The 57,671-nt window shown below is 56.9% G+C and carries 52 protein-coding genes, 2 tRNA genes and 2 other RNA genes (2 of these 56 cut by a window edge); 31 read left to right on the top strand and 25 right to left on the bottom strand.

What is annotated here, in order from left to right; all coding sequences use genetic code 11:
- Both ACJ8IM_RS00240 and yciA read left to right on the top strand, forming a co-directional pair.
- Positions 1-257, top strand: partial view of a septation protein A gene (locus tag ACJ8IM_RS00240; protein ID WP_004932082.1) — the 3' end only. It extends 283 nt beyond the left edge of the window; 257 of the gene's 540 nt are visible here — the last part of the coding sequence; its start codon lies beyond the left edge, outside the window; the stop codon is at positions 255-257.
- 76 nt (positions 258-333) lie between these two features.
- A complete protein-coding gene (gene yciA / locus ACJ8IM_RS00245; protein WP_004932085.1) occupies positions 334-762 on the top strand; it encodes an acyl-CoA thioester hydrolase YciA in 429 nt (142 codons plus the stop codon).
- Positions 763-829: 67 nt separating this feature from the next.
- On the opposite strand, the gene tonB is transcribed toward yciA, so the two are convergent.
- On the bottom strand, positions 830-1,573 hold the full coding sequence (tonB, locus tag ACJ8IM_RS00250; protein WP_016927510.1) for a TonB system transport protein TonB: 744 nt from the start codon (positions 1,571-1,573) through the stop codon (positions 830-832).
- Between the two features lie 236 nt (positions 1,574-1,809).
- A complete protein-coding gene (locus tag ACJ8IM_RS00255; protein WP_033634769.1) occupies positions 1,810-2,463 on the bottom strand; it encodes an epoxyqueuosine reductase QueH in 654 nt (217 codons plus the stop codon).
- A gap of 175 nt (positions 2,464-2,638) precedes the next feature.
- On the opposite strand from ACJ8IM_RS00255, the gene ACJ8IM_RS00260 reads away from it, so the two are divergent.
- Positions 2,639-2,935 (top strand): YciI family protein, encoded by a 297-nt coding sequence (locus tag ACJ8IM_RS00260; protein WP_033634770.1) that lies wholly within the window; start codon positions 2,639-2,641, stop codon positions 2,933-2,935.
- Between the two features lie 171 nt (positions 2,936-3,106).
- Positions 3,107-4,057 (top strand): amidohydrolase family protein, encoded by a 951-nt coding sequence (locus ACJ8IM_RS00265; protein WP_033653002.1) that lies wholly within the window; start codon positions 3,107-3,109, stop codon positions 4,055-4,057.
- A 212-nt stretch (positions 4,058-4,269) separates the two neighbouring features.
- Here ACJ8IM_RS00265 and ACJ8IM_RS00270 read toward each other — a convergent pair whose 3' ends face one another.
- From ACJ8IM_RS00270 to ACJ8IM_RS00280, 3 genes are all read right to left on the bottom strand, one after another.
- Positions 4,270-6,156, bottom strand: coding sequence for a hypothetical protein (locus tag ACJ8IM_RS00270; RefSeq protein WP_080289887.1), 1,887 nt, complete (start codon positions 6,154-6,156; stop codon positions 4,270-4,272).
- Between the two features lie 171 nt (positions 6,157-6,327).
- A complete protein-coding gene (locus tag ACJ8IM_RS00275) occupies positions 6,328-7,329 on the bottom strand; it encodes a LacI family DNA-binding transcriptional regulator (protein WP_033653001.1) in 1,002 nt (333 codons plus the stop codon).
- A 70-nt stretch (positions 7,330-7,399) separates the two neighbouring features.
- Positions 7,400-7,954, bottom strand: a complete 555-nt coding sequence (locus ACJ8IM_RS00280) for a D-lyxose/D-mannose family sugar isomerase (RefSeq protein ID WP_033653185.1) — start codon at positions 7,952-7,954, stop codon at positions 7,400-7,402.
- Positions 7,955-8,182: 228 nt separating this feature from the next.
- On the opposite strand from ACJ8IM_RS00280, the gene ACJ8IM_RS00285 reads away from it, so the two are divergent.
- The 5 genes from ACJ8IM_RS00285 (at position 8,183) to ACJ8IM_RS00305 (ending at position 14,336) form a co-directional block, all read left to right on the top strand.
- Positions 8,183-9,217, top strand: coding sequence for an NAD(P)-dependent alcohol dehydrogenase (locus tag ACJ8IM_RS00285; RefSeq protein ID WP_033653000.1), 1,035 nt, complete (start codon positions 8,183-8,185; stop codon positions 9,215-9,217).
- Between the two features lie 4 nt (positions 9,218-9,221).
- Positions 9,222-10,739, top strand: a complete 1,518-nt coding sequence (gene xylB, locus ACJ8IM_RS00290) for a xylulokinase (protein WP_033652999.1) — start codon at positions 9,222-9,224, stop codon at positions 10,737-10,739.
- Positions 10,736-12,241 carry a sugar ABC transporter ATP-binding protein gene (locus ACJ8IM_RS00295; protein WP_051917596.1) on the top strand — a complete coding sequence of 502 codons (1,506 nt, stop codon included), beginning with the start codon at positions 10,736-10,738 and terminating at the stop codon, positions 12,239-12,241. Before xylB ends, ACJ8IM_RS00295 begins: the two co-directional genes overlap by 4 nt.
- Positions 12,242-12,317: 76 nt before the next feature.
- Entirely contained in the window at positions 12,318-13,295 is a 978-nt protein-coding gene (locus ACJ8IM_RS00300) for an ABC transporter permease (protein WP_373275240.1), read from the top strand.
- A gap of 33 nt (positions 13,296-13,328) precedes the next feature.
- Positions 13,329-14,336 (top strand): substrate-binding domain-containing protein, encoded by a 1,008-nt coding sequence (locus ACJ8IM_RS00305; protein WP_033634778.1) that lies wholly within the window; start codon positions 13,329-13,331, stop codon positions 14,334-14,336.
- A gap of 142 nt (positions 14,337-14,478) precedes the next feature.
- Here the strand turns inward: ACJ8IM_RS00305 and ACJ8IM_RS00310 are convergent, their stop codons facing one another.
- Positions 14,479-15,042 carry a TetR/AcrR family transcriptional regulator gene (locus tag ACJ8IM_RS00310; RefSeq protein WP_033652996.1) on the bottom strand — a complete coding sequence of 188 codons (564 nt, stop codon included), beginning with the start codon at positions 15,040-15,042 and terminating at the stop codon, positions 14,479-14,481.
- Between the two features lie 127 nt (positions 15,043-15,169).
- Here ACJ8IM_RS00310 and smfY point away from each other — a divergent pair, with 127 nt between their 5' ends.
- The 7 genes from smfY (at position 15,170) to ACJ8IM_RS00345 (ending at position 23,941) form a co-directional block, all read left to right on the top strand.
- Positions 15,170-16,642: a multidrug efflux MFS transporter SmfY gene (gene smfY, locus ACJ8IM_RS00315; protein ID WP_033634780.1), complete on the top strand. Its 1,473-nt coding sequence runs from the start codon at positions 15,170-15,172 to the stop codon at positions 16,640-16,642.
- A 568-nt stretch (positions 16,643-17,210) separates the two neighbouring features.
- Positions 17,211-18,491: a tyrosine-type recombinase/integrase gene (locus ACJ8IM_RS00320; protein WP_051917595.1), complete on the top strand. Its 1,281-nt coding sequence runs from the start codon at positions 17,211-17,213 to the stop codon at positions 18,489-18,491.
- A 728-nt stretch (positions 18,492-19,219) separates the two neighbouring features.
- Complete coding sequence (locus tag ACJ8IM_RS00325) at positions 19,220-19,729, top strand: hypothetical protein (protein WP_033652995.1); 510 nt, start codon at positions 19,220-19,222, stop codon at positions 19,727-19,729.
- Positions 19,730-19,924: 195 nt separating this feature from the next.
- Positions 19,925-20,392 (top strand): hypothetical protein, encoded by a 468-nt coding sequence (locus ACJ8IM_RS00330; RefSeq protein ID WP_033652993.1) that lies wholly within the window; start codon positions 19,925-19,927, stop codon positions 20,390-20,392.
- An 84-nt stretch (positions 20,393-20,476) separates the two neighbouring features.
- Complete coding sequence (locus tag ACJ8IM_RS00335) at positions 20,477-21,469, top strand: hypothetical protein (protein WP_033652992.1); 993 nt, start codon at positions 20,477-20,479, stop codon at positions 21,467-21,469.
- Between the two features lie 79 nt (positions 21,470-21,548).
- Complete coding sequence (locus tag ACJ8IM_RS00340; RefSeq protein ID WP_051917594.1) at positions 21,549-22,313, top strand: KilA-N domain-containing protein; 765 nt, start codon at positions 21,549-21,551, stop codon at positions 22,311-22,313.
- 1,136 nt (positions 22,314-23,449) lie between these two features.
- Positions 23,450-23,941: a Dps family protein gene (locus ACJ8IM_RS00345; RefSeq protein ID WP_004932132.1), complete on the top strand. Its 492-nt coding sequence runs from the start codon at positions 23,450-23,452 to the stop codon at positions 23,939-23,941.
- A gap of 45 nt (positions 23,942-23,986) precedes the next feature.
- Here ACJ8IM_RS00345 and ACJ8IM_RS00350 read toward each other — a convergent pair whose 3' ends face one another.
- Complete coding sequence (locus tag ACJ8IM_RS00350) at positions 23,987-24,163, bottom strand: YciY family protein (protein ID WP_025159792.1); 177 nt, start codon at positions 24,161-24,163, stop codon at positions 23,987-23,989.
- Positions 24,164-24,405: 242 nt separating this feature from the next.
- Between ACJ8IM_RS00350 and cls the strand changes: the two genes are divergently transcribed.
- Together cls and ACJ8IM_RS00360 are read left to right on the top strand one after the other, a co-directional pair.
- Positions 24,406-25,866: a cardiolipin synthase gene (gene cls / locus ACJ8IM_RS00355; RefSeq protein ID WP_033634781.1), complete on the top strand. Its 1,461-nt coding sequence runs from the start codon at positions 24,406-24,408 to the stop codon at positions 25,864-25,866.
- Positions 25,867-25,922: 56 nt separating this feature from the next.
- On the top strand, positions 25,923-26,246 hold the full coding sequence (locus ACJ8IM_RS00360) for an HI1450 family dsDNA-mimic protein (RefSeq protein ID WP_004932139.1): 324 nt from the start codon (positions 25,923-25,925) through the stop codon (positions 26,244-26,246).
- A 74-nt stretch (positions 26,247-26,320) separates the two neighbouring features.
- On the opposite strand, the gene oppF is transcribed toward ACJ8IM_RS00360, so the two are convergent.
- The 7 genes from oppF to ACJ8IM_RS00395 form a co-directional block, all read right to left on the bottom strand.
- Positions 26,321-27,322 carry a murein tripeptide/oligopeptide ABC transporter ATP binding protein OppF gene (gene oppF / locus ACJ8IM_RS00365; RefSeq protein ID WP_230116451.1) on the bottom strand — a complete coding sequence of 334 codons (1,002 nt, stop codon included), beginning with the start codon at positions 27,320-27,322 and terminating at the stop codon, positions 26,321-26,323.
- Entirely contained in the window at positions 27,319-28,335 is a 1,017-nt protein-coding gene (locus tag ACJ8IM_RS00370; RefSeq protein WP_033634782.1) for an ABC transporter ATP-binding protein, read from the bottom strand. The genes oppF and ACJ8IM_RS00370 overlap by 4 nt, the downstream gene beginning before the upstream one ends.
- An 11-nt stretch (positions 28,336-28,346) precedes the next feature.
- Entirely contained in the window at positions 28,347-29,255 is a 909-nt protein-coding gene (gene oppC, locus ACJ8IM_RS00375; protein WP_033634783.1) for an oligopeptide ABC transporter permease OppC, read from the bottom strand.
- A gap of 14 nt (positions 29,256-29,269) precedes the next feature.
- Positions 29,270-30,190 carry an oligopeptide ABC transporter permease OppB gene (gene oppB / locus ACJ8IM_RS00380; RefSeq protein ID WP_033654356.1) on the bottom strand — a complete coding sequence of 307 codons (921 nt, stop codon included), beginning with the start codon at positions 30,188-30,190 and terminating at the stop codon, positions 29,270-29,272.
- Between the two features lie 83 nt (positions 30,191-30,273).
- Entirely contained in the window at positions 30,274-31,911 is a 1,638-nt protein-coding gene (oppA, locus tag ACJ8IM_RS00385; protein ID WP_033647597.1) for an oligopeptide ABC transporter substrate-binding protein OppA, read from the bottom strand.
- Between the two features lie 149 nt (positions 31,912-32,060).
- The gene (locus ACJ8IM_RS00390; protein ID WP_033654358.1) at positions 32,061-33,698 is read right to left on the bottom strand and encodes an ABC transporter substrate-binding protein; all 1,638 of its coding nucleotides are present in this window, start codon (positions 33,696-33,698) and stop codon (positions 32,061-32,063) included.
- Between the two features lie 696 nt (positions 33,699-34,394).
- A complete protein-coding gene (locus ACJ8IM_RS00395) occupies positions 34,395-35,039 on the bottom strand; it encodes a YchE family NAAT transporter (protein ID WP_015378089.1) in 645 nt (214 codons plus the stop codon).
- Between the two features lie 531 nt (positions 35,040-35,570).
- Between ACJ8IM_RS00395 and adhE the strand changes: the two genes are divergently transcribed.
- Complete coding sequence (gene adhE, locus ACJ8IM_RS00400; protein ID WP_038877249.1) at positions 35,571-38,243, top strand: bifunctional acetaldehyde-CoA/alcohol dehydrogenase; 2,673 nt, start codon at positions 35,571-35,573, stop codon at positions 38,241-38,243.
- A 119-nt stretch (positions 38,244-38,362) separates the two neighbouring features.
- Here adhE and ACJ8IM_RS00405 read toward each other — a convergent pair whose 3' ends face one another.
- On the bottom strand, positions 38,363-38,947 hold the full coding sequence (locus ACJ8IM_RS00405; protein WP_033634789.1) for a thymidine kinase: 585 nt from the start codon (positions 38,945-38,947) through the stop codon (positions 38,363-38,365).
- Positions 38,948-39,647: 700 nt separating this feature from the next.
- Here ACJ8IM_RS00405 and hns point away from each other — a divergent pair.
- Positions 39,648-40,055 (top strand): histone-like nucleoid-structuring protein H-NS, encoded by a 408-nt coding sequence (gene hns, locus ACJ8IM_RS00410; protein WP_004932170.1) that lies wholly within the window; start codon positions 39,648-39,650, stop codon positions 40,053-40,055.
- 186 nt (positions 40,056-40,241) lie between these two features.
- Here the strand turns inward: hns and ACJ8IM_RS00415 are convergent, their stop codons facing one another.
- From ACJ8IM_RS00415 to rssA, 5 genes are all read right to left on the bottom strand, one after another.
- Positions 40,242-41,252, bottom strand: a complete 1,011-nt coding sequence (locus tag ACJ8IM_RS00415) for an NAD-dependent epimerase (protein WP_033654362.1) — start codon at positions 41,250-41,252, stop codon at positions 40,242-40,244.
- A gap of 9 nt (positions 41,253-41,261) precedes the next feature.
- Positions 41,262-42,605, bottom strand: a complete 1,344-nt coding sequence (locus ACJ8IM_RS00420) for a UDP-glucose dehydrogenase family protein (protein ID WP_033634791.1) — start codon at positions 42,603-42,605, stop codon at positions 41,262-41,264.
- 40 nt (positions 42,606-42,645) lie between these two features.
- Positions 42,646-43,563: a UTP--glucose-1-phosphate uridylyltransferase GalU gene (galU, locus tag ACJ8IM_RS00425; protein ID WP_033634792.1), complete on the bottom strand. Its 918-nt coding sequence runs from the start codon at positions 43,561-43,563 to the stop codon at positions 42,646-42,648.
- A 213-nt stretch (positions 43,564-43,776) separates the two neighbouring features.
- A complete protein-coding gene (gene rssB / locus ACJ8IM_RS00430; protein ID WP_033634794.1) occupies positions 43,777-44,790 on the bottom strand; it encodes a two-component system response regulator RssB in 1,014 nt (337 codons plus the stop codon).
- A gap of 103 nt (positions 44,791-44,893) precedes the next feature.
- Entirely contained in the window at positions 44,894-45,796 is a 903-nt protein-coding gene (gene rssA / locus ACJ8IM_RS00435; RefSeq protein WP_033654364.1) for a patatin-like phospholipase RssA, read from the bottom strand.
- A 118-nt stretch (positions 45,797-45,914) separates the two neighbouring features.
- Here rssA and ACJ8IM_RS00440 point away from each other — a divergent pair, with 118 nt between their 5' ends.
- The 9 genes from ACJ8IM_RS00440 (at position 45,915) to ACJ8IM_RS00480 (ending at position 50,196) form a co-directional block, all read left to right on the top strand.
- Positions 45,915-46,379 carry a YchJ family protein gene (locus ACJ8IM_RS00440; RefSeq protein WP_033634796.1) on the top strand — a complete coding sequence of 155 codons (465 nt, stop codon included), beginning with the start codon at positions 45,915-45,917 and terminating at the stop codon, positions 46,377-46,379.
- A gap of 68 nt (positions 46,380-46,447) precedes the next feature.
- Positions 46,448-47,296, top strand: coding sequence for a formyltetrahydrofolate deformylase (purU, locus tag ACJ8IM_RS00445; RefSeq protein ID WP_016927485.1), 849 nt, complete (start codon positions 46,448-46,450; stop codon positions 47,294-47,296).
- A gap of 175 nt (positions 47,297-47,471) precedes the next feature.
- Positions 47,472-47,556: transfer RNA gene (locus ACJ8IM_RS00450), tRNA-Tyr, on the top strand.
- 96 nt (positions 47,557-47,652) lie between these two features.
- Positions 47,653-47,737 (top strand) — tRNA-Tyr (locus tag ACJ8IM_RS00455).
- A gap of 47 nt (positions 47,738-47,784) precedes the next feature.
- A non-coding RNA gene (locus tag ACJ8IM_RS00460) (RtT sRNA) lies at positions 47,785-47,911 on the top strand.
- A 47-nt stretch (positions 47,912-47,958) separates the two neighbouring features.
- Positions 47,959-48,085, top strand: a non-coding RNA gene (locus ACJ8IM_RS00465) — RtT sRNA.
- 184 nt (positions 48,086-48,269) lie between these two features.
- Complete coding sequence (locus ACJ8IM_RS00470; protein WP_101455576.1) at positions 48,270-48,842, top strand: TIGR00730 family Rossman fold protein; 573 nt, start codon at positions 48,270-48,272, stop codon at positions 48,840-48,842.
- 101 nt (positions 48,843-48,943) lie between these two features.
- Positions 48,944-49,750: an exodeoxyribonuclease III gene (xthA, locus tag ACJ8IM_RS00475; protein ID WP_033647602.1), complete on the top strand. Its 807-nt coding sequence runs from the start codon at positions 48,944-48,946 to the stop codon at positions 49,748-49,750.
- A gap of 44 nt (positions 49,751-49,794) precedes the next feature.
- Positions 49,795-50,196, top strand: coding sequence for a pyrimidine (deoxy)nucleoside triphosphate diphosphatase (locus tag ACJ8IM_RS00480; protein WP_033654369.1), 402 nt, complete (start codon positions 49,795-49,797; stop codon positions 50,194-50,196).
- Positions 50,197-50,217: 21 nt separating this feature from the next.
- On the opposite strand, the gene ACJ8IM_RS00485 is transcribed toward ACJ8IM_RS00480, so the two are convergent.
- The 5 genes from ACJ8IM_RS00485 to ACJ8IM_RS00505 all read right to left on the bottom strand — a co-directional run bounded on the left by ACJ8IM_RS00485 (position 50,218) and on the right by ACJ8IM_RS00505 (position 55,306).
- Complete coding sequence (locus ACJ8IM_RS00485) at positions 50,218-50,514, bottom strand: YnjH family protein (RefSeq protein ID WP_033654371.1); 297 nt, start codon at positions 50,512-50,514, stop codon at positions 50,218-50,220.
- The gene (locus ACJ8IM_RS00490; RefSeq protein WP_033647606.1) at positions 50,511-52,436 is read right to left on the bottom strand and encodes a DNA topoisomerase III; all 1,926 of its coding nucleotides are present in this window, start codon (positions 52,434-52,436) and stop codon (positions 50,511-50,513) included. The genes ACJ8IM_RS00485 and ACJ8IM_RS00490 overlap by 4 nt, the downstream gene beginning before the upstream one ends.
- Positions 52,436-53,545, bottom strand: coding sequence for a tRNA 2-selenouridine(34) synthase MnmH (gene mnmH / locus ACJ8IM_RS00495; RefSeq protein ID WP_033654372.1), 1,110 nt, complete (start codon positions 53,543-53,545; stop codon positions 52,436-52,438). Before mnmH ends, ACJ8IM_RS00490 begins: the two co-directional genes overlap by 1 nt.
- A gap of 8 nt (positions 53,546-53,553) precedes the next feature.
- Positions 53,554-54,597, bottom strand: coding sequence for a selenide, water dikinase SelD (gene selD / locus ACJ8IM_RS00500; protein WP_033654374.1), 1,044 nt, complete (start codon positions 54,595-54,597; stop codon positions 53,554-53,556).
- 157 nt (positions 54,598-54,754) lie between these two features.
- Entirely contained in the window at positions 54,755-55,306 is a 552-nt protein-coding gene (locus ACJ8IM_RS00505; RefSeq protein WP_004932204.1) for an NAD(P)H nitroreductase, read from the bottom strand.
- Positions 55,307-55,466: 160 nt separating this feature from the next.
- Between ACJ8IM_RS00505 and sppA the strand changes: the two genes are divergently transcribed.
- Together sppA and ansA are read left to right on the top strand one after the other, a co-directional pair.
- Entirely contained in the window at positions 55,467-57,323 is a 1,857-nt protein-coding gene (sppA, locus tag ACJ8IM_RS00510) for a signal peptide peptidase SppA (RefSeq protein WP_033634806.1), read from the top strand.
- A gap of 93 nt (positions 57,324-57,416) precedes the next feature.
- A protein-coding gene (gene ansA / locus ACJ8IM_RS00515) for an asparaginase (protein WP_033638505.1) crosses the window boundary here: on the top strand, positions 57,417-57,671 show its start. It continues 762 nt past the right edge of the window; only the first 255 of its 1,017 coding nucleotides appear in the window; it begins with the start codon at positions 57,417-57,419; the stop codon falls past the right edge of the window.

The following is a 57,671-nucleotide window of genomic DNA, read 5'->3' on the forward strand; positions in this document are numbered from 1 at the left end:
TGCTCAAAAAACCGCTGGTTCAGCGCATGCTGGGCAAAGAGCTGACGCTGCCGGACAAAGTGTGGAGCAACCTTAACCTGGCCTGGGCGGTCTTTTTCCTGGCCTGCGGCCTGGCGAACATCTATGTCGCCTTCTGGCTGCCGCAAAGCGTCTGGGTCAATTTCAAAGTCTTTGGCCTGACGGTGCTGACGCTGGTCTTCACCCTCCTCAGCGGTATCTATATTTACCGGCACATGCCGGAAGAACAGAAAAAATAGTTACAAAATTGTTAATGCCTGCGGCGCTTGCCGCGGGCAGTATGATGTTATTCCCTCCCTTTAAAAGCAGACTGCTATGACACAACAACGACCTTTACCCAGCGGCGAGCTGGTGCTGCGCACGCTGGCGATGCCGGCCGATACCAATGCCAACGGCGATATCTTCGGCGGCTGGCTGATGTCGCAAATGGATATCGGCGGCGCCATCCAGGCAAAAGAGATCGCCGAAGGGCGCGTGGTGACCGTGCGCGTGGACGGCATGACCTTCCTGAAACCGGTGGCGGTAGGTGATGTGGTTTGCTGCTATGCGCACTGCATCCGCACCGGGCGCAGCTCGATCACCATCAATATCGAAGTGTGGGTCAAGAAAGTCTCCTCCGCCCCGATCGGCCAGCGCTACCGGGCGACCGAAGCGGTGTTCACCTATGTGGCTGTCGATGCGGAAGGCAACTCGCGCGCGCTGCCTGAGGGCAAAATGAATTTCCGCGTCGGCTTCGAAGAATAAACTGACGCTACGCCGCAAATGCAAAAAGGGTCGCCGAGGCGACCCTTTCTTTTTGTGTTGACCGAACTCAGTTCAATTCAGTCGTGCCGTTCAGCTTGAAGCGGATAGTGACGGTGCGATCTTTCGCTTCTTTGGCTTCATAGCGCCACTTGCGCATCGCCTGCTTCACTTCACGCTCAAACATGTTGCGCGGCTCGGCCGACAAGATGCGCACGTTGCTCACGCGCCCGTCGCTGTCGATATCGAACTGTACCCGCACGTTGCCTTCGATCTGCAAAGCCTGGGCCCGCGGCGGATAGAGCGGATTGGCGCGGCTGATCGGCCTTGGCCCGACCTCGCGCGAGTTGCCCTGCACCGGCGCAGCAGGCGCCTGTTTCACCGGCGCTTTATCGATCGGCTTGGCCGGCGAATCGTTGTTGAACGGCGACGGCTCGCGCGGCTCGACCTTCTTCGGCTCCGGTTTGACCTGTTTTTCGACCTTCGGCTTCGGCTTAGGCTTCGGTTTCGGCTTGACCGGCTCCGGCTTCACGATCGCCTTCGGCGGCGGCTCCACGATAGGCTCCGGTTCTGGCTCCGGCTCAGGTTCGACCTGCGGCGGCTCCGGCTCGGCCGGTGCCGGCGGTGGCGGTTCGGCCATCGCGGCGGTGTTGACCATCATGACGCTGATCGGCGCGTCCTCTGGCTTCGGCAGCTCCACCACTTCTTTTACCGAAGCGTAAAGCAATCCCGCCACCAGGGCGCTGTGCAGGCCTACGGACAAGACGAAAGGCACGGATATACGGCGATTAAGGAACATCTTTTTTAGCGGCATAATGATTCTGTTTCCTCTGGTTCGCCAAGTTTAAATGCAAATAGCAATCATATTCAATAACGAAAGGCAAACTATCGCTTTAATCGTCAGTATGCGCGGCTAAAACCAGCAAACTCATAAGGATATTAACCTGGCCGTTGCTTTTTTATCGCCGGAACACCACGCTTCATTAACGTTTCGCCTGGCGTCAAAAAGTAAAAAACCCGCCGTAGCGGGTTGATTGCGGTGATTAAGCGTTATTCTTCATCGCCATAGTAAAGCACGCCCAGCTTGATCAGCGGCCGCCCTTGCGCCTTGCGGTGCAGGTTGGTGTCGCGCAGCGAATAGACGCAGCCGCAGTATTCCTGCTGATAGAAGCGTTCGCGCTTGCTGATCTCTATCATGCGCGACGAACCGCCCTTCTTGCGCCAGTTGTAATCCCAGTACACCAGGTCAGGATACTTTTCCGCCGCGCGAATGCCGCAGTCGGTGATCTGCTGCATGTTCTTCCAGCGCGAAATGCCGAGCGAGCTGGAGATGGTGTCGTAACCGTGCTCATGCGCATACAGCGCCGTGCGCTCGAAACGCATGTCGAAACACATGGTGCAGCGGATACCGCGCTCCGGCTCATTCTCCATCCCCTTGGCGCGGGCGAACCAGTTGTCGGTATCGTAATCGGCATCGATGATCGGCACCCCGTGCTTTTCGGCGAAGCGGATGTTCTCTTCCTTGCGCAGCAGATACTCTTTTTGCGGATGAATATTGGGGTTATAGAAGAAAATGGCGTACTCGATCCCGGAGGCCTGGATCGCTTCCATCACCTCGCCGGAACAGGGCGCGCAGCACGAATGCAGCAGCAGTTTGCTTTTGCCCGCCGGCAAATCGAGTTTTTCCCTTACCAGTTCCGTCATGTCCTCACCTCAATGGCATATCAGTTTAAGCGCGCCGCACTATACGAATAAAAAGTAGCGGCTTCAAGGCATAAGCGCCAATCCGCCGGGAAATTCGCCCTACGCCGTTCCCCTGTCGCGCCTTTTGCGCTACCTTGGTAGCACCGTTTTATAGCCATGATTTTAAAGGTGAAACATGCTTTATCTGATCTACGCGCAAGACGTCCCCAACTCGCTGGAAAATCGTCTGGCGGTGCGTCCGGCACACCTGGCGCGCCTGCAGGCGCTGCGCGACGCCGGTCGCCTGGTGGTCGCCGGCCCTAACCCGGCCATCGACAGCAACGATCCCGGCGCCGCCGGCTTTACCGGTTCGACGGTGATCGCCGAATTCGAGTCGCTGGCGCAAGCCCAGGCCTGGGCGCAACAGGATCCCTATATCGCCGCCGGTGTCTATGCCGACGTGACGGTGAAACCGTTCAAGCAGGTGTTCTGATCTCCAGCCCCGCAATACCGGGAACGCCCGTTCGCGCGCCGTTCCCGGATCAATGCGTGCTTTCACCCTAACCCGTCGGTAGAAAAAATGCTCTCCCTTCAGGAGGCGTCGCGTCGCCCGCCTATACTCTCCTGAACCCGCGGCATCGCCGCGAAGCCGGGAGATAGACCGATGCGACTCGACGTACACGCTCACCTGTGGAGCACAGAGTATCTGGATCTTTTGCAAGCGCATGGCGTGCACGACGTCGCCGCCTATCGGCAACTGGGCGCCGGCCGCACCGAGCGCGAACTCGACGCCCGCTTCGCCCTGCTGGACAGCGCCGGCATCGACATGCAAATCCTGTCGGCGACGCCGCTGTCGCCGCATCTGGAAGACGAACAGGCGGCTGTTGATGCCGCGCGCCGGATCAATGATGAATATGCGGAACTGGTAGCGCGTTATCCCACCCGCTTTCGGGCTATCGCTTCTTTGCCGCTGCCGCATATCGACGCGGCGTTGCTCGAGCTTGAAAGGGCCTTTACCCAGCTCAATATGCTGGGCGCCTGCATCACCACCTCGGTGCTCGGGCTGTCTATTGCCAACCCGCTGTTCGAGCCGCTCTATCAGGAACTCAATCGCCGCCACAGCGTGCTGGCCATTCATCCCGCCGGCCGCGGCGCGCATTCGCCGCTGATCGCCGATTACGCTTTGACCTGGTCGATTGGCGCGCCGATCGAAGATACGGTCGCCGCCATGCACTTTATTCTCCACGGCATCCCCCAACGCTTTCCGGAGATGAAAATCATTGTGCCGCACCTGGGCGGCCTGCTGCCGATGACGCTGGAGCGTCTCGACCAAACCGTCGCGTGGGAAGCGCCGCATACGCCGGAACCGCCGAGCCGCGCCGCTCTGCGCATGTGGTACGACACGGTAGGCCACGATCAGGTGCCCGCGTTGCAAGCGGCGGCGGCGACCTTCGGCGCAGAGCGGCTGCTGTTCGGCACCGATTTCCCGTTCCAGCCGGGCGACCTGTTTCAAACCACGGTGGACTACATCCGCCGTGCGGGATTGCCGGAGGCAGACGTGAACGCCATTTTGGATCGCAATGCGGCGGCGGTGTTTGGGCTGAGCACGGACTGAAGATCCGTCGTCATTCAGTAACGGGCAGGAGACTCCATTCCAGCCCCGGATTCCGGCTAGCTCAAGTGGGCTTTATGCGGCTCTTTAAAAAGTCGCGCTTCACGTAGCGCCAGCGACAGCCGCGTAAAACGCTGCGTCGTCAATGTCGCACACCCCTCTCGTAATAACGGGGTGTGCGACATGCCGTGACAGGTTAATGTTGGGAAACTGCGTCAGACCTGTCGCAGATAAACATCCGTAATGCGCAGGTCAAAGTTGCTTTTCATTTCGGTGACGTCAATAAGCAAGAAAGCGTGCGTAGCCCAGTCCGGCGCTCGCTCGAAGGCGGGAGGCTGCGTAGGATAGCCCTGCATTTGGCCTGGGATGATAACGCTCTTCAGATCAGATTCATTGCCGCTAAATTGATAGGTGTAAACGTGACCGGTTTGTTGCTTGAGAATTTGGGGTTCAACGTCCTGGTGCGGACCATATTCGCGCAGTTTCGCCCATAAGATTTTGACCTGGCAGCGTTGCCCATCACCCGCGTAAGTGTTGGCGCGAACATGGTGAATAACGCTGCCGTAACCTTTCAGGCTGAGGGTTCCCAGCACCGCCTGGAACACACCATCACCAGCGGCCGCGTTGCGCCCCAATGAAACGAAATCGGCCTGGCGAATAAGGCTAAAATTGGTGCTGTTAGCCGTACCCCACCCGTAGCGAGATTTGCGTACCGTATTAACACCTCCCGGCGGCAGAACCCAAACTTCCTCAGTCCATTTGTCGCTACCGTTGCTATACGTCGTGCCATCCAGCCAATTGTCCTCTACGGCGGTATCGGTTCGCACCTGAGTTAACAGATAAGGCCAGGCGATAGGCAATTGCGTATTACGCAAAGAGACAGAACCCGTGCCATCAATCCAACCACTGACGTTGGTGTCACCACCTTGTTGCATCTGACCGATATTGACTTTATCAAATACCACTCGCGCCAAATCACCCACATAGAATGGGTTAGAGGTTGTCGGATAGGCCGTTGGGCTACCGCCGGCTTTGAAGGTAAACAGACCGCCGATAATATTGACCTTGCAACGTTTAGCATCCGGGATGTTCAGGATGTAATTTTGTGGGCCATAGCCTTCAACGTGACAATCGCGGAAAATATGTTGCCCACCCTCGATATGCATATACTTTCCGACATGACTGGTGGAGGTTTGCGGTCCGTTTTTACCGTAAATGTAATCGAAGGAACAGTTTAAGAAATAGCTGTACCCTCCCTGTAATTTCACCCCGCAATTACTCTGAGCGAAAATGCAGCTATGGAAATTCATCTCTTCACCGGAATTGGAAGTATTGTCGGGGAAGTAATAGCAAATGTCGCAGTGATTGAAACTAAAGCCGTACATGCGCAGGAAGTAAAAATCGGTAGTACCTGTTATGCCATAGGCAAAACCTTCGATCCCGCCGCCGATAAAGGTCAGCGAATTTCGGCCATAGCTTGCCGAGAGCGAAGTAGAAAACGTCATGCCATCGACAAATGAATTGGCCCCAGGACCAATCATACGCAAATTTTTCACGCTGAGATTGCCCTGGGTATAACCGGCGTTGTTTTGCCATTGAATCGCGACTTTGCGGTCGATGCTGTTGCCTTGTGTCATGGCGCTAAAATCCAGCAAGGCGCCGGAAAAATCGTAATCAACGGTTTTCAAATCCAGCTTCAGCGTTTTCGTACATTTAAATTGTCCGCTCCCGAACTGCAGATTGCCGTTTTTCAATATACGAGAACCGCTGGAGACAGCCTGTGAACTGGCATAATCGTGAGCAGCCTGAATGGCAGTGGCATCCTCTGAAATACCGTCACCTTTCGCGCCGAACATATAAGGCGACACCGTGCCGGCCACGTCCAGAACGCGCACCCACAACCAAGCGGCGTTAGGGCGGATGAACATCCCGCCGTCATCCATCGGTGTAGATTGTGCTTTGGCGACGAAGATACCGCCGCCGATGGGCTGACGATTGCTGACATTCCAATCGCCGTAGTATGCGGTCACGGTGATCAATTCGCCGACCGCGCCAGGAAGAGTGTTTCGCAACGTAGCGATATCAGGGCAGGTATTCATCATATTATCCTCATGTGATTACTGTATTTATATACAGCCATGTGACTCTATAAGCGAATGAACCGTGCATCAATAGCGGGGATGTTGTTCTATTACCCACCGAACATACCGGTCAATTGGATATAACGCTTCCTTTCGCTCCCGTTATCCCCATACAAAGGCAGAGAAAGGCCACTACGCGATGAGTTTTCCCCGCACCACCACCTTGCCCGGCTTGATATCGGGGTCGGCAATGCGCCGGATCGCCAGATTCAACGCTTGCCAGGCGATCTCTTGCAAATCATGCGACACGCAGGGGAAATGAAAACCGTAGATCTCAGCATGTGAAACCTCATCGATGCTGAACAGCGCTACGTCCTGCATCAACGGCAGCCGGTGTTCAATGCAGGCCTTGATAATGCCCAGGGAGATCTGGTTATTGCAGCCGACGAAAAAGTCCGGTGCGCGGTTATTGGCCAGCCAACGGCTCGTTTCTTGCCAGGCGACATCCATAAAGAAATCGGCATACAGCACTTCAAGCGACGCCACCTTGCCTTGTAATGCCGCTTGCAAGCCAGTTACCCTGTCACGCGCCACGTTGGAGTTTTCCGGCCCGGACACCACCACCACCCGCTGCGCTTTCTGTTCCAGCAGCCAGCGCCCCGCCTGGAGGCCGCAGTCCAGGTTATCGATATACACCCCGCTGCAGTGGCGATTGTCCAGCTCCCGGTCGATCAAAACCACCGGGATATTCAATGTTTCCAACCGTTTTAGGTAGGAAGGCTGGTACAGATGATCGTTGGAAATGACCGAGAGAATGATCGCATCGACGTTGTAGCCAATCAGTTTGTCGATGATTCTGTCTTCGCTTTCCTGAGACTCATAGGAGTCGAACACCAGGGTGTCGTATCCCATTTTTTGCGCTTCAAGCGTCATCAGCCGCGTCAGGCCGCCAAAGAACGGGTTGGCCATATCAGGGTTGACGATACCGATGGTTCTGCTGCTTTTCGCCCGCAGGTTGCGCGCTGCGGCATTGACCACATAGCCGAGCTCGGCAGCGGTCTCCCGAATGCGGCGCAGCGTTTCCGGATGAACTTTGTCCGGCTGTGAAAATGCCCGCGACGCGGTGATTTTACTGACGTTTGCCTGTGCGGCGACGCTAGCCAGCGTCGCTTTCCGTCCTCGACCCACTGCCAAATGCAGCTCCTTAGCTTTGAGTATCATTTTGTACCATTAACAACATCATGACAGAACTTTCATCGTGGCGCTAATGGTTTACGCCCGCCAGGCGGTTAATCCGGGGATCGGTAAAGATATCCAGCTCGTCACGGCTCTCGGAAGAGAACTCGGACACCACCGCCCCCCGCTTTCCAGCCTGAAACCAGTGCCGGGTATTGGGCGCGATGGTGTATTGCTCGCCCGGCCGCAAGAGGATATAGCGATTGCAGGTATACCAAGGCTCCGCGCCCTCTGGCACCCGGCATACCGGTTCACCGCCGGCGTCATTAAGCGTCAGGTTTTCATCATCGACAAACAGAAACACCTCGCCCCAACGGCAGCGAAACGTCTCTTGCTTGCCCGGCGTGCCGGCGAAAGGAGGATGCAAATGTTCCGGGCAAGTCTGCTCTGGAAACAGCACCAGCTCTTTCGCACAATAGCGAGGCGAGTTGACATAGGTCAGCAGTTGCAGCCCTGAGGCGGGATAATCGGCCAGACCAAATGTAGCAATTTCAATACGTTGCTGTTCTTCTTCGGTCAGAATAATGTCCGCCTTGCGCAAATATTCCAGCGTAGCGGCCATGGCGGTTTGTCGTTTGTTCATCATTTCCCCTGCAAAGTAACGGTATCGATATCAACACGCTGATATTAAAACCGTCATTGCATCGCCGATTTTGTGATCGTTATCCCCATATTGAATAACAACCCACCAGCAAAATTAACTCTCGTCGAGTAATTCCAACATCGATCACAGTTTACCCCCTCGCTTTGGCCCAATATCGCCGCATTGAAATGATACCGTTACCATAAAAATGATTCACCAGGAGGCAATATGAAAGCATTAGTGTTGGCCAAAGCGGGGGAAATCGCTATCGAGGACGTCCAGCTTGCCGAAACGCTGGGCCCCGATGATGTGCAGATAAAAATTCATTCCGTGGGCATCTGCGGCAGTGATGTGCACTATTACCAACATGGCCGCATTGGCCCGTTCGTGGTTAACGCCCCGATGGTGCTCGGCCATGAAGCCTCCGGCGTGGTGCTCGCGACAGGTAAAAACGTCACTCACCTCAGCATCGGCGATCGCGTTTGCATGGAGCCCGGCATTCCCGATCTCAACTCGGCGCAGACGCGCGCCGGTATTTACAACCTTGACCCGGCCGTTCGCTTCTGGGCGACGCCGCCGGTACACGGTTGCCTGCGCGAAACCGTCATCCACCCTGCCGCCTTCACGTTCAAATTGCCGGACAACGTCAGTTTCGCTGAAGGCGCCATGGTGGAACCCTTAGCCATCGGCATGCAAGCGGCCACCAAAGCCGGGATCAAACCCGGCGATATCGCGCTGGTGATCGGCGCCGGGCCGATCGGCGTGGTCACCGCCCTCGCGGCGCTGGCGGGCGGCTGCTCGGACGTCATTATTTGCGATCTGTTCGACGAAAAACTCGCCGTTGAGGCCAGTTACGAGGGGCTGCACGCCGTCAATATCAAAACCGGCGACCTGGCGGGGAAAGTGGCCGCCCTCACCAGCGGCAATGGCGCCGATGTCGTGTTTGAATGCAGCGGCGCGAAACCGGCTATCGCTACGCTGGCCGAACATGCGGCGCCCGGGGCGACCGCCGTGCTGGTCGGCATGCCGATCGATGCCGCGCCGCTGGATATCGTCGCCGCGCAGGCCAAGGAAATTACCTTCAAGACCATTTTCCGCTACGCCAACATGTACCCGCGCACGCTGCGGCTGTTGAGCAGCGGCAAGCTGCGTGTCCAGCCGTTGATAAGCCAAACCTACAAGTTCTCCGACAGTGTGGCGGCCTTCGAGCGCGCGGCGGCGGGACATGCCTCAGACATCAAAATCATGCTGGAGATGGAGTGATCCTATGGCGCTCTATGCTGGCATAGACTGCGGTACGCAAGGCACGAAAGTCGTGATTGTCGACAGCACACAGGGCGTGATCCTCGGTGAGGGCAATGCCCCTCACCGCCTCATCAGCCAAGCCAATGGCCGGCGCGAACAGGAGGCCGACTGGTGGATTGAGGCGCTAGTCATCGCTTTTCGCCAAGCCGTGACTCACGCCGGCGTTGATGCACGGGAGATTCACGCTCTGGGGGTCTCGGGCCAACAACATGGGTTTGTGCCGCTGGACGCAGACGGCAACGTGCTGCACAGCGTCAAGCTGTGGTGCGATACCGAAACCGCAGAGGAAAACGAACGGCTCCTGCAACAGCTCGGCGGAACCAACGGCTCGCTGGAAACGCTTGGCCTGCGGATCGCCACCGGCTATACCGCGTCAAAAATCCTTTGGTTCAAGACGCACCATCCGGCGCTGTGGGCACAACTGCATACCGTGTTGTTGCCCCATGACTACTTGAACTTCTGGCTGACCGGGGAGCGCGTAGCGGAATATGGCGACGCTTCCGGCACCGGGTTGTTCGATGTGCGCACCCGTCGCTGGAGCAAAACCGCCGTCGATCTCATCGACGACAGCGGCCGCCTGTGGCAAGCCCTGCCGCCGCTCAAAAGCGCGGAGTGCTGCATCGGCACGGTGCGCCCCGCCGCGGCGGAAAAACTCGGCCTCGGCCCGGCAGTGCGGGTCTCGACCGGCGGCGGCGACAACATGATGGCGGCCATCGGTTCCGGCAACATCGAGGCCGGCACCCTCACCCTGAGCCTGGGCACCTCCGGCACGCTGTTCGCCTGGTCCGCCGCCCCCGTCACGGCGGAATCGGACATGATTGCCGGCTTCTGCTCCAGCACCAACGGGTGGCTGCCATTGATTTGCACCATGAATGTCACCTCGGCCACCACCGCGGTACAAACGCTGCTGGACCAAGATCTTGCCGGCTTTAACGCTTTGCTGGCGCAGGCTTCGCCCGGCGCAGGCGGTGTCGAGATGCTGCCGTTCTTCAATGGCGAACGCGTTCCGCCATTGCCCCACGCGCGCGCCAGCCTGCATAACCTCGATAGCGACAACTTTACCCGCGCCAATCTCTGCCTGGCGGTGGTCGAAAGCGCCACGTATGGGTTGCGCTATGGCATCGAGCTATTTCGCCGTCAGGGCATCGAAGCGCGCGAAATCCGCCTCACCGGCGGCGGCGCCCGCAGCGCCGCCTGGCGACAAATCGTCGCGGACGTAATGGGATGCCCGGTGGTCTGTCTGAAAGCCAAAGAGACCGCGGCGCTGGGCGGCGCCATTCAGGCGATGTGGGCGACGATGTTGGCCGACGATCCGCGCCGGAACGCCGCCGCATTGCTGGCCGAACTGTGCCAACGCTTCGTTGCGCTGGATGAGGCCACGCGCACGCCGCCAAACGCCGGCAGGCAGGCGCAATACGAGACGCTTTATCAACGCTACCTGCAACGCTTGCAGCAGAACTACCCGGAGGTGCAACTGTGACGCGAGCCCCCCATACGCCAGCGCCCGCCTACCTGCTGGAGGTCAGCGGCGTCAGGAAAGCCTTCGGCCCGGTCGTGGCGCTCAAGAATGCGGAGTTTTGCCTGCGGCGCGGATCCATCCATGCCCTGTGCGGCGGCAACGGCGCGGGTAAATCCACCTTTCTCAGCATTCTGATGGGCTTTATTCAACCCGACGGCGGCGACATTTTTATCAATGGCCAACGCTGCGAATTTCATCATCCGCGGGAAGCCCTCAATGCCGGCATCGCCATCGTGCAGCAGGAGCTGAGCGCGATCCCGGATCTGACGGTGGCCGAAAACATTTGGCTGGGCCGCGAGCCGAGACGCCTGGGGTTCGTCGATTTCGCAACGCTCAACCAGCGCACGGCCAGCCTGCTCAAAGAACTCGATTTCAAGATCGACGCCCGAGAAAAAATGCGCAACCTGAGCGTCGCCGAACAGCAGCTGGTCGAGATCGCCAAGGCGCTGTCGCATGCCAATGCCGACATCATCATCATGGATGAACCCACCTCGGCGATTGGCGAAGAGGATGCGCAGAAAATCTTTCAGACGCTTCAGCAACTGGCGGCAAAAGGTAAAGGCATTATTTACGTCTCTCACCGTTTGTCAGAAATATTCCAAATCGCGGACAGCTACACCATTTTCCGCGACGGCGCCTATATCCATGAAGGCTATATCGCCGACATTACCCGTGAACAGCTGATCGAACACATTATTGGCGGCGGGTACGACAGCGAGTTCGCCAAATTCAATCAGCCCGGCGAACAGGTCTTGCTGGCGGTCAATAACCTGTGTTGGCGCAGCAAGATAAAAGATATCAGCCTGCAGCTGAAGCACGGTGAGATCCTGGGCATCTATGGGCTGGTGGGATCGGGCCGCAGTGAATTTCTCGATCTTATCTTCGGCATTCAGCATGCCGACAGCGGCACGATTCGCCTGGGCGACAAGACGCTGAACCGCCACTCTCCGCGCGAGGCCATCGACAGCGGTATTGCCTACGTGACAGAAGATCGCAAGGAAACCGGCCTGGTGCTGTGCCGTTCCGTCAGTGAAAACATCAATATCGCCTCTTTTGCCGCCATCAGCCGGATGGGGTTTGTCAGCGAGAAACGGGAGCAGGCGCGAACCCGCGACATGATCCAGCGCTTCAACGTTAAAACCCACGACGGCGAACAGCCGGTGGGCAACCTGAGCGGCGGCAACCAGCAAAAAGTCGTGCTGGGCCGTTGGGCGCTGCTGGATCCGGAGGTTTTGCTGCTCGACGAGCCGACGCGCGGTATCGACGTCGGGGCCAAGAAAGAGATCTATCGATTTATGTCGGAGTTCGCCTTGCAAAACAAAGGGATCATTATGGTTTCCTCCGAGCTTTCGGAAATTATCGGCATGAGCGATCGCATATTGGTGTTTCGTGACGGGCAGTTGGCCGGCGAGCTTTCGGCAGCCGATGCGACCCAGGCAGCACTGATGAAACTTGCGGTTTAACAGAGAGAGAAAAAAAATGAGCAGCGCCCACTCCTTATCACCAGGAATTTCATTTTTCACCCGCAATAAGCGCCGTATGCACAAATACGGCATTATCATCGCCTTTTTCGCCCTGTGCCTGATCGTGGCGCTGATTGGCGAATATCAGGTCGCTCAGGGGGCCTGGAGCAGCAACTATTTTCTCAGCAATGAAAACACCCTGATCGTCCTGCGCCAGGTCTCGATCAACGGCATTCTGGCGATCGGCATGACCTTCGTCATCATTACGGCAGGCGTCGATCTCTCCGTGGGCTCGGTGCTGGCGTTAAGCGGGATCGTCGCCGCCCGCTTCGCCACCAACAACAGCGGATTGGCTATCGGCGACACCGCGACCGCCGTCATGGTGCCACTGATTGTGGCGCTGGGCATCGGCATCGTCTGCGGCCTGATGAACGGCACCGTGTTAGCCCGTTATCGGCTGCAGCCGTTTATCGTCACCATGGGCATGCTCTCCGCGGCGCGCGGTTTAACCATGCTGACCACCAACGGCAATCCGGTATCGCAATTGAACAGCGATTTCCGCTGGTTAGGCAATGGCTATGTCGGCGGCGTTCCGGTGCCCGTCATCATCTTCATCGTGCTGTTCGCCCTCGCCTGGCTCGTGCTGAATAAAACCCTCTTCGGGCGCTACATCTACGCCGTCGGCGGCAACCCGAAGAGCGCGCGCACCTCGGGGATTAACGTGACCCGCATCAAAATACTGGTGTATACGCTGTGCGGCGCGCTGGCCGGCATCGCCGGCCTGATCCTCACGGCGCGCACCGGTTCGGCGCAGACCAATGCCGGCGCAGGGTATGAGCTGGACGCCATCGCGGCGGTGGTGATCGGCGGCACCAGCATGGCCGGCGGCGTCGGTACGCTGGTCGGCACCTTCTTCGGCGTGCTGATTATCGGGGTGATGAATAACGGCCTCGATCTGCTCGGCGTGCAGTCGTATTACCAACAAATTATCAAAGGCGCATTGATCGTCCTTGCCGTATTGCTCGACCCCTCGCGTAAGCAACAGCGCGATTAATAACATCAGACCCAACTCTACCAGGAGAAAACCATGAATAAGACCAAGATAGCGTTGTTTGCCTCTGCCCTGATGCTGGGCAGCCTGTCGGCAGCCCAGGCCGCCCCGGTTAAAATCGCGGTATTGATGTACGGCAACAAAGCCGAGTTCGTGCAATTGATGGAAAGGTTCGGGAAGGAACACCCGGCGGTGAAAAGCGGCGAAGCCGTGCTGACCTTCTACGATGGGCGTTATGATGCATCGGTGCAAAACGATCAGGCCGCCACCGCTATCCAGACGCGCGCCGATGCCATTATCGTCAACCCTATGGATTTTGAGGCCAATATCGATATCGTCACCAATGCCAACGAGGCCAAAATCCCGGTGGTGGTCACCAATGCGCGCCTGAACACAGACGCGATGACGTCTGAAGTGGTGTCTAACGACGAGTTGGGGGGATATCTGGAAGCCAAAGCCGTACTGGACAAACTCGACTGCAAGAACCATAAGGTGAACGTGGTGATTATCGAAGGCCCGAAAGGCGGCAGCGGCGAGATCCAGCGCGGCAAGGGCAATGATAAAGCGATAGCCGAGTGCGGCGCCGGCCAGGTCACCGTGCTTGAACGCAAAACGGCCAACTGGTCACGCGCGGAAGCGCAGCCGCTGATGGAAAACTGGCTGCAGAAACATCGGGGCAAAATCAACGGCGTGATTGGCCAAAACGACGAGATGGCGCTGGGCGCTATCGAGGCGATTAAAGGCGCCGGCCTGAATGTGAAGGACTTCGCGATTGCCGGCGTTGACGGCGTTTCCGACGCGATTCATGCGGTGCAGGCCGGTGAAATGGTCTCTATCCTGCAAGATGCCAAAGGCCAGATGCAGGGTTCCATCGACGTCGCGCTGCGCGCCGTGAAAGGTGAAAGCTATCAGCCGCAGTCGGATATCTGGAAACAGTACGCCAAGGATCTGAAATGGGAAGGCGGCACGCAGAAGCATTACTACATTCCGTGGACCGTCGTCACCGCAGAGAACGCCCAATCGCTGTTGGACGCCCGTAAATAATCCCCCCGCCCCCTGCCTCCAGGGGGCACCGCTTGGGCGCTTGCCTGCAAACAAAAAAAAAGCCAGCACGGAGTGGCTGGCTTAAAAGTTCTTCGAGGGAATATCTTGTTCGATAACCATACGCCCTTCACTGCGGGCTTTACTAGCTATCAGTGCGATAGGCATCCTCAGTTAAAATCAACGCCTGCATATCGGTGAACATCGTTTCCCATTCCGCCTGGTCGATATCCATCAAACCAAAATAACGCAGCATAAAAGCGCCTTCGGTGGCGAGAAACGCCAGGCGCGCGCGCTTGCCCTCTTCGGTGGTCAAATCGAGCCCGGCGATGCGGCTGCGATACCATTCGCGCGTGCTCACCAGATGCTCCGGCGTTTGAATCAGCGTCGCCATCAGCCCGGCGGCCTTGGCGCTGGCGGTCTGATCCGAACTGTGGGTGGCCAGCATATGCGCCCGCACGGCGGTCTGCGGTGAAGGATCGTCGCCGGCGATAGCCTTGAACAGCGTTTCATAGGCACTGCCCCAGCGATCGAACATGGCATCAATCAGGGCGTCTTTGCTGCCAAAGCAATACTGCACCCCGCCCTTGGAGATCCCCATCGCTTTGGCGACGGCGTCGATGGTCAAGCCGGCGGCGCCCTGGGTGGCGACGATTTCTTCGGCGATGTCCAAAACCTTGTCGCGATCGATGCTGCGTTGACGTCCCATTAAGAAACCCTTCTTTTCAATACGAACGTATGGATATATATTATCACCAGTATACCACCCGGCATCGCCGGTGGGTTATCCGAATGGCGGCGCCTCCGCGCGGCCCACTTCAACTGGATTATGACTTATGTACGCCAAGAACCGCTGGTTGATCCTGACGATGGTCGCCAGCGCCCTGTTCCTGATCGTCATCGATATGACGGTGTTATATACCGCCCTGCCGCGCTTAACCCAGGCGCTGGACGCCAGCGCCTCGCAAAAACTCTGGATCGTCAACGCCTATCCGCTGGTGGTGGCCGGCCTGTTGCCCGGCGCCGGCATGCTGAGCGATCGCATCGGCCATAAACGGCTGTTTCTCGCCGGACTGCCGGTGTTTGCCGTCGCGTCACTGTGCGCCGCGTTCTCGCCCACCGCCGAGTGGCTGATCGCCGCCCGGGTGTTCCTCGCCGTTGGCGCGGCGATGATGATGCCCGCCACGCTGTCCATCGTGCGCCACGTCTTTACCGACGAACGCGAACGCGCGCTGGCGATCGGCATCTGGGCCTCGGTGGCCTCCGGCGGCGCGGCCATCGGCCCGGTGGTCGGCGGCCTGCTGCTGGAGTATTTCTGGTGGGGTTCGGTGTTCCTGATCAATGTGCCGGTCGTGCTGCTGGTCTGGCCGCTGGCGTGGAAACTGATCCCGCGCTGCGGTGGCGATAACCCGCGCCCTTCGGACATCGTCGGCTCGGTGCAGATCATGATTGGCCTGGTCGGCGCTATCTATGCGCTGAAGGAGCTGAGCAAGCCGACGCCTGATGTGAGTGCCTTGCTTGTGGCAGCCCTGATCGGCGTGTTGTTCCTGGCCCTGTTCGTGCGTCGTCAGCAGCGCAGCGCCCACCCGATGATCGATTTCTCTCTGTTCCGCAACCGGCTGTTCGCCGGCGGCATCGGCGTGGCGCTGCTTTCGATGGTGGCGCTGATCGGCATCGAACTGGTGCTCAGCCAACGCCTACAGCTGGTGCTCGGCCTCAGCCCGCTGCAGGCGGCGCTGTTTATTTTGCCGATCCCGCTGGCCTCGGCGCTGGCGGGGCCCGTAGCCGGCCTGCTGTTGCCGCGCTACGGCGAACGCAGCATCATCCTCGGCGGTTTTGTCCTGACCACTCTCGGCATCGCCGGTCTTGCCGCGTTATACCAGAGCGGCATGGCATTGCAATTGGTCAGCCTGGCGCTGGTGGGTTTTGGCCTCGGTGGCGTGATCACCGCCGCTTCTACCGCCATCATGCTGAACGCGCCGGAGGAAAAATCCGGCATGGCGGCGTCGATCGAGGACGTCTCCTACGAGCTGGGCGGCGTGCTGGGCGTGACGCTGCTCGGCGGGTTGATGACGGCGGTTTACAGCCATAGCCTGGCGCTGCCGGCGGAGCTGCCGGTCAACCCGCTGGCATACGACAGCATCGACGAAGCCCTGCGCCTGGCGGCCGGGATGGCGGCCGATCGCGCGCAGCAGCTGACGCAGCTGGCGCGTCTGGCCTTTGATCGCGCGTTTATTACGGTACTGATCGCCGCCGCGCTGTTAATGGCGCTGGGCGCCGGGGCGGTAAAACTGGCGCTGCGCAAGTAACCGATAAAAGCGGCTTTTTTCGCCGGCGGAACCTGCGTAAACTGATTCGGCAATTTGCTCGACGGATTTGTCGTCATCGGTTTGAACGATGGCAATAATGCCTGTTATCGTATTTAACCCTGCGATAAATCCGGTTACTGTATCCCCTATGGAAATTGATTCTGTCTACTATCGGAACAGATAATCAGGAGAAGATTAAGAGAAGGGACTCACAGTTAAAGACTAGGAGTCAGTCTCCATGCGGCCTCAGCCACATAGTAACGCTACGTTATTACCTGTCCATCAGCCCCTATCTGTAAGTCTACCGACACAAGGTAGACACAAACCTGTTAGTCACTCGTTACTTCTCCCTGAGGTCACAGAGTCAACTCCCAACGAAGTCAAACCTACAGTCTCAGACCGAAAGCTTGCTAGGTCGCAGCTATCACAGGTAGCCCTACTAGCGCTTGCTAGGCCGCAGCTCGTTAAGCGCAGTGACTCAGGGTATTATACTTACCGTCTCCGCATCGTAGGCAGCACCAAGTCTCTGCTCGCGTTATCTCTCAAGACCAAACTAAAAGGCGAAGCCATGCAGCGTTACGACCACCTGTCCTCTACCCTCAAGGCGTTCATGTTGGATAAGCCAGACGCCACCAGAGAGGAGCTAAAGGAGCATCTTCGGGTCATGGCCGAACAGTTCCTAACCGACAGTGATGCTCGTGGGTATTGGAATATGGTCGAACCTGATGCTGATGGAACTATGGTTAATCTGGTGGAGGATACGGTCTCCAGTCTTAAGGAAATTGCAGCAACTCAGCAGTTATCTATCGACCAGCACCGGCACCTCGTGGATGCACTGAGCCTGATGGAAGACGTAAAGTCTAAAGCTCGTGGTGAGGCTCGTGGGCTGCTTAACCGAATGGAACAACCGAAAGACGCTCACAATGAATCCTTAATCAACAATCCTTCCGGCCTCTCAAATGCTACTGAAGCCCTAAGCATCAAGACCTTATCGTCTATCTACCTGTCGGAACACGCAGTCAACCTGTCGGCCTCTACCCTGCGAGTCGTGCAGTCTGCTCATAAGACACTATATGAGGCTTCGGCGGCTGTAGGCTGTGTTGATATGGCTAATCATGCTCGTGCTGACCTCGTGGCTATTAGAGAGTATTTGGCTCAGACTCGAAGTAATTCCACTGTGAATGCCTTGCTGGCGAAACTTATTACTTTACTCAGCTGGGCTAAATTGAACGGTCATATAAACAATGATTACAGTGCGAAACTGAAGTATACGAAGGATATTGACTCCAAGCGCAAAGCCTTCAGCAATGAGCAGGTGGTCAACCTATTGAAAGGCTCGAAGGGAACGCCTATAGCGGCTTTGGTGACCCTTGCTGCTATTACCGGGGCAAGACTTGGGGAGCTGATGCAATTGGATGTATCGGACGTTAAGACGTTCGGGGGAATAACTTTCATCGACATTAATGATAGCGGTGAAGGCAAGAGCCTGAAGAATAAATACAGTAAGCGTGTAGTCCCACTCGTAGACGGTGCTCTGGGATTTGACCTCAAAGGATTCCTTGAGGGTCTGCCGCTTGATGGAGGCAAGGTCTTCTCTATCAGTCGTGGGGTTGCAAGCCAGCATTTCCGAAACCTTCAGGATAAAACCAAGGCAGACGGTGAGGGATTGACGTTCCACAGCCTACGGCATTCTATGGCCGGGAGACTGAAGGCTGCTGACGTGGCTCTGACGACAGCTCAGGCGATATTGGGGCACAGCAGCAACTCCATTACCTACGACCATTACGGCAAGGGTGCAGTGGCGGAGCTGGTCAAGATGCAGGATGCGATAAAGAAGGCGGTGTTGTGAGCAAAGCTGACTGTCTACGGTAATAAGGAAAGAGAATGAGGTCACCTGAGAGGGTGGCCTTTTTGTTAGATATAACATGTGGTTAAGTAAACCCTGACTATAGAGAGAATGACCCTCAGGTACTAAACCCCGACTATAGGTAGAACGACCAGTTCAATCCTAATCGTCTTCATCAACAAGCTTACTTCCGGTTTTCATTAACGGGTTGGTCTCCTTCACTGGGAGTGAGCTTGATTGATGTGGATGAGATGCCGTGACCTAACTGTCACCAACATTCCCGACCCACTAAGTCAACCCCTATCAGGTTGAGACTTAAAGCATATCCCGGTAGTGACAGACCGGAGGGAATGGCCGCGGCCTCTCCACTCACCTATCCATCGACAATTTACAGTTAGCTTTGCCAACGACACCTCATCCTTATCTCGTTGCTCACTTCTTGATTGATACGACAGCTAGCCAGCGATGGCTTCTTGACTGTACGCATTGACTCGTGGGTCTGAAGGTTAGGATTGGTCGATATTTAATGCGGGCGAAAATCACCCTCATAAATGAATAACCAGAAAATCCGGTTTATCACCACGGTCTCCCCCCAGACCAATCACACCAACCGTAAGTCTTTCTGAATGTGCTCTCTGAAGTGCTGACGCAGTTCCCTATCGTTGGGGGCTTACGTAGCTGCGCGCAGAGGGGACACGGACGAGAGCATATTTAAAAGGAGTACAACGATTATGAGCAGTAACGAATACACCATTCACATCTTCGGTCAAGACATCCAGTCCCAAGACGGCCTGTTCCGACTCGATGAGATTCGACGCATTGGCATTCAGATTGGCAAGGTGGCTGATGGTCGCTCGACTGAAGTTACCCGCTTCATGCGTACCAATGTAGGCAGGCATCTTATCAACCCGAAAAACGGGTTCATAAAGAAAATAGATATGGGTCGCCTCGGCACCAGCTGGTTAGCAACACCTGAAGCCGCCATTGAGTTCGGACGCTGGTTAGACTTTGAGTACGGACTGGAAGTCACTAAGGCATTTGTGGCAATGACCTCCAGCGCTTCTGTACAGGCCGCTGTGGCTGCTGACGACAGCATTGATACCAACGCTCAGGACTTCATCTCCCGACACGCTGTGAAGCATTACAGCAGAGGCAAGCTGGTCTCAGAAGAGGTCTACGAGGAGAGACGTGTAGGCCGCTGTGACTTCTCTCAGCTGAAGCGCCGGAGCATCCAGTCATGACCCACAGCCTGAACCCTAAGTCATCACGTGACCGCTACGAACTAATGCTACGTGGCTACAAGGTGGAGACCCTCAAGTCCATGCTTGGCCTCGACCCAGAGTCCCGACTACCGGGCACACCCCAAGAAGTAATCAATGGTCTCGCTAAGCAGTTGGCAGACCGTAAGTTTAACCATCAATAAGGAGACCACAACCATGAAACTGAACATTATCCACCTCGACCTGAAGAAGAATGAAGCCAACGTGTCCGGCCAGCCTGTGACCGTGGATTATCTTCAGGACGTCCTAATCCCGATGGCCTTGGCACCGTACCAGAGTCGCCCACGTCAAGGCGCTACGAAGGTTCTGCTGCCCCTGATGGAACAGCACCCGGAGTTAGACCTTACCCGATACGGTCATTTCACTACCGGTCTGCGCGAGTTACTGGCAGAGCAGAAAGCTGAAAAGGACATGCGACAGAAAGACGCTGACACGCACGCTGCGCGGTTCGCAAGCTACCTGCCGCCTACCAGTAAGGACTTTGAGAAGCGGGAAGAGCGTGAGCGTAAGCAGGCTGCTATTCGAAACCACTTCGCTGACCTGCGGGCGCAGACTCGTAGCAACCGGCCACAGTTCACTCAGGCTGACGGTAGCAACTACAGCATGTTGGACGAGAAGTTCTAACCCTCATCACTCATTTGCCCAGGGTCGTTAGCAATGGTGTCGACGACCTATCCTATTCAAACTTTAAGAAGGAGTAATATCACTATGAAACCATTCAACTATGAAGCACCTCAAGACCTGCAAGTCTCCAACCTGTCGAACATGAACAGCTCTGTCGTTATCGCTGATGCTGGCGACACTCTGGCTGGGGCTAATACCTCCCACGATTACGCTGTCGCTCTGGAGGAATCCCTGCGCACCAGCCTGAACAGTGACGACAATCAGGCCACCGCTAATGAAGTATTCCCGACCGAATGGCTACCGACCAAGCAAGACCAGCCGACCCCAGTACAAGCCTCATTGCTGGAAGACCGGAGCGCATGGCTGAACCTGCATGGCGATTGGTCTAAACCTGAAAAGGGTGAGCTGTTGGCCGGTACTGAAATCTTCTCACTGCCTGCTGACAAAGCACTACTGGTCTCTCACCAGTTCCACGTGACCGACTTCGCCATGATGGCTGGATGGACTTCAGCAGCCCTTGAGCAGCACCTGACGCAAATCCATGTTGCCCTTCAGTCTGCAATCAATAGCAAGCTGGTTGACGTCCTGCTGACCTCTAGCGCTATGCGTACCACCGAGCAGGATAAGCCTTCCGGTAAACCACGTGAGATGGCTGAAGACCTACTCGACGTCATCACCATGAGTCTTGACCCATCGGTGGGCAACGAGGTGTCTGCTTACGGTTATCTGGTACATGCTGACATGTATCGCGCCCTGACCCGTGCGGCTCATCGTGCAGGACTGGAAGATGTGGACGACCTGCTGGGAACCCATGTGCGTTACTACGGTGGTGAAGACCGTGGCGTCTTTGCCCTGCCTAAGATGTTCTCCGCTATTGCCTTCAGCCCTCTGGATAAAGATGGTGAGTGGTTCTCTGTGAAGCGTACCCGTATTCCTCAACGTCAGGCTTGGAGCTTCGAGATTCTGGCTCGTGCCTACGTGATGACTGAAGCGACTGCCAAGGTTAAAGACAAGGAGCACATGGCTACGGTTGACGCTAAGTTCCCAATCGTGACCCGGATTAGCTGGAAGGCGTAACAGCAGTCGGTAACTGTACGTAAAAGCTGGTGGGAGATAACCCTGCTGGCTTTTTACTTTTCACACAGGAGCATCAAATATGATTAATAAACAACCTGAAGTCTTGACCAATGAGTCGCAGCTGCCAGCCCTGCCCATCGTAATCGACGGGAAGGAGTTCCATGCAGGTGAAGACCGGATGTGGTCACTGAACGAGATTCACCGTGAGTTGGGACTACCGGTCAATAAAGAGCCTAGCCAATGGCGCGATAGAATTAAAGATGTGATGGTCAGCTCTGCAAATTTGCAGACCTCCGATGGTAATGGTACTTGGGCAACTGAGCATGGTGCGGTCGCCTATGCAATGTGGGTGTCTCCTGAGTTCTACCTGAAGGTTGTCGATGCCTACGTCTTGATGCGCAACGACCTGATTCTCCGGGAGCGTGTAGCCGTCCTCCAGTTAGCTGAGAAGACCGCTATCATTGATAAGCTGGAGCCTGCCTCCGATGTGTTCTTTGACCGCCTACGGAATGGTGGAGCCGCTCCGTGGTCTGCCTGCTGTAAGTCCCTGCGGCTGCCGCCTAACTTATTGAAAGAAGGGCTATTGCGTAGCGGTAAGTTCACCACCAAATTCTGTCACGACAGAGGCGACGATGTGATTGTCCCACACGCTGCGGGCTTCAAGCTGGGACTGTTCGTCATCGACACTAGCCTCTACGGTCGAGACTCTTGGAAGGTGACAGCCAAGGGCTATGCGTGGATGCAGGAGAATGCAGCCCGATGGTCTGAGGTTCTGGAGCGTGATAAGCAGGCCAAGGCCGCAGCGACACGAGCCAAGAGGAAGGCAACCACCCGCAGGAGATAACCACCACCATAAGGAGGACGATTACCATGATTACAATTCAACCATTCCAACTACTTGAAGTCTTCACCAGCCCCTCCCGACCCAAAGCTCCGCCCTTCAAGTCCGGTAAAGTCCCACAGCCTAAGCGTCCACCTAAACCACTGGTCTCTGAGTCAACCAAACGTCGCATAGCTCTGGTTGAAGCCCACAGGAGCGCCATAGAGGAACGTTTAGCCCTTGACCCTGAGTCACCTACCGGTCTTGTCTGGAAGGTCACTGTGGGGACGGCAGGACGTATCGGCCACCGTGAGGCCGGGACTGTGGCAGGAGCCAGAGGTAAAGACCCGGTGCTGGTGCTCAATGGTCAAAGACTGAGCATTAGACTGGTTATTGCTTTACTGTCAGGGAGTTAACGTCAGGACTGGGAGGCCAAGGACTAAACCCTGACTATAGAGAGGGGGGCACGTCAACCGACCACCACAGAGCATCGTGGGGGGGGGTAAGGGGGGGCACTCTAAGCTATCCCCTTTAGTTCCTTACTTAAAGCTCTTTACTCTAAGTCTCTTACTTAAAGCTCTCACTACGGGTTATTGTGATTAATATTATTAACAATCACAATTAACTTTAAGTCAGACCTTCCAGTAACAGACTCTGAGCCTCATACCAGAATGCCTAATCGATGGTCTGAGCAATCTCCATTTTCTCTTTACACCTCCAGTCTCCTACTTTGGGGTCTGGAGTTCTTTTTGTACCAGTCAACTAGTACAGACATCCAGTCACCAACCTCAAGAGGAGACGTCATGCATGAGCCCCTTGTTCATCATCTGGCTGTTACTCTGGGTCATCGACCATCTGGTTCTTTGGCTGGCAGCTAGAATGTTTTCTACCACAAAAATCTGAGTACCCATCTAATACTTCATTCCTGACCAGTTTCCCCCATAGGGTCTGGCAGGGCTAGATTAATGATATGTTATAACAACACGACCCAACAAAGACCACTGGTCATCCACCCAGCTCCAGCCGCAGCTCAGACACAAGGTGAGGCACAAGGTAGACACAAAGTCATTGACTCAATGGTCTCAGCTGCCCTATCGTTGCGACTCCACACCCTTCTCGTTACTTACCGGATAGTTATCAATAATCAGGAGAAGATTATTATGGCAACGGCAAAGAAAGCAGCGAAAACCCATATCGGCCTCGACAGTAAACAATCGGCAAAACTCGCCGAAGCGCTGAACGCGCTGTTGGCGAACTATCAGGTGCTGTATATGAACGTGCGCGGCTATCATTGGAACATTACCGGCCCGCAGTTCTTTGAACTGCACGCGAAGTTCGAAGAGACATATAACGATCTGCTGACCAAGGTGGACGAGCTGGCGGAACGTATTCTGACGCTGGGCTCGCAGCCGCGTCACGCTTTCAGCGACTATCTGAAAACCGCCGACATCAAGGAACACACCAACGTGACCGATGATAAGGGCACGCTGCGCGGCCTGTTGGAAGGGTATTCAATCTTGCTGCAACAGCAGCGTGAACTGCTGACGGTGGCGGCGGACGCCGGCGACGAAGGCACCGCGTCGCTGATGAGCGATTACATCAAAGAGCAGGAAAAACAGGTCTGGATGCTCAACGCCTATCTGGGCAAATAACCCTGGCGCCATAACAAAACAGTCCCTTACGGGACTGTTTTCGTTTTACCACTCGCAGGATACCGCAAACAGCAGCGCGCGCCGATGCTGATCGTCCAGGCGGCGCCGCACCCGGATGATATGGCGATTGCTGCACGACTGGCGCTCCAGCCAGCGATGCCGGCGGCGTTGGCTCTGCCGCAACATGCGCCAGCGGCCCACTTCATTTCTACTGCGTCTCATAATTCCGTCACTCGTTCGTCTAATGCCAACCGCGGGCATTATAGCCCTTTCCGCCCGTGATCCAAGCCGCCGTTATCGGCGGCACAGCGGACGCCGTGCGGGCAAAAGCCGCCCTTTCATTTTCAGCAAGTGCCTTAACTTCATCATATTTATGTAACATAAGCGCCGATAAAAGGTTTCGCCTTGCCCGATCTGTGCGTACACTCATCATTGGTGGTTTGCGAACGGGATTTTTCGCCTTTATGACAACATTTTATACCGTAATCAGTTGGCTCATGGTGTTCGGCTACTGGCTGCTCATCGCCGGCGTGACGATGCGCATTTTAATGAAACGCCGTGCGGTTCCCTCTGCCATGGCCTGGCTGCTGGTTATCTATATTCTGCCGCTGTTCGGCATCGTGGCCTATTTATCGTTCGGCGAGCTGCATCTGGGCAAGCGCCGGGCCGAGCGCGCCAAGGCCATGTGGCCGTCGACCGCGCGCTGGCTGAAGGAGCTGAAAGAGAGCCGCCGCATCTTCGCCACCGAATACAGCGAAGTCGCCGAACCGCTGTTCCAGCTGTGCAACCGCCGCCAGGGCATCGACGGCGTCAAGGGCAACCAGCTGCAGCTGCTCACCACCACCGACGACACGCTGAAAGCGCTGATCCGCGACATCGAGCTGGCGCGCCACAACATCGAAATGGTGTTCTATATCTGGCAGCCCGGCGGCCTGGTCGATCAGGTGGCCGAATCGCTGATGGCCGCCGCGCGGCGCGGCGTACACTGCCGCCTGATGCTCGACTCCGCCGGCAGCCTGCAATTTTTCCGCAGCCCCTACCCGGCGATGATGCGCAATGCCGGCATCGAAGTGGTGGAAGCGCTGAAGGTCAACCTGCTGCGCGTGTTCCTGCGCCGCATGGATCTGCGTCAGCACCGCAAGGTGGTGCTGATCGACAACTACATCGCCTATACCGGCAGCATGAACATGGTCGATCCGCGCTACTTCAAGCAGGATGCGGGCGTCGGCCAGTGGATCGACCTGATGGCGCGCATGGAAGGCCCGGTGGCCACCACCATGGGCATCGTCTATGCCTGTGACTGGGAGATTGAAACCGGCAAGCGCATTCTGCCGCCGCCGCCGGACGTCAACATCATGCCGTTCGAGCAGGAGAGCGGCCACACCATTCAGGTGATCGCCTCCGGCCCCGGCTTCCCCGAGGAGATGATCCACCAAGCGCTGCTGACCGCGGTCTATTCCGCCCGCGAGCAGCTGATCATGACCACGCCGTACTTCGTGCCGAGCGACGATCTGCTGCACGCCATCTGCACCGCCGCCCTGCGCGGCGTCGAGGTCAGCATCATCGTGCCGCGCGACAACGATTCGATGATGGTGCGCTGGGCCAGCCGCGCGTTCTTCTCCGAGCTGCTGGAGGCCGGCGTCAGGATCTATCAGTTCGAAGGCGGCCTGCTGCATACCAAGAGCGTGCTGGTGGACGGGCAACTCAGCCTGGTCGGCACCGTCAATCTGGATATGCGCAGCCTGTGGCTGAATTTCGAGATCACGCTGGTGATCGATGATGACGGCTTCGGCAGCGATTTGGCCTGCGTGCAGGAAGATTACATCGCCCGTTCCAAGCTGCTGAACGCCAAAGAGTGGCTGAAGCGGCCGTTCTGGCATCGCCTGGTCGAGCGCCTGTTCTACTTTTTCAGCCCGCTGCTGTAAAAGCCGCGACGAGCGTGCTTTAATAGCGCCAAATCATTTGTTATCAGGATTTTTTTATGGATTTGAATAACCGCCTTACCGAAGACGAAACGCTGGAACAGGCCTACGACATCTTCCTCGAATTGGCCGGCGACAATCTGGATCCGGCGGATATTCTGCTGTTCAACCTGCAGTTTGAAGAGCGCGGCGGCGCCGAACTGTACGACCCCTCCGAAGACTGGAGCGAGCACGTGGATTACGATCTGAACCCGGACTTCTTCGCCGAGGTGGTGATCGGTCTGGCGGACAGCGACGGCGAGCCGATCAACGACGTGTTCGCCCGCGTGCTGATCTGCCGCGAGAAAGACCACAAGCTGTGCCACATTCTGTGGAAAGAGTGATTCGCCGATAGCATATCGGATAAAAAAAAGCCCCGCTCATTCAGCGGGGCTTTTTGTTGCCAGCTAGCGGCGCATTACAGCGGATCGACCTTCAGGCACGAAACTGCATGGCGGAAACTGCCCTCCAGCAGCGGACGCGTCTTGGCGCACTCCGGCCCAGCGATCGGGCAGCGGGTGCGGAACACACAGCCGGTCGGCGGGTTGATCGGCGAAGGCAGCTCCCCTTCCAGCAACTGGATCTGCTTTTCCTTCTCCTTGTCCGGATCCGGGATCGGCACCGCCGACATCAGCGCTTTGGTGTAAGGGTGCTGCGGATTGTGGTACACCTCGTCATAGGTGCCCAGCTCCACCGCATGGCCCAGATACATCACCAGCACGCGATCCGAAATGTGCTTCACCACCGCCAAGTCGTGGGCGATAAAGATCAGTGACAGCCCCATCTCGCGCTGCAGCTGCTGCAGCAGGTTCACCACCTGCGCCTGAATCGACACGTCCAGCGCGGAGACCGGTTCGTCGCAGATCACCAGCTTCGGCTCGAGGATCAGCGCGCGCGCGATGCCGATACGCTGGCACTGGCCGCCGGAAAACTCGTGCGGGTAGCGGTTGATCAGGTTAGGCAGCAGGCCGACCTTCAGCATCATCGCCTTGACCTTGTCCTTCACTTCCTGACGCGGCATTTTCGGGTAGTAGGTGCGCAGCGGCTCGGCGATGATCTCACCGATGGTCATGCGCGGGTTGAGCGAAGCCAGCGGATCCTGGAAAATCATCTGGATATCGCTGCGGGTTTTGCGCCAGTCGGCGTCGCTCATGCCCAGCAGATCTTTGCCCAGCCAGGCGACGCGCCCGCTGGTGGCCTTCACCAGGCCGATGATGGCGCGCGCGAAGGTGGATTTGCCGCAGCCGGACTCGCCGACCACGCCCAGGGTTTCCCCCTCGAACAGCCGCAGCGTGACGCCATCGACCGCTTTCAGGGTTTTCGGCGGCTGCCAGAACCACTGTTTGTCGTCATGAATGTCGAAGTGCACTTTCAAATCGGCCACTTCGAGCAGCACTTTCTTGTCGGTTACCGTTGTCATACCAACGCCTCCACCGGTTTAAAGCAGGCGCGCAGGCGCCCTTCCCCAAATTGCTCCAACGGCGGAGCGCTCGCACACTGCTCCATGGCGTACGGGCAGCGCGGCTGGAACGGGCAGCCTTTCGGCAGCCGCAGCAGGTTCGGCGGGTTGCCGGGAATGGTCAGCAACGCTTCGCCTTCGGCGTCGAGGCGCGGCACCGCGTTCAACAGGCCGATGGAGTACGGATGGCTCGGCTGGTAGAACACCTCGCGCGCGCTGCCGTATTCCATGGTGCGGCCGGCGTACATCACCAGCACCTTGTTGCAGATGCCGGCCACCACGCCCAGGTCGTGGGTGATCATGATGATCGCGGTGTTGAATTCGCGCTTCAGCTCGTTGAGCAGCGTCATGATCTGCGCCTGGACGGTCACGTCCAGCGCGGTGGTCGGTTCGTCGGCGATCAACAGCTTCGGCCGGCACAGCAGCGCCATGGCGATCATCACGCGCTGGCGCATGCCGCCGGAAAACTCGTGCGGATACATGCGCATGCGCTTGCGCGCTTCCGGCATTTTCACCGCGTCGAGCATGCGTACCGACTCTTCGAAGGCTTCGCTTTTGCTCATTTTCTTATGCAGCATCAGCACTTCCATCAGCTGTTCGCCAACGCGCATATAAGGGTTGAGCGAGGTCATCGGGTCCTGGAAGATCATCGAGATCTCTTCGGCCCGCAGCTTGTTGAGCTGATTTTCCGGCAGGTTGAGAATTTCACGGCCGTTGAATTTGGCCGAGCCGCCGATGCGGCCATTGCTGGCCAGCAGCCCCATCAGGGCGAACGCGGTCTGCGATTTGCCGGAACCGGATTCACCGACGATGCCCAGCGTTTCGCCGGCGCGCAGGTCGAAGTTCAGATCGTTCACCGCCGTCACGTCGCCGTCCGGGGTGGAGAACGTGACGCGCAGGTCTTTCACGTCCAGCAGCGGCGACGTTTTGACGCCGGCGCCGGTTTGCAGTTGAGGATGTTCAATGGTGCTCATGATTGCACTCCTTAACGATCTTTCGGGTCGAGGGCGTCACGCAGGCCATCGCCGATAAAGTTGAAACAGAACAGAGTGACAACCAGGAAACCCGCCGGGAACAGCAGCAACCACGGTGAAACTTCCATTGAGTTGGCGCCGTCGCTGAGCAATGCGCCCCAGCTGCTGAGCGGCTCCTGCGTGCCCAGCCCCAGGAAACTGAGGAAGGATTCGAACAGGATCATGCTCGGCACCAGCAGCGAGGCATACACCACCACCACGCCGAGCACGTTCGGCACGATATGCCGCAGCACGATATTGCGCGTGGAGACGCCGCACACCAGCGCCGCTTCGATGAACTCCTTGCGCTTCAGGCCGAGGGTTTGGCCGCGCACGATACGCGCCATATCCAGCCACGACACCATGCCGATCGCCACGAAGATAAGCAGGATGTTCTGGCCGAAAAAGGTCACCAGCAGGATCACGAAGAACATGAACGGGAAGGAGTTGAGGATCTCCAGCAGGCGCATCATCACCGAGTCGACCTTGCCGCCCAGATAGCCGGACATCGCGCCGTAAAGCGTGCCGACGATCACCGCCACCAGCGCCGCCGCCACGCCGACCATCAGCGAGATGCGCCCGCCGATCGCCACGCGCACCAGCAGATCGCGCCCGGAGGAGTCGGTGCCGAAATAGTGCCCCGATTCCACGCTTGGCGCGGCGGACATCATCGCCCAATCGGTATCGTCGTAGGCAAATTGCGACAGCATCGGCGCCAGCACCACAAACAGCGTGATCAACACCAGAATGAACAGGCTGCTGACCGCCGCGCGGTTGTGCATAAAGCGCCGGCGCGCGTCTTGCCACAGGCTGCGTCCTTCCACTTCCAGCTTCTCGCTGAAGTGTTCCAGAGCTTCGCTGTTCTTTTTAGTCAACATCATTCGCGTGCTCCAGATTAATAACGGATTTTCGGATCGATGACCGCATACAGCACATCGACGATCGCGTTGAACAGAATGGTCAGTGCGCCCACCAGAATGGTCAGGCTCAATACCAGGGAGTAGTCGCGGTTCAGCGCGCCGTTAACGAACAGCTGGCCGATCCCCGGCAGACCGTAGATGGTTTCGATCACCATCGAACCGGTGATGATGCCGACGAACGCCGGCCCCATGTAGGACAGCACCGGCAGCAGCGCCGGCTTCAGCGCGTGGCGGAAAATGATGCGACGCATCGGCAAGCCTTTGGCGCGCGCGGTGCGGATGAAGTTGGAGTGCAGCACTTCAATCATCGAGCCGCGCGTGATACGGGCGATGCTGGCAATATAGGCCAGCGACAGCGCCACCATCGGCAGGATGATGAATTTAGGCGCGCCGCCGTTCCAGCCGCCGCCCGGCAGCCATTTCAGCGTGATGGCGAAGATCAGCACCAACAGCGGCGCCACCACGAAACTGGGTATCACCACCCCGGTCATGGCGAACCCCATCACCGTGTAGTCCCATTTGGTGTTCTGATTCAGCGCGGCAATCACGCCTGCGCTCACCCCCAGCACCACCGCCAGCAGAAACGCGGCCAGGCCGAGTTTGGCGGACACAGGGAAAGAGCCGGCGACCAGATCGTTGACCGAATAGTCCTTGTATTTAAAGGACGGGCCGAAGTCTCCCTGCGCAAGCTGCGCCAGATAATGACCGTACTGTTTCCAGATCGGGTCGTTCAAATGATATTTGGCCTCGATATTCGCCATAACTTCTGGCGGCAATGCGCGCTCCCCGGTAAATGGACTGCCGGGCGCCAGGCGCATCATGAAGAATGAGATGGTGATAAGGATAAATAGTGTCGGGATCGCTTCCAGCAAGCGACGAAGTATAAATTTAAGCATTGCCCTAACCCTGTGCGACAGCCTGATGACGGCTTATTATTCTCAACATGGGCCGGCGGCCTGCGCCGCCGGCTCTTACCGTATCAATGCTTGATGATGTACAGGTTTTTGTCGTACACGTTATCAAGCGGGTCTTTGCCGGTGTAGCCACCGACGTAAGGTTTCACCAAACGGGCGTTCACGTAGTAATACAGCGGAACGATGGCGGAATCCTTATCCAGCTGAACTTCCGCTTTCTGATACAGATCGGCGCGCTCGTCTTTGGTCTTCGCGGTCAGCACGTTGGCCATCAGCTTGTCGAACTCGGCGCTCTTGTAGTGCGGGGTGTTACTGCTGCTGTCGGACAACATCATGTTCAGGAACGAACTCGGTTCGTTGTAGTCGGCGCACCAGCCGGCGCGCGCCACGTCATAGGTGCCCTGATGGCGGGTATCCAGGAAGGTTTTCCACTCCTGGTTCACCAGCTTCACGTCCACGCCCAGGTTTTTCTTCCAGATGGAGGCGGCGGCGATCGCCAGCTTCTTGTGCAGGTCTGAAGTGTTGTACAGCAGGGAGAAGGTCAGCGGTTTACCCGGGCCGTAGCCGGCTTCCGCCAGCAGTTTCTTCGCCGCTTCGTTGCGTTTTTCCTGCGTCCAGCCGAACCACTCCGGCGGGGTCAGCTTGGCGCCGTCGGTGTATGGCGGCGTAAAACTGTAGGCCGGCAGATCGCCCTGGTTTTTCACCTTGTTGACGATGATGTCGCGATCCATGCCCAGCTTCAGCGCTTCACGCACGCGCGCATCGGTGAACGGCGCCTTCTGGTTGTTGATTTCGTAGTAATAGGTGCACAGGTAAGGATCGACATGCACCTCTTTCGGGATCTCTTTCTTCAGCTTCTGGAACAGTTCGATCGGCATGTTGTTGTAAGTCATGTCGATTTCACCGGTGCGGTAGCGGTTAACGTCGGTCACTTCCGACGAAATAGGCAGGAACGTCACTTTATTGATGATGGTTTTGGCGTTATCCCAATATTCCGGGTTGCGTTCCAGTACGATGCGTTCGTTGACAATCCAGTCTTTCAGTTTGTAGGCGCCGTTGCTGACGTAGTTGGCCGGCAGCGTCCACTTCTCGCCAAACTTCTCCACCGCGTCTTTGTAAACCGGCTTCATGGCGTAGTGCGGGGTCATTTCAACCAGATAAGGCACCGACTCGCTCAGGGTCACCTGGAAGGTGTGGTCGTCGATGGCCTTCACGCCCAGCGTCGACTTGTCTTTTTTACCGGCGATGATGTCATCGACGTTTTCCACATGGGCGTACTGCAGGTAGCTGGCGTAAGGCGACGCGGTTTTCGGATCCACCACGCGCTGCCAGCTGTAGACGAAATCTTGCGCCGTTACCGGCTTGCCGTTGGACCATTTGGCGTCTTTACGCAGGTGGAAGGTCCAGACTTTGAAATCCTTGTTATCCCAGCTTTCCGCGACGCCCGGCACGATGGAACCGTCCGGGCTGTTGTTCGCCAGGCCTTCCATCAGATCGCGGGTGACGTTGTTTTCCGGCACGCCCTCGATTTTGTGCGGATCCAGCGACTGCACTTCGGAACCGTTGTTTTTGACGATTTCTTGCTTGTCGGCCAGCTGCACGCCTGCAGGAACGTCGGCGGCAAAGGCGGAGGTGGTTGCTGTGATGCCCAGCGCGGCGATGACGCCGGCGGCAATGAGCGTTTTCTTCGTGATGTTGGTCATACTTATCGACTCCAGTTTTTTATTATCACAGGCTCTTCGTGGAACCTGCGTTGCCCGTAAGCGGACTCTGTTTTCCCGCCGCCGCGGAACGAATGCGGCGGCCGGCCTTCCCTATATTCCTCAGCGAACTAGCGCCAGGAATACCCCTTTTACTGCTTGATAATGTACAGATTTTTAACGTCGGTATAGTCCAGCGGATCTTTGCCGGTAAACCCGCCCACCGTCGGCTTGATCAACCGCGCGCTGACGCGGTAATAAACCGGGACCAACGCGGAGTCTTTGTCCAGCTGCGCTTCCGCCTGCTGATAGAGCGCGGCGCGCGCGGCCTCATCCGGCGCCTTCAGCGTGGCGGCCATGATGGCGTCGAACGCCGGGCTCTTATAGAACACGGTATTGATGCTGCTGTTGGACAGCACCAGGTTCAGGAACGCGCTGGGCTCGTTGTAATCCCCGCACCAGGTGGCGCGCGCCACGTCGTATTGCCCCTGATGACGGCTCTCCAGCGACGTTTTCCATTCCTGGTTGCGCAGCGTGACCTCAGCGCCCAGGTTCTTCTTCCACATCGACGCGGCGGCGATCGCCTGCTGTTTGTTTTGATCGGAGGTGTTGTACAGCAGCGAGAATTTCAGCGGCTTGGCGTCGCTGTAGCCCGCTTCCGCCAGCAGTTTCCTGGCTTCAGCGTTGCGCTGTTCCTGGCTCCAGCCGGCCCACGCGGGTTGCGTGAAGTTAGCGCCTTCCGTGAAGGTCGGCGTGAAGCTGTAGGCCGGGATCTGCCCCTGGCCCATGATCTTGTTGGCGATGATGTCGCGATCCAGCGTCATCTTCACCGCCGTACGCACGCGCGCATCGGTGAACGGCGCCTGCTTGTTATTGAGCTCGTAATAGAAGGTGCACAGATAAGGGTTAACGTGCAGCTGTTCAGGCATTTCGCGCTTCATCTTGACGTACAGGTATGGCGGAATGGCGCTGTTGGTGATATCGATCTCGCCGCTGCGGAAGCGGTTAACGTCGCTGACTTCCGAGGTAATCGGCAGGAAGGTCGCCTGATTGATCACCGTCTGCTTGTTGTTCCAGTAGCTCGGGCTGCGCTCCAGCACGATGCGCTCGTTCACCACCCACTCTTTCAGGCGGTAAGCGCCGTTGCCGACGTAGTTGGCGGGCAGCGTCCATTTATCGCCGAATTTCTCCACCACCGCCCGCTTGACCGGTTTGAGCGACGTGTGGCTCAGCATGCTGATGAAATACGGCACCGGCTCGCTCAGCGTCACCTGCAGCGTCTGGTCGTCCAGCGCCTTGACGCCGAGGGTCTGCGGGCTCTTCTTACCGGTCAGGATGTCGTCGATATTCTCGACTTTGGTGTATTGCAGGTAGCTGGCATAGGGCGAGGCGATTTTCGGATCGGCCAGACGCTGCCAGCTGTAGACGAAATCTTGCGCGGTCACCGGGCTGCCGTCGCTCCACACCGCGCCGGGACGCAGGTGGAAAGTCCACTGCTGATAATTCTGGTTTTCCCAGCTCGCCGCCGCCGCCGGCACCACATGCCCGTTGGCGTCGGTGCTCACCAGCCCTTCCAGCAGATTAAGAATGATATTGCTTTCCGGTACGCCCTCGACCTTATGCGGATCCAATGAAGCCACTTCGCTACCGTTGTTGATCACAATATTCTGCTGCTGCGCCAACTGAACGCCGGCCGGCACCTGCGCCGCCCAACCGCTATTTACGGCGCCGACGCTCAGCGCGCCGCTAATCAACAAGGTCAAAGAAGTACGCTTCAGGGTTTGCTGCATAATCGAGGCTCCTTTTCACCGACAAGCATCGCTTATCGAAGTTTGTGAAGTGTTTATAAGAATTCTAAATAAACGGATACCAGCAAAAATCATTCCCGTTTTTATGGCGCATTTCAGTTAATTGACCACGGGAAAGTTGCTCGGAAATTAGCAGAAGCCAAATTCCATAGCCAATAAATTTTACGAAAATGTTAAGCAATTCTCTTTTATCGCCCGAAGCCCGATCCGTCCCCTGCGTTCGAGGCCAAGAAAAACCAATGTCATTGATATGATTTTAAAGGCAAAAAAACCGAATTCATTTCAATTGAAACCGTCAGCACGATCTCACCGCCGCGAAAAGAAACATTCAGTTAACAATCCAATCATTCAAAGAACAAACACCTGTCTACGGGCGGTTAATCACTAATAACACCTGGATGAAAGTGAGACAAGCCCCACAGAATGATGTGACTAATTTAACAACAGCTTTACCGTTGAACGGGGGCAAAATGCGCGAAAAGGGGGGAGGAAAAGTGTTTGAAATAACGCTCAGCGTTTTTTTTGAGCAGCAACATGAGATTTATGCAACATAAGAGTGCAACGGCATAATTTTTATTCACTCTGTGCACTATAATAATGCGAACCAATAAATAATTTAAACTTTAAAATTAATTTTAGCCGCGCCGACGCGAAAGGTACGCGGCTAAACAAAGGGTATTACAACAGGCCGGGGAATATCGCCTTAATGCCGGTAACGATAAACTCGATGCCGAGCGCCATCAGCAACAGACCCATGATACGGGTGATCACGTTGATGCCGGTCTGCCCCAGCAAACGCACCAACAGCGGCGCGGCGCGGAACAACAGCCAGCAACAAAAGGCGAACAAGGCGATCGCCACCGTAAAGCCGAGCAGGCTTTGCCAGTTGTGATAACGGGAACTCCACACGATGGTGGAACTGATCGCCCCCGGCCCCGCCATCAGCGGCAGCGCTAGCGGCACCACGCCGATGCTTTCGCGGATCGCGCTCTCCGATTTCTCCTGTTTGTTTTGCTTGTCTTCCCCCAGCTTGCCGCTGATCATCGACATGGCGATGGTCACCACCAGAATACCGCCGGCGATGCGGAACGAATCGATAGAGATGCCGAACATCCGCAGGATCCCTTCGCCCAGGAACAGCGACGTCCACAAAATGATGGCGACCGACAGGTTGGCGGTCAGGTTGGTTTTATTGCGCCCCGCTTCCGCCTGGTAGCTGGTCATGCTGATAAACACCGGCAAGATGCCCACCGGGTTGACCAGCGCAAACAGACCGACAAAGAACTTGATAAAGCCGGAAAGATCCAACAGAGATTGGCCCACAGATGCTCCGCATTAATCGCTATAAAAAAGGTGTGCTGCCTATGCGCGCTAATGTAATGGAATTGGCGCGGGTAATCCATCCGGCCAAAGCAGCATTTTTGACTGTCAGCAAGTTATGCAACGAAACAAATGCCCTTTGTTAAAGTGATGTATGGCCTTTTGATTTTTTATGTTGAAAAAAGAGTCATCGCTCACAGTTATCAAGAATGATTCCCAACACCGGCAAGCTGAAAGGTGTCAGCTTGCACTTTTCATGATTTAGATCACAAATCGACTACCCAACAGTAGGTAAGCTCTTAGTCGTAGTCAGGGAGTAGAACAAAGTCGGCGGCAACCCAGCCGGTTCCCTTCTCCTCACTGCCTGCCCCTCCGGTTGGCGTAGGGTGAAGCTCTTTAAGCAAATCAGCAGCATGCGAAGAAATAACGCGGGAAAGCCCCGGTATTCAAATCACCGTTTATTCCCGTTATGACTATACTAGTGGCTCGCACGGCTTATTTACTGAAAGAGTTTAACATTATCAGGAGAGCATTATGGCTGTAACGAATGTCGCTGAACTGAACGAGCTTGTCGCACGTGTCAAAAAAGCCCAGCGCGAATATGCCAACTTCACTCAAGAGCAAGTGGATAAAATTTTCCGCGCTGCCGCCCTCGCCGCTGCTGATGCCCGTATCCCGTTGGCCAAAATGGCCGTGGAAGAATCCGGAATGGGTATCGTCGAAGACAAAGTGATCAAAAACCACTTCGCTTCCGAGTACATCTACAACGCCTATAAAGATGAAAAAACCTGTGGCATCCTGTCTGAAGATGACACCTTCGGTACCATCACCATCGCCGAGCCTATCGGCCTGATTTGCGGTATCGTCCCTACCACCAACCCAACTTCTACCGCGATCTTCAAAGCGCTGATCAGCCTGAAAACCCGTAACGGCATCATCTTCTCGCCGCACCCGCGTGCGAAAAATGCCACCAACAAAGCCGCCGATATCGTGCTGCAAGCCGCTATCGCCGCCGGCGCGCCGAAAGACATCATCGGTTGGATCGACCAACCGACCGTCGAACTGTCCAACCAGCTGATGCACCACCCGGACATCAACCTGATCCTGGCCACCGGTGGCCCGGGCATGGTGAAAGCCGCCTACAGCTCCGGCAAACCGGCCATCGGCGTCGGCGCCGGTAATACGCCGGTGGTGGTAGACGAAACCGCAGACATCAAGCGCGTGGTCGCGTCTATCCTGATGTCCAAAACCTTCGACAGCGGCGTTATCTGCGCTTCCGAACAGTCGGTCATCGTCGTCGACTCTATTTATGATGCGGTACGCGAACGCTTCGCTTCGCACGGCGGCTATCTGCTGCAGGGTAAAGAACTGAAAGCGGTGCAGGACATCATCCTGAAAAACGGCGGTCTGAACGCGGCCATCGTCGGGCAATCCGCACCGAAAATCGCCGAGATGGCAGGCATCAAAGTGCCGGCCAACACCAAAGTGCTGATCGGCGAAGTGAAGCTGGTCGACGAGTCCGAACCTTTCGCCCATGAAAAACTGTCGCCGACGCTGGCGATGTACCGGGCCAAAGACTTCGAAGACGCCGTCGCCAAAGCCGAAAAACTGGTCGCCATGGGCGGTATCGGCCACACTTCCTGCCTGTACACCGACCAGGATAACCAAACGGCTCGCATTGCCTACTTCGGCGATAAAATGAAAACGGCTCGCATCCTGATCAACACCCCGGCTTCTCAGGGCGGTATCGGCGACCTGTATAACTTCAAACTCGCGCCTTCGCTGACGCTGGGTTGCGGCTCCTGGGGTGGTAACTCCATCTCTGAAAACGTCGGACCTAAACACCTGATCAACAAGAAAACTGTAGCGAAGCGAGCAGAAAACATGTTGTGGCATAAACTTCCGAAATCGATCTACTTCCGCCGTGGCTCGCTGCCTATCGCGCTGGAAGAAGTGGCGACCGACGGGGCAAAACGCGCCTTCATCGTGACCGACCGTTTCCTGTTCAACAACGGCTATGCCGACCAGATCACCAAGGTTCTGAAGTCTCACGGCATCGAAACCGAAGTGTTCTTCGAAGTGGAAGCCGACCCGACGCTGAGCATCGTGCGTAAAGGCGCCGAGCAGATGAACTCCTTCAAACCGGACGTCATCATCGCGCTGGGCGGCGGTTCGCCGATGGACGCTGCGAAAATCATGTGGGTGCTGTACGAACATCCTGAAACCCACTTCGAGGATCTGGCGCTGCGCTTCATGGACATTCGCAAGCGTATCTACAAGTTCCCGAAAATGGGCGTGAAAGCGAAGATGATCGCTATCACTACCACCTCAGGCACCGGTTCGGAAGTCACGCCATTCGCCGTCGTGACCGACGACACCACCGGGCAGAAATACCCGCTGGCCGACTATGCGCTGACCCCGGACATGGCGATTGTCGACGCCAACCTGGTGATGAACATGCCGAAATCCCTGTGTGCCTTCGGCGGTCTGGATGCGGTCACCCACGCGCTGGAAGCCTACGTCTCGGTGCTGGCGAACGAATACTCCGACGGCCAGGCGCTGCAGGCGCTGAAACTGTTGAAAGAGTATCTGCCGGCCAGCTATAAAGAAGGCGCGAAAAACCCGGTTGCTCGTGAACGCGTGCACAACGCCGCCACCATCGCCGGTATCGCTTTCGCCAACGCCTTCCTTGGGGTTTGCCACTCCATGGCGCACAAGCTGGGTTCGGAGTTCCACATTCCGCACGGCCTGGCCAACGCGATGCTGATTTCCAACGTTATTCGCTACAATGCGAACGACAACCCGACCAAGCAGACGGCCTTCAGCCAGTACGACCGCCCTCAGGCGCGCCGCCGCTACGCTGAAATCGCCGACCACCTCGGCCTGAGCGCTCCGGGCGACCGCACCGCGCAGAAGATTGAGAAACTGCTGGCCTGGCTGGACGAGCTGAAAACCGAGTTGGGCATCCCAACCTCCATCCGCGAAGCGGGTGTGCAGGAGGCGGACTTCCTGGCGAAAGTCGACAAGCTGTCGGAAGACGCGTTCGACGACCAATGCACCGGCGCCAACCCGCGCTATCCGCTGATTGCCGAACTGAAGCAAATCATGCTGGATACCTTCTACGGCCGCGAATTCAGCGAAGCGGTAGAAGAGGAAGCTGCCGCTCCTGCTGCCGCCAAAACCGCGGTAAAGAAGCCCAAGAAATAACGGTTCCGTGAACCGATAGAAAAACCCGCCACACGGCGGGTTTTTTATTGCGCCCGAGGCGCTGCATTTCGACTCAGGTCACCAAAACGCTTCAGCGGGCTTTGGCGGCGTTTTCTCCCCTACTCCAGGGAGTGAATCGCCTCTTTATAATGCTTGCGGCAGACGGAGACATAGCTCTCGTTACCGCCAATCACCACCTGCTCACCGGCGTGCATCGCCTGGCCGTTTTCATCCAACCGCAACACCATATTGGCTTTGCGCCCGCAGTGGCAGATGGTTTTCAATTCCACCAGCTTATCAGCCCAGGCCAGCAAATATTGGCTGCCGATAAACAGCTCACCGAGAAAATCGGTACGCAGGCCGTAGCACAATACGGGAATGTCCAGTTGGTCCACCACATCGCACAATTGCTCAACCTGGGCCTTGGTCAGGAACTGGCTTTCATCCAGCAGCACGCAATGCACCGGCTGCTGTTGATGCTCCTGCTGAATCATGGCGTACAGCATCGAGTCGTTGTTATAGAGCTGGGCCTGCGAGGATAAACCGATGCGCGAGCTGACTTTGCCCACCCCAAAGCGGTGATCGATCTCCGCGGTGAACACCAGCGTGCGCATACCACGTTCTTGATAGTTATATGAAGACTGTAGCAGCGCGGTGGACTTGCCGGCATTCATCGCAGAGTAATAAAAATAAAGTTGAGCCATGGCCCCGCAACTCCGATGGTATAAGAAATATTCAAATGTTGATTAGGACGGTGAGTGTACCATAACCCGCCCCCCGGCTCAGCCCAAAGCGAGCGAATATTGCGTTCGCCGTAATAATGCGCTTTCAAGCGAAACATATCCTTCTGTCGGCCCGTTCTTTTTACCGCTATTTACAGGATAATGTATGCCTGTCATCACTATTAATTCTTGCTAATGGTTAAGCCGGTCATTTGCCGATTAATGCATAATCCCCCCTTTCACCTCGGCAGGCGCCGCGACCGCGGCGGAGTGCTTGCCTATTATACGTGAGGCCAATACAGGGCATTTAATCGCCTTCGTTCTCCCCCGACGTTTCCTGACGCAATCTTTACCCAGATACCCCTATTGTTTACAATGTCTGCCTCGTCATGACGTGATTAAGCCCACAGAACCCATTGTAATATTGATATAAATTACAGCGATAACTTATCGATGAAAGCCTTGTGCCACGCGCATTTTAAAGCATGCCTGCTGAAATTTTGACTTAAGTGCGGTGAGGGTAATAGTTAACAGCCCTTCCTATATTAGTCGGACAGATCCGATTAACGGTTTTTTAAAAGGTAAATTTGAGTATTCAAGTCAATTTGGCTATTGCAGAAAGGAAAATAGCACTCTATTATTATCGAGACGCCCCCCACCAATATAATTTGAGACTAGGACAATGAGCGAAGCATTAAAGATTTTGAACAACATCCGCACTCTGCGCGCCCAGGCAAGAGAATGCACACTGGAAACGCTGGAAGAAATGCTCGAGAAACTGGAAGTTGTTGTGAACGAACGTCGCGAAGAAGACAGCCAGGCTCAAGCAGAAATCGAAGAACGCACCCGTAAACTGCAGCAATACCGCGAAATGCTGATTGCTGACGGTATCGATCCGAATGAACTGCTGCAAACCATGGCTGCCAACAAGGCTGCCGGCAAAGCAAAACGTGCAGCACGTCCTGCTAAATACCAATATAAAGACGAAAACGGCGAACTGAAAACCTGGACCGGCCAAGGCCGTACCCCTGCGGTGATTAAGAAAGCTATCGAAGAGCAAGGTAAATCTCTGGATGATTTCCTGCTGTAATAGCGATTCAGTCCGTATCTGAAAGGCTCCCTGCGGGGGGCCTTTTCATTTTAAAGCTTATAGCCGTGATCCCGCCTCATCCCTTTTCTTTTAGTAAATATCCTAATTCGCATTTTCCTCCTTGCACGAAATCCCAGTGAAAAAAAAGGGCCCTAAGGCCCCTTTATCGCATTTACCCTCGTTCAATTATTGAACCTGGTAGAATGCCTTATACCAATCAACAAAGCGCTTCACACCCTCTTCAACGCTGGTTTCCGGCTTAAAACCAATGTCACGATAAAGCTCTGCGGTATCCGCGCTGGTATCCATCACGTCGCCAGGTTGCATCGGCAGCATATTCTTGCGGGCCGTTACCCCCAAAGCCTGCTCCAATGCCGTGATATATTCCATCAGTTTAACGGGGGAGTTATTGCCGATATTATAAACATGATACGGCGCGGAACTGGTCGCCGGCGATCCCTGTTCAACGGTCCATGACGGATCTGCCTGCGGAATAACCGCCTGCAGCCGCACAATAGCCTCGGTGATATCATCAATGTAAGTAAAGTCACGGTGCATTTCACCGTGGTTATATACATCGATGCTCTCCCCCGCCAATATGGCCTTGGTAAACTTGAACAGCGCCATATCCGGACGCCCCCAGGGACCATATACGGTAAAGAAGCGCAGCCCCGTCGTCGGAAGACCGTATAAATGAGAGTAGCTGTGTGACATCAGCTCATTGGCTTTTTTGGTTGCCGCATACAGTGACACAGGGTGGTCGACAGAATCTTCGGTAGCAAACGGCAGCTTGCGATTGAGGCCATAAACAGAGCTGGAGGACGCGTAAAGTAAATGCTCGACCTTATTATGCCGGCAGCCTTCCAGCACGTTCAAATGGCCGATCAGGTTGGCGTCCGCATAAGCCAACGGGTTGACCAGCGAATAACGCACGCCGGCTTGCGCGCCCAAATGAATGACGCGCTGAAACTGATGCTCGGCGAACAATGCCGCCATGCCTTCGCGATCGGCCAAATCCAGCTTGATAAAGCAGAATCCCGGCTTATCCGCCAGTCTGTCCAGACGGGCCGTTTTCAGGCCCACGTCATAATAGTCATTCAGGTTATCGATGCCGACAACCTGATGCCCGGCGGTCAACAAACGCTCTGCAACGTGATAACCAATAAACCCTGCGGCGCCTGTAACCAGGAATTTCATGGTCACTCCTTAAATAACCGGTTTAATCGATGCGCCGCGGCCAATCGCATAGTAGGTAAAGCCACGATTCGCCAAACGCTCCGGATCGTACAGGTTACGTCCATCGAAGATCACCGGCTGTTTCAACGCACCCTTGATCACGTCGAAGTCCGGCGCGCGGAAATTCTGCCATTCGGTGCAAATCACCAGCGCATCGGCGCCGTGCAACGCAGCCTCTTTGGTGCCCATCAGTTTCAGATCGTCACGCTGGCCATAGATGCGCTGAACTTCGTTCATCGCTTCCGGATCGTAGGCTTGAACGGTGGCGCCGGCAGCCCACAGTTGCTCCATCAGCACGCGGCTGGAGGCTTCACGCATGTCATCGGTATTCGGCTTGAACGCCAGGCCCCACAGTGCGAAGGTTTTGCCCTTCAAATCGCTGCCGAAATAGTCTTTGATAAAGCTGCTCAGCTTGTCTTTCTGTTGGTAGTTGACCTGCTCTACCGCCTGCAACAGCTTCGGTTGGTAACCGATCTGCTCCGCCGTGCGGATCAAGGCCTGCACATCTTTCGGGAAGCAAGAGCCACCGTAGCCACAGCCAGGGTAGATGAAGTGATAGCCGATGCGTGAATCGGAACCGATGCCCTGGCGCACTTTCTCGATGTCCGCGCCCAGCATTTCCGCCAGGTTGGACATTTCGTTCATAAAGCTGATTTTGGTCGCCAACATGCAGTTGGCGGCGTATTTGGTCAGTTCCGCGCTGCGGATATCCATCATGATCATACGATCGTGATTGCGGTTAAACGGCTCGTACAGCTCGCGAATAGGTTCGATCACCTCTTTATTATCGGTACCGATCACGATGCGCTCAGGGCGCATGCAGTCAGCCACCGCGGCGCCTTCCTTCAGGAATTCAGGGTTGGACACCACGTCGAACGGCACGTTGCTGCCGCGCTTAGCCAGCGTTTCCGCCATCACCTGGCGCACCTTGTCCGCCGTGCCGACCGGCACGGTGGATTTGTCGATCACCACTTTGCGATCGGTCATGTGCTCGGCGATGGTGCGCGCCACCGCGGTGACATATTTCAGATCGGCGGAGCCGTCCTCATCCGGCGGCGTGCCGACGGCGATAAACTGGATATTCCCGTGCGCCACGCCCGCTTTGGCATCGGTGGTGAAATGCAGGCGCCCGGCCTCATAGTTTTGCTGCACCAGCGGCGCCAGGCCCGGCTCAAAAATCGGGATATTCCCTTTTTTCAGGTTTTCGACTTTTCGCTCATCAACATCGATGCACATAACGTCATGGCCAACTTCAGCCAGCACCGCGGCCTGTACCAGCCCCACATAACCAATACCAAAAACTGTTACTTTCATGTGAAAATCCTAGTTTTTCAAATTAAGACGAAAGATCAAATTACTTCTTGTCAGCGGCAACAACCTGTTGCAGCCACTGAGAAAATTCTTTGCCCAGGCTGGCATGACGCATGCCGTACTCTACAAAAGCCTGCATGTAACCCAGTTTGTTACCGCAGTCATGGCTCACACCTTTCAGATGATACGCTTCCACCGTTTCCTGCTGCATCAGCATTTCGATGCTGTCAGTCAGCTGAATTTCATCGCCGGCGCCTGGAGGCGTTTTCGCCAACAGCGGCCAAATATCGGCGGACAACACGTAACGCCCGACAATCGCCAGGTTGGAAGGCGCTTTATCCGGCGACGGCTTCTCGACCACGCTGACCATCGGCGCGCTTTCGCCCGGTTGCAGATCGACGCCCTTGCAGTCGGCTACGCCGTAGTTTCCGACATCCTTATGCGGCACGGGTTCAACCATGATTTGGCTAACGCCGGTGGTTTCGAAGCGCTGCAGCATTTCGTGCAGGTTGTCTTTTTTCGGATCGGCGCTGTATTCGTCGAGGATCACGTCAGGAAGCACCACCGCGACCGGCTCATCGCCCACCATCGGGTAGGCACACATAATTGCGTGCCCCAGGCCTTTGGCATTGCCCTGACGAACCTGCATCACGGTAACGCCTTTCGGGCAGATCGACTGCACTTCATCCAGCAATTGGCGCTTGACGCGTTTTTCCAGCATCGCTTCGAGTTCGAAACTGGTATCAAAATGGTTTTCGATCGAGTTCTTGGAGGAGTGGGTGACCAGCACAATCTCGTTAATCCCCGCCGCAATGCACTCATTGACGACGTATTGGATCAGCGGTTTATCAACCAGCGGCAGCATTTCTTTCGGAATGGCTTTGGTGGCCGGCAACATCCGCGTACCCAAGCCTGCAACCGGGATCACGGCTTTTCTGACTTTGCGATTTACAGCAGGCATTATTTCCTCTCTTAAAGCTAAAGCGCTCATTTTATGAGCTTGGGCTCGATATAAAAAAACCTTCGGAGTATACCAGCTTATACGCGCCGAGCATTAGCCGGAACACAAATAGAAAACATTTAGGACTATTACCCGTTCGGATAATCGGGAGAATAAATAAACGGTTTAATTACCGATAAGTGAATAGCTTAAGATCTCGCCGATCGCTGCCTGTTATTCAGCGCTGAGCATCAGCCGCAATCGGCCACCGCTGCCCCATACCTGACACTGCCAGGCGGCACAGCGCTGACTGATCTGATTCATGTAGGTAGCTCCCAGCGTCCCCAGCGGCACGCCGTTGTTCAGCTGGATTTGATTGTCACCGGTATTGACGTTGGCATGCAGCCCGGCGGAAACCAGGATCAGGTTTTTATTTTCGGCGTGATAATATCCCAACAACAGAGGGAATTGACCGTCTAATTTCCCCTGCCGCAATAATTGATTAACCTGCTTTAACAATGCCGACATTTGCGGCAGACGATGCTGTTGATTAGCCAGATGATCTTGCAGCAGCCCATTAAATAACGCGCGCAACAGCAAAGCCGCCAATACGCCATTATCGCCGGCGCGCGTGACGTCCAGACAATAGAATGCCAGATCCTTTTCTGACAAGGCGGCGATATCCAGCACCAGGCCGGGATTTTCGCCGGTGGTTAACTGCCGATAGTTGATCCGGCAATGCGCAATGGTCTGCTGTACCGGTGGCTGCAATTGTTTAAGCAGTTTGACGGCTTCGGAAGGATTTTTGCTCAGCGCGTCCCAATCCTGAAACAGTTCAACCTCTTCAATCGCCTGGGAGGTGAACATATTGGGGTATAAGCACGCCAGCACCGCTTCACGCAGGCGGTTGAGATCGGTCAGCGGCTTGAGCAGCACATCCTGCACGCCCAACCGCAGCACCTTGGCGATGTCCGCCATCTTGTCGGTGGCCGAGATCACCAGCACCGGGATCTGTACCCCCTGCAAACGCAGGTGTTCAACGAATTCGATACCGCCCATTTCCGGCATCGCGAGATCGCACAGAATCAGATCCGGCTTGAAGTCATCGACGGCACTCAACGCCTGTAAACCGTTGGTCGCCTCGCCGGTTTCAGCGCCCAGCGAGGCCAAATAACCGACCAGCACCGAACGAAAAACCTGTTCGTCCTCAACGATCAAGATGCGCTTGTGAGTAAGTGGTAATGCCATCAGCCGAGCCTCGTCCCTTTCCATAGTGTAATAGTGGCTCAAAAAGGTCACTTATGCTCGTCTGAAACAGACTGACCGCGCAATGCCAACCGAGAACCGAGAATTATCTATTTTTTATCAACGGCAACAACCGATCCAGTTGTTTTTCCACCGCCAGCAATCCCGCTTCGATCGCTTCATTGGCGCGGTGGAAATCCAGCGTCGAGATTTGCGGGCAAAAAGGTTGAATCAGCACATCCGGCGGATCGCTCGCCATCCGGTTGCGCTTCAGGCGATTTTCCAGCATTTGAATCGAGGTGCCCATGACCTCCATCGCCGTGGGCGCCGTCGCCGGTTTGCGCTGCCGCATTCTGCCGATGCGCTCCCGCAGACGCCCGCGCCAGGTGGCCGCAGGCGCATCGTCCGGGCTTTCTTCCTCGATACGTATCGAGAACAGATCCTGCTGCATCAGGTGCGCGTCATGCTGCAGATCGACCGCGATGACGATATCGGCGCCCATGGCGCGACAAAGCGACACCGGCACGGGATTGACCACCGCGCCATCCACCAGCCAATAGCCGTCGGCCCACACCGGTGCCAACAGGCCAGGCATGCTGCAGGAGGCGCGTATCGCCTGATGAATATCACCTTCGGTCAGCCACAGCTCACGCCCGGTGCTGAGATTGGTCGTCACGGCGCCGAACTTCAGCGCACATTCGGCGATATCATTGATCTTCAACAACTGTCCGACGGCGTTAAACACCCGCTCGCCGCGCAACAGGCCGCCACGGTGCCAGGAAAAGTCCATCAGGCGAATCACGTCCCAATAGCTGAACGATCGCACCCACTGCTCCATCGCCGGCAAACGGTGGCTAGCGAACGCCGCCCCCACCAACGCGCCGACGGAGCAACCGGCCACGATATCAACCTCAATCCCCAGTTTCTTTATCGCATTAATCACGCCGATGTGCGCCCAGCCTTTGGCCGAGCCCGCCCCCAGCGCCAGTCCGATCTTGATTTGCCGCATAGCGCCATCCTCGCGGTGAAAGGTGTTCTCTGCTTTCAGGGTAGATTGTCACTGACGAATATTGTTAGGTAACATATGCGCTAAATTCATTTTCTGCCTCGTGTTCTCAGGAGTTATTTTGCCCGAATCATGCCCATGCGGCAGCGGACAGGCGTATAACGCGTGCTGCGCCCCTTTTATCAGCGGCAATCAGCCGGCACCCACGCCCGGTCAGCTGATGCGTTCACGCTTCACCGCCTACGTGAGTCATAACGTCGACTATCTGATCGCCACCTGGCACCCCGACTGCGGCGCCGAAGCGTGGCGCAATGCAATCGTCGACAGCTTTAAAAATACCGAATGGTTAGGCCTGACGATCGTGGAAGAGAAAGCCGGTCATGAGCCGGATGAAGGCTTCGTCGAATTCATCGCCCGCTTTATCGATGGCGAAAGCGGCGAACCACAGGCGATGCATGAGCGCTCGCGCTTCCTTCGTCGCGATCAACGTTGGTATTATATCGACGGCACCAAACCCCAGCCCGGCAGAAATGCGATGTGTCCCTGTGGCTCAGGGAAAAAATACAAGAAGTGCTGCGGGCGCTAGCCGGCCGGCGCTTCACGTTTACGCCTGCGCAGACAGGCCGTTCAGTATCAGACAGGATCCTCAAACCCATGCCACACCAAAATGTACAACGGAAAGTGTTACGCACCATCTGCCCGGACGCCAAAGGGCTGATCGCCAAGATCACCAACATCTGTTACAAGCACGAACTCAATATCGTGCAGAATAATGAGTTCGTCGATCACCGCACCGGGCGTTTCTTCATGCGCACCGAGCTGGAAGGCATTTTCAACGACAACACGCTGCTGGCCGATCTGGACAGCGCGCTGCCGGAAGGTTCGTTGCGTGAGCTGCACAGCACCGGGCGCCGTCGCATCGTGGTGCTGGTCACCAAAGAGGCCCACTGCCTGGGCGATCTGTTGATGAAAAGCGCCTATGGCGGCCTCGACGTTGAAATCGCCGCCGTGATCGGCAACCACGACACGCTGCAATCGCTGGTGGAGCGTTTCGATATTCCTTTCCATCTGGTGAGCCACGAAGGCTTGACGCGTGAACAGCATGACCGCGAAATGACGGCCAAGATCGATCAATATCAGCCGGATTACGTGGTGCTGGCCAAATATATGCGCGTGCTGACCCCGGCCTTCGTGCAACATTATCCGAATCAGGTGATCAACATTCACCATTCGTTCCTGCCGGCGTTTATCGGCGCGCGCCCTTATCACCAGGCCTATGAGCGCGGGGTAAAAATCATCGGCGCCACCGCCCACTACGTTAACGACAATCTCGACGAAGGCCCGATCATCATGCAGGACGTGATCCACGTCGATCACACCTATTCCGCCGAGGATATGATGCGCGCCGGCCGCGACGTGGAGAAAAATGTGCTCAGCCGCGCGCTGTATCAGGTGCTGGCGCAGCGCGTCTTCGTCTACGGCAACCGCACCGTTATTCTGTAATCGCTCAATAAATCGGTGCATTTCGTTCAGGGATGCACCGCCAAGAATAAAAAAACGGCAAACGATTCATTTTCTGCATTTCAATGCTTTACACATCCGCTTCATTTGATATGATGCGCCCCGCTTACCGAGACAGCGCTCTCGCAAGCAAGGCCAGTTAAATAGCCATGTATATGGTGGGGTTCCCGAGCGGCCAAAGGGAGCAGACTGTAAATCTGCCGTCACTGACTTCGAAGGTTCGAATCCTTCCCCCACCACCATCTTCTCTCCGCCAGGAGCGAGGACGCAGTAAAGAAACCGGCCAGGTTTCTTCCGGATAAAACTGGAACGACAATTTGTAAATCCATGAATACCATGGTGGGGTTCCCGAGCGGCCAAAGGGAGCAGACTGTAAATCTGCCGTCACAGACTTCGAAGGTTCGAATCCTTCCCCCACCACCATCTCTTTATAGAAAACCCCAAATAAACTTAAAGCACATCGCCTCCATAATGCTCCGCACCGGGGAAGGATGAGAAGCTTCGACAAGGTTCGAGTCTCACGCAGTGAGACAACGCGCTTCAGCGCGGCCCGCAGGGTGAGTCGCGCAGCGACGAATTATCCTTCCCCCACCACCATCTCTTTATAGAAAATCCCAAATAAACTTAAAGCACATCGCACCCATAATGCTCCGCACTGGGGAAGGATGAGAAGCTTCGACAAGGTTCGAGTCTCACGCAGTGAGACAACGCGCTTCAGCGCGGCCAGCAGGGTGAGTCGCGCAGCGACGAATCATCCTTCCCCCACCACCATCTTTTATAAAATCCCCCAAACCTCATCAAAGCACATCGCATCTATCACTCCGCTTCGGGAAAACTCACACCGTCGAACGGCACTCTCATCCGGCGTTTTATTTCCGCCTCCCAGCCGTAACTTGAACTCCGGCCGACAATTCGCTATACCACTGGCTTCTTTAGTGCAGTAAGGAACAGGTGGATGCGAAACAATATTTGCGTTTTTTGTGGCGCCAGCGAAGGCGTCAATCCCGCTTATGCCGAGCAGGCTCGTCAACTGGGGCAGCTGCTGGCCGCACAGGGGCGCCGTTTAATCTACGGCGGCGGCAAAAAAGGATTGATGGGGATCGTGGCGGACGCGGTGTTGGCGGCGGGCGGTGAAGCTGTCGGCATTATCCCCGAGCGCCTGGTTGAAGCGGAAACCGCGCATCGCGGCCTGACTGAATTGGAAGTGGTGCCGGATATGCACACGCGCAAAGCCCGTATGGCGGCGCTGGCGGACAGTTTTATCGCCCTGCCCGGCGGCATCGGCACGCTGGAAGAGCTGTTTGAAATCTGGACCTGGGGGCAAATCGGCTATCACAACAAACCGGTCGGCCTGCTCAACGTCAACGGGTTCTACCGCCCGCTGAGCCAGTTCCTCAAGCACGTCGCCGATCAGGGCTTTATGCGCCACGACTACCTCGGCACCCTGCACATCAGTGAATCGGCGCAAACGCTGCTGCAACAGTTTGACGACTATCAACCCAAAAATTACGACCGCTGGGCGAGATAAAGCCGCTGCGCAGCCAGCGGTCCCGCCGCTGTCTGCGTTACATTTCCCGCCAAACTCTGCTACTATCACAGCACATTTTTATCGTGAAAACGGCACCGCTCATGAAGTTTGTCTCTTTTAATATCAATGGACTGCGCGCGCGTCCGCATCAGCTGGCGGCAATTATCGAACAGCACCAGCCCGACGTGATCGGCCTGCAAGAAACGAAAGTTCACGACGACATGTTCCCGCTGGAAGAAGTCAGCCAGCACGGCTATCACGTGTTCTATCACGGGCAAAAAGGCCATTACGGCGTAGCGCTGCTGACCAAAGCGGAGCCTCTGGCCGTGCGCCGCGGTTTCCCGACCGATGAAGAAGATGCGCAGCGTCGCATCATCATGGCCGATCTGGCTACGCCGCAGGGCACGCTGACGGTGATCAACGGCTACTTCCCGCAAGGTGAAAGCCGCGACCACCCGATCAAATTCCCGGCTAAAACACGCTTTTATCAGGATCTGCAAAACTACCTGGAGCAGCAGCTGTCGGCTGAATCCCCAGTGTTGATTATGGGTGACATGAACATCAGCCCAAGCGATTATGACATTGGCATCGGCGAAGACAGCCGCAAACGCTGGCTGCGCACCGGCAAGTGTTCCTTCCTGCCGGAAGAGCGCGAATGGATGGAGCGCCTGCTGAACTGGGGGCTGGTGGACACCTACCGCCACGCCAACCCGGGGCGCAGCGACGAATTCTCGTGGTTCGACTACCGCTCCAAAGGGTTCGACGACAACCGCGGCCTGCGTATCGATCTGCTGCTGGCCAGCACCCCGCTGGCTTCGCGCTGCATCGCCACCGGCATCGATTACCAAACCCGTGGGATGGAGAAACCTTCCGACCATGCGCCGGTGTGGGCGGAATTTACGCTGTAAACCCATCACCCCGGCGCTCGCCGGGGTTTTACTCTGTGAAGCCAATGAAAATTATCGACGTGGTAGCCGCCATTCTGGAACAGAACGGCCGCATTTTGCTGGCCCAGCGCGGCGCAGGCAGCGATCAGGCCGGTCTGTGGGAGTTTCCCGGCGGCAAGGTTGAAGCCGGCGAAAGCCAGCCAGAGGCGCTGGCGCGCGAGCTGGATGAAGAGTTGGGGATTTGCGCCCGTATCGGCGACCATGTGGGCAGCAATCAGTGGCAGCAAGGCGAACGCCTCATCCGGCTGCATGCCTGGCGAGTCGCGGAGTTCTCCGGTGAATTGCAGCTGCATTGCCACTCGGCGCTGGTCTGGGTCACGCCGCAACAGGCGCAGGAATACGCCCTGGCGCCCGCCGACGTTCCACTGCTGGCGGACTATATCGCCGCGCAAGGCGATGCGCGCTGAGCGCGGCGATAGGTTACATCGTCACTTCTTCAATCGCACCCAAATCAAGGGGTTGGTGCCGATGGTGTTAGGCTCACGCACGCACTGCAGCACTTCCCCTTCGACTTTGAGCACCGCCCCTTCGGAATAATTCTGGTTCTGGTAGACGCAACAGCGATTGCAGGGCTGCGCCGGCGGCGGATTGACGCCGCTTTTGGCCGTGCCCCAAATCTCCGGCGAAACCGGCAACACCACGTCCACATCGCCGCGATTGGCGGCGGCCAGGCCGGAAAACACCAAGACAGCGGCGGCTAAAACCCCACTGAGTCCATGCTTCATTCACTCTTCTCCTGCGCCTTGCCGGCGCTTTTCCTGCGTTTTTTGCCCCCGCTGGAAGGCGGCGGCGGCAACCCACGAAACGCCATGCTCGCCCGGCTCTGCTTGGCCTGATAAATCAGCTCTTGCAGCGTGCCGACCAACGGCTGCATAAAGTCCTGATAGCGGCAGGATTTCTCGCTGATTTGCGTCAGCGTGGCTTCCCAGTTGGCCGTCATATCAGGACGCGCAGCAAGATCCGGCAGCGAGTGAATCAACGCGCGCCCGGTTTCGCTGGAGTGAATATAGCGCCCCTTCTTGTACAGAAACGCCCGTTTGAACAGCAATTCGATGATCCCCGCTCGCGTCGCTTCCGTACCTAAACCATCGGTCGCCCGCAGGATTTTCTTTAACGCTTTATCTTGTACGAACCGCGCGATGCCGGTCATGGCCGACAACAGGCTGGCGTCGGTAAACGGCCGCGGCGGCTGCGTCTGGCGCTCCACCACTTCACCGCGCTCGCACAGCAGCTCATCGTCCTTGGCCACCACCGGCAGCGGCGCGCCTTCGTTTTCCTCGTCGCGCTCCTTGCTGCCCAGCAGCGTACGCCAACCGGCCTCCGCCAGGAAACGCGCCTTGGCGATGAATTTGCCGCCGGCGATATCCAGCTCGATCACGCATTTGCGGAACACCGCATCCGGACAGAACTGCATCAAGTACTGGCGCGCCACCAGCCCATACACATTCCGTTCATCCTGCGTCAGATTCACCTTGCCGGCGCGGGCGGTGGGAATAATGGCGTGGTGCGCATCGACCTTTTTATCGTCCCAGCAGCGGTTGCGGCGATCGCTGTCGATCACCGGCTGCGGATACAGCTCAGGCTGGTGCACGCTGATGGCGTTCAGCACCGCGTGGCGGCCGGCGAAATGTTCTTCCGGCAGATAGCGGCAGTCGGAACGCGGATAGGTGATCAATTTGTGGGTTTCGTACAGCCGCTGGCAAACGTCCAGCACCTGTTGCGCGCTGAGGTTATAGCGCCGGGCCGCCTCGATTTGCAGCGTAGAGAGCGAGAACGGCAGCGGCGCGGTATCTGATTCCCGTTTATCATTATAGGACGTGACCAGGGCAGGCTGCCCCTCGATGCGCTTGACCACGTGCTCCGCCAACGGCCGGTGCAGCAAACGCCCCTCTTCATCCTGATAAGGTTCGCAGGACTCGCTGGGTTGCCACAGCGCCACGAAGCGCTCTTCTTTCGGCGTGACGATGTGCGCCTTGACCTCAAAGAAGTCTTTTGGCACGAAGTTTTCGATCTCTTCATCGCGGCGCACCACCAATCCGAGCACCGGGGTCTGCACCCTGCCCACCGACAGCACGCCGTCGTAACCGGCGTTGCGGCCCAGCAGCGTGTAGGCGCGGGTCATATTGATGCCGTACAGCCAGTCGGCGCGCGAACGCGCCAGCGCAGACACGCACAACGGAATGAAATCACGGTTATCGCGCAGACGCTCGACAGCACGCTCCACCGCCTGCGGATTGAGATCGTTGATCAGACAGCGGCGCACGTTCTGGCGCTTCTCCGCCGTCAAATCCAGGTAGTCCAGCACCTCATCCACCAGCAGTTGCCCCTCGCGATCCGGGTCACCGGCGTGAACCACTTCATCGGCTTCGTGCAGCAGCTTTTTAATGGCGTTGAGCTGTTTGCTGACCGAAGGGCGTGGCTGCAAGCGCCATTTTTCGGGGATGATTGGCAGATCCGCCAACGACCAGCGCGCATAGCGGCTGTCATAGGCGTCAGGCTGGGCCTGCTCCAACAGATGGCCGACGCACCAGGTCACCACGTCGTTGTTGCCACAGGCGATATAGCCGTCGCCGCGGCGATGCGGCTTGGGCAAGACGTCGGCAATGGCGCGCGCCAAACTCGGTTTCTCGGCTATGAACAGTCGCATTAATCACCGTTTTTCTGGCTGAACGTCATCAAGAATTCTCTTACTTCTGCATAGTTCCCGCGGAAGACGATCCGCTGGGCTTTCTTTTCCAGCTGATAGCAATACATCGGATCGTAGTACTGCTGCAACAGAGGCGCCAACCACTCGCGGTGCGCGTCGCCCTGGCCGCTGAGGCGCTGCGCCCGCAGCGCCGCCTCCAGCCGCTGCGTCAACTGCTGGAAGCGCTCCAGGCCCAAACGGCGGCGAATGGCGAACAGGCCATGATGCAAATAGTCGTCGTACTGTCGCCAGCCCTCTTCCATGCCATAGGCCTGTTCGAACTGTTCGCGCATACCGTCGATATATTCGGCCTGCAAGCGCGCCAGACGAATATCGAACGGATCGTCGATCACCGCCACCGGCGCCTGCTGCATGCCGTTGAACAACGGCAACGGCAGATTGTTGCTGCCGATGATCCGCCCTTCGTCTTCCAGCACCCAACGGCGGCTGCCACCATGCTGTTTTTTCAGCAATAACACAGCCAGACGATTCTCAAAATCTATCTGCGAGCTCTGCCCCGCCAGCGTTCGGCCAAAAGATGAACCGCGATGGCGCGCCGCGCCTTCCAGATCGATGCCGTCGGCCAGTTCGTTGACCAGCAGCGTCTTGCCACTGCCGGTATTGCCGCCCACCAGGGCCATCGGCAATTGCGCGCTTTGCGTCAGTACACCGAGCAGATAATTGCGCAGCGCCTTATAACCGCCAGTGATACGTGGATAACTCACGCCGGCCTCGTGCAGCCATTGCTGCACCAGCTGCGAGCGCAGCCCGCCGCGGAAGCAGTAAATATAGCCTTCGGGCCGCGCTGCGCAGGCCGCCAGCCAGGCGGCGGTGCGCTGTTCGCGCAGTTTGCCGTTCACCAGGCTGTGGCCGAGCGCGATCGCCGCCTGCTGCCCATGCTGCTTATAGCAGGTGCCGACCGCCTGGCGTTCGCTGTCGATCATCAGCGGTAAATTCACCGCCTGTGCGAAAGCGCCCTGCTGAAATTCGATCGGTGCGCGCACGTCAATCAGCGGCACGTCCTGCAGGAAAATGCGTGGGTAATCGTCGCTGTCCGGCCTTCCTTGCATGTGGGACACTACACGACCTCGATCAGTGGTTGCCCGGTCTGTGCGGCATGCAATTCACCGATAGCGTTGAGGGTGATACCGTGCTGCCCGGCAATCGCCAGCACCTGCGCTTCCGCCTCTGGCAATACCGCCAACAGCAAGCCGCCGGAGGTTTGCGGATCGCACAGCAGCTGGCGCTGCAAATCGCTCATCTCGCCCACCAGATGGCCATAGCTGTCGAAGTTGCGCCCGGTGCCGCCCGGCACGCACCCTTCGGCGATATACGCTTCGACGTCCGGCAGCTTCGGCACCCGATCGAACCAGACCGTCGCCTGCAGACCGGAGCCCTGGCACACCTCGCTCAGGTGGCCCAGCAGGCCAAAACCGGTGATATCGGTCATCGCCGTGACGCCCGCCACCTCGGCAAAATCGGCGCCCGGCTTGTTCAGGCGGCACATCACTTCGGTCGCCAGGCCCTGATGCTCAGTGCGCAGTTTGCTTTGTTTCTCGGCGGTCGTGAGCACGCCGATGCCCAGCGGCTTGGTCAGATAGAGTTTCGCCCCGGCCTGTGCCGCGCTGTTTTTCTTCACCCGCTCGGTATTGACCACGCCGGTGACCGCCAGGCCGAAAATAGGTTCCGGCGCATCGATGGAATGGCCGCCGGCCAGCGCGATCCCCGCCTGCTGGCAGGCGAAACGCCCGCCGTCGATCACCTGCTGCGCCACCTCCGGCGGCAGCTTGGCGATCGGCCAGCCGAGAATGGCGATCGCCATAATCGGTTTGCCGCCCATGGCGTACACGTCGCTGATGGCGTTGGCGGCCGCAATGCGGCCGAAATCGAACGGATCGTCGACGATCGGCATGAAAAAGTCGGTGGTGCTGATGATGCCGACGCCGTTGCCGATGTCGTACACCGCCGCGTCGTCGCGGGTTTCATTGCCGACCAGCAGGCGCGGATCGACAAACTTTTCCCGCTCGCTGTGCAAGATGGTTTCGAGAACTTTCGGTGAGATTTTGCAGCCGCAGCCAGCGCCATGGCTGTACTGGGTTAAACGGATCGCTGGCGATGTCATAGTCCACTCCCTTCGGTAACGGCACTCAAGATAACATAGGGTAGCGCTTGCCGAAGGGATTGATAAGAGCGCGCCAGCGATAAGCGAACGGCCTGCTCAGAAACCATGCGATTTTGCGGGGTTTGGCGCATTTTCGCCGCGCCCCGCGGGAGAAAACTCAGAAATAGCTGACGAAAGGCGTGCTGTCCGGCGGCGTCACCTTGGTGGCGGCCTTCAGCTGCGGCGTACCCAGATAGAGGAAACCGACGATCTCGTCCTGCTCGCGGCAGCCGAAGGCTTCGCGCACCAGCGCATGCTCGGTCCAGGCGCCGGTGCGCCAGATGCCGTTAAAGCCCTGCGCCAGCGCCGCCATCTGCATCGCCTGCACCGCGCAACCGGCGGAAACCACCTGCTCCCAGCGCGGCACCTTGGTCTCTTCAGTGCAGTGCGCAATGACGGTGATGATCAGCGGCGCGCGGAACGGCGCCTTGGTGGCCTTTTCGATCGCCGCTTCGTCCAGTTGATCCTGTTTCGCCGCCGCCTGCAGCAGCTGGCTGAAGCGCTCCAGACCCTGATTTTCGATCATCACGAAACGCCACGGCTGCAGCGCGCCGTGATCGGGCGCACGCAGGCCCGCGTTGATGATATTTTGGCGCACTTCCCCCGCCGGCGCCGGTTCCGCCAGGCGCGAAGCCGAGCGGCGATTCAATAAAAGATCCAGAGCATCCATCGTAAACTCCTGATAACAATTTTCATTCCGGCCACGTTAACATAGCTAAACGACGAGTTACAGCCTCGGCAATAGCGTCTGTGTGCCACGATTTAAAGCTGACATTTCCCCGGACGCTCATTAGGATAGCGGAACATTCTCGACTCTTGTTGGAGAGCACATGCGCACATTGTGGCAAATTATTGCCGGCATTTTCCGGTGGACATGGCGTCTGCTGAATTTTATCAGGGAACTGATCCTTAACCTGTTCCTGGTCTTGCTGATCCTGGTTGGGGTTGGCATCTATCTGTCCTTCCAAAGTTCCTCCACCACGACGGCCCCGGCGCGCGGTGCGCTGCTGGTCGATTTAAGCGGCGTGGTGGTCGATCAGCCCTCGGTAAACAACCGGGTGCGGCAATGGGGCCGCGAGCTGTTGGGCGCCTCCAGCAGCCGTCTGCAGGAAAACTCGCTGTTCGACGTGGTCGATAGCATCCGCAAGGCCAAAGACGATAAAAACATTACCGGCATGGTGTTGCAGCTGAATGACTTCGTCGGCGCCGATCAGCCGTCGCTGCGCTATATCGGCAAGGCGCTGCGCGAGTTCCGCGACAGCGGCAAGCCGATCTTCGCCATCGGCGACAGCTACAACCAGACGCAATACTTCCTGGCCAGCTACGCCAACAAGGTCTATCTGTCGCCGCAGGGCGCGGTCGATCTGCACGGTTTCGCCACCAACAACCTGTATTACAAGTCGTTGCTGGACATGCTCAAGGTCACCACCAATATCTTCCGCGTCGGCACCTATAAATCGGCGGTCGAACCACTGATCCGCGACGATATGTCTCCGGCGGCGCGCGAAGCGGACAGCCGCTGGATTGGCGGCCTGTGGCAGAACTATCTGGAAACCGTCGCGGCCAACCGCCAGCTGACGCCACAGCAGCTGTTCCCGGGCGCCGCCGGCGTGCTGAGCGGCCTGCAGGCGGCCGGTGGCGACACCGCTCGCTATGCGCTGGACAATAAGCTGGTGGACGAGCTGGCCTCGCGCACCGCGATCGAAAATCAGCTGGTCAAGACCTTCGGCTGGGATAAACAGGCGAACGATTTCAACGCCATCAGCATCTACGACTACCAGCCGAAGCCGGACGCCAACCAGGGTGGCAAGATCGCCGTGGTCTTCGCCAACGGCGCCATCATGGACGGCCCGCAGACGCCGGGTAACGTCGGGGGTGATACCACCGCCGCCGAACTGCGTCAGGCCCGTCTGGATCCGGCCATCAAGGCCGTGGTGTTCCGCGTCAACAGCCCGGGCGGCAGCGTCAGCGCATCCGAAGTGATCCGTTCCGAACTGGCCGCCGTGCGCGCCGCCGGCAAACCGGTGGTGGTTTCGATGGGCGGCATGGCCGCGTCGGGCGGCTACTGGGTTTCGACGCCGGCCGACTACATCATCGCCAGCCCAAGTACCCTGACCGGTTCGATCGGCATTTTCGGCATCATCAACACCTACGAGAAAACCCTGGATACGCTGGGCGTGCACACCGATGGCGTGGCGACCTCGCCGCTGGCCGACATTGCGGTCACCAAGGCGCTGCCGCAGGAGTTCTCGCAGATGATGCAGCTGAATATCGAAAACGGGTATAAGAACTTCCTCGATTTGGTCGCCAAATCGCGCAAGATGACCCCGCAGCAGGTTGACCAAATCGCCCAGGGCCACGTCTGGCTCGGCAGCGACGCCAAGGCCAACGGCCTGGTCGATCAATTGGGCGATTTCGACGACGCGGTGAAAAAAGCCGCCGAGCTGGCGAAGCTGCAGCAGTGGCAGCTCAACTGGTTCGTCGATACCCCAAGCCTGAGCGATATGGTGCTCAGCCAGTTCGGCGTTTCCGTTCACGCCATGCTGCCGGCGGCGATTCAGGCCATGCTGCCCGCTCCGCTGGCCTCGGTCGCCAACGCGGTGAAAGAACAGCCTGGCTTGTTCAATAACCTGAACGATCCGCAAAACCGTTATGCGATCTGTCTCACCTGCGGAGAAGTCCGCTAACAAATAATTCTGCAGCCCGGCCATCGCCGGGCTTTTTTTCTGCCGCCATGCCCCTATAATTCAGCCCATCTTATCTTTGTTAAAATCATGACCATGCAAAAGAAATCCATTTACGTCGCCTACACCGGCGGCACCATCGGCATGCAGCGTTCCGATCACGGCTATATCCCGGTTTCCGGCCACCTGCAGCGCCAGCTGGCGCTGATGCCCGAATTCCATCGCCCGGAAATGCCGGATTTCACCATTCATGAATATGCGCCATTGATTGACTCTTCGGATATGACACCGGAAGACTGGCAGCACATAGCCGACGACATCAAGCAGAACTACGATCGCTACGACGGCTTC

It is taken from the genome of Serratia sp. CY33525 (assembly GCF_052169115.1).
Lineage (GTDB): Bacteria > Pseudomonadota > Gammaproteobacteria > Enterobacterales > Enterobacteriaceae > Serratia > Serratia sarumanii.

Excerpts from the sequence above, each read along its gene's own strand:
- ACJ8IM_RS00335 (WP_033652992.1), top strand. The coding sequence starts at position 20,477 with ATGAAACCATTCAACTATGAAGCACCTCAAGACCTGCAAGTCTCCAAC.
- ACJ8IM_RS00415 (WP_033654362.1), bottom strand. The coding sequence starts at position 41,252 with ATGAAATTCCTGGTTACAGGCGCCGCAGGGTTTATTGGTTATCACGTT.
- mnmH (WP_033654372.1), bottom strand. The coding sequence starts at position 53,545 with ATGCAAGGAAGGCCGGACAGCGACGATTACCCACGCATTTTCCTGCAG.
- ACJ8IM_RS00340 (WP_051917594.1), top strand. The coding sequence starts at position 21,549 with ATGATTAATAAACAACCTGAAGTCTTGACCAATGAGTCGCAGCTGCCA.
- ACJ8IM_RS00360 (WP_004932139.1), top strand. The coding sequence starts at position 25,923 with ATGGATTTGAATAACCGCCTTACCGAAGACGAAACGCTGGAACAGGCC.
- cls (WP_033634781.1), top strand. The coding sequence starts at position 24,406 with ATGACAACATTTTATACCGTAATCAGTTGGCTCATGGTGTTCGGCTAC.
- ACJ8IM_RS00320 (WP_051917595.1), top strand. The coding sequence starts at position 17,211 with ATGCAGCGTTACGACCACCTGTCCTCTACCCTCAAGGCGTTCATGTTG.
- ACJ8IM_RS00490 (WP_033647606.1), bottom strand. The coding sequence starts at position 52,436 with ATGCGACTGTTCATAGCCGAGAAACCGAGTTTGGCGCGCGCCATTGCC.
- ACJ8IM_RS00270 (WP_080289887.1), bottom strand. The coding sequence starts at position 6,156 with ATGATGAATACCTGCCCTGATATCGCTACGTTGCGAAACACTCTTCCT.
- oppA (WP_033647597.1), bottom strand. The coding sequence starts at position 31,911 with ATGACCAACATCACGAAGAAAACGCTCATTGCCGCCGGCGTCATCGCC.
- ACJ8IM_RS00470 (WP_101455576.1), top strand. The coding sequence starts at position 48,270 with ATGCGAAACAATATTTGCGTTTTTTGTGGCGCCAGCGAAGGCGTCAAT.
- ACJ8IM_RS00420 (WP_033634791.1), bottom strand. The coding sequence starts at position 42,605 with ATGAAAGTAACAGTTTTTGGTATTGGTTATGTGGGGCTGGTACAGGCC.
- ACJ8IM_RS00485 (WP_033654371.1), bottom strand. The coding sequence starts at position 50,514 with ATGAAGCATGGACTCAGTGGGGTTTTAGCCGCCGCTGTCTTGGTGTTT.
- sppA (WP_033634806.1), top strand. The coding sequence starts at position 55,467 with ATGCGCACATTGTGGCAAATTATTGCCGGCATTTTCCGGTGGACATGG.
- ACJ8IM_RS00325 (WP_033652995.1), top strand. The coding sequence starts at position 19,220 with ATGAGCAGTAACGAATACACCATTCACATCTTCGGTCAAGACATCCAG.
- ACJ8IM_RS00260 (WP_033634770.1), top strand. The coding sequence starts at position 2,639 with ATGCTTTATCTGATCTACGCGCAAGACGTCCCCAACTCGCTGGAAAAT.
- ACJ8IM_RS00305 (WP_033634778.1), top strand. The coding sequence starts at position 13,329 with ATGAATAAGACCAAGATAGCGTTGTTTGCCTCTGCCCTGATGCTGGGC.
- ACJ8IM_RS00345 (WP_004932132.1), top strand. The coding sequence starts at position 23,450 with ATGGCAACGGCAAAGAAAGCAGCGAAAACCCATATCGGCCTCGACAGT.
- ACJ8IM_RS00280 (WP_033653185.1), bottom strand. The coding sequence starts at position 7,954 with ATGAACAAACGACAAACCGCCATGGCCGCTACGCTGGAATATTTGCGC.
- ACJ8IM_RS00300 (WP_373275240.1), top strand. The coding sequence starts at position 12,318 with ATGCACAAATACGGCATTATCATCGCCTTTTTCGCCCTGTGCCTGATC.
- ACJ8IM_RS00390 (WP_033654358.1), bottom strand. The coding sequence starts at position 33,698 with ATGCAGCAAACCCTGAAGCGTACTTCTTTGACCTTGTTGATTAGCGGC.
- ACJ8IM_RS00330 (WP_033652993.1), top strand. The coding sequence starts at position 19,925 with ATGAAACTGAACATTATCCACCTCGACCTGAAGAAGAATGAAGCCAAC.
- galU (WP_033634792.1), bottom strand. The coding sequence starts at position 43,563 with ATGCCTGCTGTAAATCGCAAAGTCAGAAAAGCCGTGATCCCGGTTGCA.
- rssB (WP_033634794.1), bottom strand. The coding sequence starts at position 44,790 with ATGGCATTACCACTTACTCACAAGCGCATCTTGATCGTTGAGGACGAA.
- ACJ8IM_RS00350 (WP_025159792.1), bottom strand. The coding sequence starts at position 24,163 with ATGAGACGCAGTAGAAATGAAGTGGGCCGCTGGCGCATGTTGCGGCAG.
- ACJ8IM_RS00265 (WP_033653002.1), top strand. The coding sequence starts at position 3,107 with ATGCGACTCGACGTACACGCTCACCTGTGGAGCACAGAGTATCTGGAT.
- oppB (WP_033654356.1), bottom strand. The coding sequence starts at position 30,190 with ATGCTTAAATTTATACTTCGTCGCTTGCTGGAAGCGATCCCGACACTA.
- ACJ8IM_RS00285 (WP_033653000.1), top strand. The coding sequence starts at position 8,183 with ATGAAAGCATTAGTGTTGGCCAAAGCGGGGGAAATCGCTATCGAGGAC.
- ACJ8IM_RS00255 (WP_033634769.1), bottom strand. The coding sequence starts at position 2,463 with ATGACGGAACTGGTAAGGGAAAAACTCGATTTGCCGGCGGGCAAAAGC.
- oppF (WP_230116451.1), bottom strand. The coding sequence starts at position 27,322 with ATGACAACGGTAACCGACAAGAAAGTGCTGCTCGAAGTGGCCGATTTG.
- oppC (WP_033634783.1), bottom strand. The coding sequence starts at position 29,255 with ATGATGTTGACTAAAAAGAACAGCGAAGCTCTGGAACACTTCAGCGAG.
- ACJ8IM_RS00370 (WP_033634782.1), bottom strand. The coding sequence starts at position 28,335 with ATGAGCACCATTGAACATCCTCAACTGCAAACCGGCGCCGGCGTCAAA.
- tonB (WP_016927510.1), bottom strand. The coding sequence starts at position 1,573 with ATGCCGCTAAAAAAGATGTTCCTTAATCGCCGTATATCCGTGCCTTTC.
- xthA (WP_033647602.1), top strand. The coding sequence starts at position 48,944 with ATGAAGTTTGTCTCTTTTAATATCAATGGACTGCGCGCGCGTCCGCAT.
- xylB (WP_033652999.1), top strand. The coding sequence starts at position 9,222 with ATGGCGCTCTATGCTGGCATAGACTGCGGTACGCAAGGCACGAAAGTC.
- rssA (WP_033654364.1), bottom strand. The coding sequence starts at position 45,796 with ATGCGGCAAATCAAGATCGGACTGGCGCTGGGGGCGGGCTCGGCCAAA.
- ACJ8IM_RS00505 (WP_004932204.1), bottom strand. The coding sequence starts at position 55,306 with ATGGATGCTCTGGATCTTTTATTGAATCGCCGCTCGGCTTCGCGCCTG.
- hns (WP_004932170.1), top strand. The coding sequence starts at position 39,648 with ATGAGCGAAGCATTAAAGATTTTGAACAACATCCGCACTCTGCGCGCC.
- selD (WP_033654374.1), bottom strand. The coding sequence starts at position 54,597 with ATGACATCGCCAGCGATCCGTTTAACCCAGTACAGCCATGGCGCTGGC.
- ACJ8IM_RS00480 (WP_033654369.1), top strand. The coding sequence starts at position 49,795 with ATGAAAATTATCGACGTGGTAGCCGCCATTCTGGAACAGAACGGCCGC.
- smfY (WP_033634780.1), top strand. The coding sequence starts at position 15,170 with ATGTACGCCAAGAACCGCTGGTTGATCCTGACGATGGTCGCCAGCGCC.
- yciA (WP_004932085.1), top strand. The coding sequence starts at position 334 with ATGACACAACAACGACCTTTACCCAGCGGCGAGCTGGTGCTGCGCACG.
- ACJ8IM_RS00405 (WP_033634789.1), bottom strand. The coding sequence starts at position 38,947 with ATGGCTCAACTTTATTTTTATTACTCTGCGATGAATGCCGGCAAGTCC.
- ACJ8IM_RS00310 (WP_033652996.1), bottom strand. The coding sequence starts at position 15,042 with ATGGGACGTCAACGCAGCATCGATCGCGACAAGGTTTTGGACATCGCC.
- purU (WP_016927485.1), top strand. The coding sequence starts at position 46,448 with ATGCCACACCAAAATGTACAACGGAAAGTGTTACGCACCATCTGCCCG.
- adhE (WP_038877249.1), top strand. The coding sequence starts at position 35,571 with ATGGCTGTAACGAATGTCGCTGAACTGAACGAGCTTGTCGCACGTGTC.